The following is a 57,671-nucleotide window of genomic DNA, read 5'->3' on the forward strand; positions in this document are numbered from 1 at the left end:
AAAATCGTCACTAAATTGCTCAAAACGATGCGCAACGCCTTTTGCGACGAAAATAAAGTCACCTGCTTTAAAACCATGTCGCGTGTCATCGTTGTTAAAAATGCCTGTCCCTTTGAGGATGATGTACACCTCGTCATATTCGTGCGGTTGCTGTAGATCCTGTCCGACAGGTTGGTACAGATCCACCGAGACTTGGTTATGTCGGAACACTTCTATAAACGGTGAGTGCTCGGTGAGATTTTGCAAAATATTGTGTGGCGTGATGTGCATGGTTTACCCCAGACAAAAAGCCGCCAATGCTCGCGCATGCAAATCTGCGGTGTCAAACATCGGTAGCTCAGCGTCATCCGAACGAAGTAACAACGAAATTTCGGTACAGCCCAAAACAACAGTTTGCGCACCTTGCTGTTGCAACATAGAGATGGCATCTACATACATGGCCCGTGATGATTTGAGAGTCACGCCTTGGCATAATTCATTCATGATGATGTTGTGGATTTGCTCGCATTGCGGCTTGTTTGGCGTGATTAGTTCAATGCCTTCGGTGGCATAAACATCGTGTAAAAATCCATCATTCATCGAAAATCGCGTGCCGAGCAGCGCAGCGCGTGTCACACCAGCGGCTTTGAGTTCAGCGATGGTCGGTGTGGCAATGTGTATGATGGGCACAGACACCGAACTGGCGATGGTGTCATAGACTTTGTGCATGGTATTTGTGCAGATGCCTATCACTTGTGCCCCCGCTGTTTCGAGTGCGCGAGCGTGTTGTGTGAGGTACTCGCTAATTTGCTTCCAGTCTTCTTCGAGCATCCATTTGGCGATGACGGCAAAATTGACAGAATCGAGTAGTATGGGCGCAGAGCTTAAACCATCGCCGCTCGGATTCGCATCACGCACGACGCGGTTGATGGTTTGGTAGTAGAGCATGGAGGATTCCCAGCTCATACCGCCGAGTAAGCCGATGGTGTTCATTGTGTGCCTTTGTTTGTTGGCTTCATACGCTGGTTGACGAGTTCCGCCATGTCGTTTTGCCCGAGTTCTGTGAGGTGTTTGAGAACGCTCGATTGATTGCGCTGTGGCTGGTTTTGACTAACCTTCTATTTTCCTTGCAAACTATGGATGCTGATTTCGATGCCGATAATCACTTTCATCATTTGCTGAATATATTCTGTGGGTGCGTCGCTCACAGACCACGGCGTTTTTAATAACAACTCGTGCTTGTCGGTCAAATCGTTTAGTAAAGCGAGCAACCAGTCCGTATCGTCTTTAATCATCAGTCTGCCGTGAGCATGCAGCGCGGTGTAATTGTACGTTGGGACAACTTTATGCGTTTCGGCTTTCGTTGCGTACCATGATGGTGAAATGTAGCCAGACGCACCTTGAAATATTGCCAATACATCAGAACCATTCGCATGCTCATTGCACAGCGGATTCGCACGTGCGATGTGACCGCGCAGCACACCGTGCTCGGAGCTATCATCGCACCAAATAAGTGGAATGTGATTGGCATTCAAGCTACCCGCATCATGGTTGATGATGGTTGCGAGCGGATGGTCGCGAACCAGATTGCGCAGAATGGTGGTGTCGGATTCGTTGAATGGGGGGGGCGTGGTACATAGTGGTTCCTCTCTATGATTTGACTGTACTTTACCGAAAAATTGCAGTACAGTACCGATACAATTAACAAAACAATCTCGGAACCGTACTGATATGACTGACGATACACTTCATTCTCCGTTGGGCAACCACGCACATGATGCGCTGCGTGAGCAGTATCCCGTCAATCGTGGTTTAGACTCGCGATTTAGCAAGGTTGACCAAGTGGTGGCATGGCTAAACGAGCGCATCACCATGCGTTATTATGCACCGGGCGCGCGCGTGCCATCGGTGCGCCAGCTTGCAGATAAGCTGAGTGTGAGTCGATTTACCGTGGTGAATGCTTATGATAAATTGGTGGCGTCGGGTGTATTGGTGTCGCGTGTGGGGTCTGGGTTTTATGTGGCCGAGTTGGTCAATACGCTGAAAAAAAATGCCGCTGAAAAAAATGCACCCAATGCAATATCGGCAGCACAGGTGGATACTTCGTGGCTGTTGCATCACATATTTTCGGATGTGTCTGAAGAGCATTCACCGGGTAGTGGTTTGCTGCCAAATGATTGGCTGGTGAACGAGCGTGTTGGTGTGGCGGTACGCAGCGTGACGAAAAGTTGCGAATCGCATATTTACGGCTATGGGCATGTACAGGGCTATCTGCCGCTGCGTGAGCAGATGGTGGTGCAGTTGCATCAAATTGGTATGGTGGCGACGCCTGAGCAGATGGTTTGTACACAAGGTGTGTCCAGTGCGATTGATTTAATGGCGCGGTATATGCTCAAGTCGGGCGATACCGTGCTGGTCGATGACCCAAGCTGGTTCTGGCTATACGGCAGCTTGCAGGCGAAAGGTTTGCGTGTTATTGGCGTGCCGCGTGATGAAGAGGGGCCGAACATCGAGGTACTGTCGCGCGTGGTGGCGCATGACAAACCAAAAGTCTATGTGACCAACAGTGTGTTGCATAATCCGACATCATTCGGTCTGTCGCCCGCGCGTGCTTACCAAGTGCTGCGGTTGATGGACGAGCACGACTGCTATATTCTCGAAGACGACATCTACGGCGATTTTCACAGCGGGGTGGCCAAAGGCGCACCCGCCTTGCGCTACGCGGCATTGGATCAGTTCAAACGCGTGTTTTATGTTGCGGGATTTTCAAAAAGTTTGGCCGCTGGATTGCGTGTCGCGGTTGTGTGCTGCCCACCTGTGCATGTGAAAGGATTCATTAGCCAAAAAATGCTTTCCTCTCTGTCCAGTCCCGAAATCAACGAAGCCGTCGTCCACAGGTTGCTTGTCGATGGCCAACATCGCCGCCACCTCGAAAAACTGCGTCTAAAAATTGCCAATGCCCACGAACGTTTGCGCGACGCATTACCCAAAATCGGTTTACGCTATCCACCCGAAACGCAAAATGGCTTGTTCGTCTGGGTGGATACAGGCGTGGATACCAACGCCATGGCACTCGCGGCGATGAGCGATGGTTGGCTCGTTGCACCCGGTGGTTTGTTTTCACCCAGTCAGGGTGTCTCCACCCACATGCGTTTGAATGTCGCACGCACCAGTGATGTATTTTTGCAGTGGCTGGGTGATTATGTGGCGTACCATCAAGGTTGATGGTGAATTGGCGTTGAAATGATTCAAATAAAAAGTCGGGGTTACCCGACTTTTTATTTGATGTTGGTCAAGTCTTTTTGTGTCAATAAAAATACTGCCTGCTCTGAACCACTGGTATCAAGCCAAGTCAGTGGCAAATGTGAAAACGCTTTTTCGGCGTGCTGGTATTCGTTGCCGATTTCGACGACGAGGATGCCGTTTGGTTTGAGGTGTTGGGCTGCTTGATTGACGATGAGACGTACGAGATCCATACCATCGTCACCGCCTGCTAAGGCGATGTGTGGCTCTGCGAGGTATTCTTTCGGCAGCTCGCTCATGCTGGTGCTGTTCACATATGGTGGGTTGGTGATGATGATGTCGTATTGTTTGTCAGCGGACAGGGAGGTATAGAGGTCGCTTTGGATAAGGTCGATGCGTTGGTTTAATTGATAATCGGTAATATTTTTCGTGGCGACGGCGAGTGCATCCTCATCGATGTCTATGGCATCGATGTGGGCGTTTTCAAATACTTTTGCCGCCATAATCGCCAAACAACCAGAACCCGTACACAACTCTAAAATATCCGTGACCGCATCGGGTTTCACCCATGGTGAAAGTTCATCCAAAATCAACTCGCCGATGAAGCTGCGCGGCACAATGACGCGCTCGTCGACGTAGAATTTGAACCCGTGCAAAAATGCTTCACCGGTCAAATACGCCATGGGCTTGCGCGTTTCGTAGCGTTTTTTTATCAGTTCGTTGAGCTTTTGTTGCGCTGCCTGCGGATAGGGCGCATCCCAATCAATGTCGTCCTCAATGATGTTTAAATCCGCACAGTAAGCAGCAGCATAGACAGCTTCGTCGTATGCGTCAGCCATGCCGTGGCCGTAAAACAGGTGGCCATTGATAAGGTGGTGTTCGGCGGCGTCAACGGCAGCTTCGAAGGTGGTCACAGTGTTTGGCATGATGGCCTCTAGCGATGGTTGTTTTTTTGTGATTGTACGGCGTGGATGTTTGGATGACTGTATTTTATTAGTTCAATTTTATTTAACCAATATCTCCAAAACCTGCGCATAAATCCGCGATAGTGGCTCCATGCAAGCGACTTCAACGCGTTCATCAATTTGGTGAATGGTTTTAGAAACAGGCCCAAACTCAACCACTTCTTGACAGATTTTAGCGATGAAGCGACCGTCGGAAGTACCACCAGTGGTGGAGAGTTCGGGCATTTGGTTCGCGTGGTTTTGTACTGCGACGGACAGAGCGTTGGACAAATCACCCGCTTCGGTGAGAAATGGCTCACCACCGAGCGTCCATTTTAAATCGTATTCTAATCCGTGAACGTCCAAAATCTCATGGACGCGTTGCTTAAGTCCATCGTGCGTGCTGGCAGTGGAGTAGCGAAAATTAAAATCCACCACGAGTTCCCCTGGAATGATGTTTGACGCGCCAGTGCCGCCGTGGATGTTTGATACTTGCCATGATGTCGGTGGGAAATATGCGTTGCCCTCATCCCACACCGTTGCCGCTAACTCGGTGAGTGCAGGCGCGAACAAATGAATCGGGTTTTTTGCGCGGTGGGGATACGCGATATGGCCTTGTTTGCCAATGATTTTTAATTTGCCTGACAGCGTGCCGCGGCGACCATTTTTCATCATGTCACCGAAAACTTCGTTGGATGTTGGCTCACCGACGATGCAGTACGTGAGCTGCTCGCCGCGCGCTTTAAGTAGCTCAACCACTTTGACCGTGCCGTCATGCGCGGGGCCCTCTTCATCGCTTGTGATGAGCAGCGCGATGCTGTGCGTCGGGTTTGGATGCTTTTCTAAGAAAGCTTCAATACTGGTGATGAACGCCGCAATCGATGTTTTCATATCCGCTGCACCACGTCCGTATAAGTAACCATCGTCTTTCACCGTCGGTACAAATGGCGCACTCGTCCATTGCTCGACGGGGCCCGTTGGCACAACATCAGTATGCCCCGCAAAGACCAACATTTTACCTGCTGTCCCCGCCGTGCCGCGTCGCACCGCCCACAGATTCGTCACGCGAAAATCATCAGGGCCGCTGATCAGTGACTCGCATTCAAAACCAAGGGGTTTGAGGCGTTTGATGAGCAAGTCTTGGCAGGTTTCGTCGTTCGGTGTGACGGACTCGAGTTTGAGAAGATCGCAAGTTAAATCGAAGGTGGCGTTGGTCATATTGAATGCTTAAAATAGGTCGTGATGTAAGCCTGCATTGTACGCGATTATGCTTTGACGAAAAAAGTCTTAAGGCTTGCTTTATCTATTTTTAATATTCAAATTAAGGGACGATATGACACACATTCAATACCAAAAACCATCGGCGGCTTTTATTGGTGCGTCGTGGTTGGCGTTATCTGCAGGGGCGATTGTGTTTATTTTTGGTCTTTGGAATTCTGATATGCAGTTGAATGAAAAAGGCTATTACTTCACGGTTTTGATGTACGCTTTATTCGCTGCGATTTCATTGCAAAAAATGTGCGTGACCGTTAAGAGGGTATTCTCGTGACGTCGATTTATTATGGTTTGGCTTGGTTTTCGTTGGTGTTGTCTGTTTTCCTACTCGCGGTTGGACTGTTTAATGCGACTTTATTGCCGAGCGAAAAAGGATTTTATGGGATTTTATTTTTGATGGCGTTGTTTGGTGATGTGGTTGTTCAAAAAATACGCGTGATATGGAGGCTGCCAAACGTCATGAGCTTGTCTATGAAATGCCTGTGGAATCGTATGAAAACACACAGTGATTTATTATGTTGATGTCGAAGCATTCCACTTTCTCAGTTGATGGAATTTAGACGGCTGAACCTAAATGCCCTTGAAGGGGCTTTAGAAATTAACAAGGGCGCAAATGATTGCGCCCTTGTTGCATGTGACTGGTTAAGGTTCTCGATTTGATGATAAAAATCGGTTCATATTAGGCGCTTTTCCTCCGATGATTTATCATTTGAGTAGTGCGGCGTATTCTGTGCGTAATTTGGCGAGTTTGGGCGATATCACGGCTTGACAGTAACCTTGATTGGGGTGTTGAGAGAAATACTCTTGGTGGTAGTCTTCGGCGCGGGTGTAGTGGTTGACAGCGGTGATTTCTGTCACCACAGATTTGCCCCATGTTTCTTCGATGTTGGGGATGAGAGTGCGAGCAGTGGTATCTTGTGCCGCCGAGTGGGTAAATATGACGGAGCGATACTGTGTGCCGCGGTCGGCGCCTTGTTGGTTGAGCGTGGTGGGGTTGTGGACGGCGAAAAATATTTTGAGGATTTGCTCATAGGTGATGACGGCGGGGTCGAATAACACTTGCACGACTTCGGCCAAGCCTGTGCTGCCCGTGCAGACGGCCTCGTAGTTCGCACGAGGGTAGTTCGAGCCTGCGTAACCTGACTCGACATCGATGACGCCATTGATTGCGGCGAAGGAGGCTTCGGTGCACCAGAAACAACCGCCACCGAGGGTGGCGGTTTCGTAAGCTGGGTTTTGGGCGGCTTGTGCGGCGATTGTCGTTGCAATCGACATGGTGAACTCCTTGTCATGGGTAACTTTGTTTAGACGTTGACGCGAGGCGAACCCTTACAAAATTTCCGGCTGGTTCGTCGTGCGGTTGTCTGTCTCATCGGATGCAGATTGTGGGAAATGCTGGGCGAGCGTCGCACCGATTTGGTCGATGACACTGTGCAAGCCTTTGTGCAATTCGTGATTCTGCAGTGACACATACAGCTCGTGCACCCATGTATCCCATGTAGCTTGCTCGACAAGCCGAGCGATGCCACGGTCGGCAAGGATTTCGATGCGGCGCTCGGCGACGAGGAAGTAAATTAACACACCATTGTTATCGGGCGTGTCCCACACTTGCATTTTACTGAACACAGTCCACGCGCGTTCGCGAGCGCGGGCTTGGCGCACGAGGTACGAGTAAGGCAGGCGGGTTTCAAATGCGATGGCGATTTCGCCTGTGTGCTTTAATTCAGATTGTTCAATGTGGTCTGCGAGTGCTTCGCGTTTTTCTGTCGGTAATAACTGACGGGTTTGCCAAGAAAAAGTGAACCAGTGGCGCAACAAGCGCGTGCAGTGTTGCCAAAATGATAATTCTAATGGGGGAAAATACTTCATCACCAGTCACCTCCTGCGCCACCACCAGCGGCATCACCGCCACCACCAGAGCCGCCCCAACCTCCGCCTCCGCCAAAACCACCGCCGCCGAAGCCGCCACCACCAAATCCACCGCCCCAAAACACATCATTATTTCGTCGGCCTGCACCACGGTTAAATGGCGTTGTGCGGTGCTGCGTTGCTAACTGTGCGTAGCGTTTACCAAATACAAAAATCGCCATCAACACGATAAACGCCACCAACGCTGCCAAAAATCCAGCACCCATATCAAACGCGATAAAACCAGATACTGCCGCTGCAATCGGTGCGACTAACCAGCGACTCGTTGCCTTCGCAATACCTGAACCGATGAAACTCACAGCGAGCGTCAACATCAAAATCGACGTGAATAAATCAGCTTCTTCGTTCGCGTGCTGCCAGTTTTCTGTTGGTGCTGGCAATTGTTCACCGTCAATCAATTTCATGAGCTGCGTCGTCGCCGCATCAATGCCCACGCTGAATTTCCCCGCTGCGAACGCTGGTTTCATTTGTTCATTGATGATGCGTTTGGCCGCCAAATCTGGAATCGCGCCCTCTAACGCACGCATCACATAAATCCACATCTTGCGGTCATTTTTTGACACCACGATGAGCACGCCATCGCCAGTGCTTTGACGCCCTAATTTATAAGTCTCAGCAGCGCGTTGGCTGAAGCTAAAAATATCCTCAGGCGCTGTCGTATTCACCACCAAAACACCGATTTGACTACCTTTGGTTGTTTCAAATGCTTTAAGCTTCGCGTCTAATTGTACAATTTCAGCTGGCGACAGCGTACCCGTTTGATCAACCACTAATGCGGTTAAGGGCGGGATGCGTTGGAGCTCCTGAGCATGTACCCAATTTGTCCATAAAATAGACAAAACGAATAGTGGGGCAAATAATATTTTTAGCCAGCGATGCATGGCAATCCTTTAGACAAGCTAAATCAACGAAGGAAGAAAAGGGGATGTCGCCATCCCCTTTTTATCTCAAATGCTTATGGCTTTTTGTTTTGGTCAAACTCAACTTTTGGCGCGGTGCTGATTTCGGCTTCGTTCGCGACCGTGTAGTTGGCCTTCACATCGTAGCCCATGACCTTGGCAGTCAAGTTGTTTGGGAATGAGCGCAGTGTCGTGTTGTACTGAGCGACCGAGTCGATATAACCTTTACGTGCGATGGCGATGCGGTTCTCCGTGCCTTCGAGCTGGGTGCGAACGTCTTGGAACGCAGCATTGGCTTTAAGGTTCGGGTAGTTCTCAGCGACGACCATCAGACGTGAGAGCGAGCCTTGGAGTTGGTTTTGTGCGTCGATGAATTTTTGGAACGCGACTGGGTCGTTCACCAATTCTGGGGTGGCTTTAATGCCAGCGACAGACGCACGAGCATTCGTTACGTCGGTGAGCAGTTTTTGCTCGAAGTTCGCCTCGGCTTGTGCGGTGCTAACGATGTTTGGGATTAAGTCTGCACGACGTTGGTACTGGTTGACCACTTCGGCCCATTTGGCTTTCACGCCTTCGTCTTGGGCTTGCATGGTGTTGTAGCCGCAACCGCTTAAAGTCAATGTGGCTGCGGTGGCGAGTAGGGCGATGAGTTTGCGCATGGAATGCTCCTGTTTAAAATGTCAAAGTGACGCGGCAATAACAACCTTAATATAGGGTGGGTTGACGCGAATTCAAGTTTTTCATGGGTGAGTATAACCCACTATTTCATAGTGATGGATTTCCAGGTGTGATTTATTTGACTGGTCTTTAACCATGCGGCATGCGGCCGCCTGCTGGAGACCAGTTTTCCCAAGGGATGTCTTGGAAGACGACCATGATGTTTTCTGAATCAAACCCTTGCTGAGATAAGGATCTGATTGTGTTAGATAGAATTTCTTTTTTGACTTTTACACTACGCCCTGTGCCCAGTAGGATTTCTATTAAAACAAACTCTTTTGTTCTTTGTGTTTTAACGTCGGGAAATGTTGGGTGGAAACGAAAGTCGTCTTCTGATAGCTCGATAACGCGATGAAACGTATCGTTTTGGTGAACACCTGACTTAACTAATGCTTGGTGTGTGGCGTTAAACACAGCATTTTTAAAGTCAATTGAGCGACCTTGGAGAACGGTGAGGGTGACGATGGGCATATTAAGCGTTCAATACAGTAATCAAGCCATCCAACCCCATGTGGTTAATCGCCACGTCAGCACGCTCTTGCACACGTGGTTTAGCGTGGTAGGCGACGGATAGGCCACTAATGGCCATCATGGGTAAATCGTTCGCGCCGTCGCCCATGCAAATGGCGGCTTGCGTGGGGACGTTGAGCGTCTCGCAGTAGCTTTGCACAGTGGCGGCTTTGACGTCGCCGTTGACGATGTTACCGATGACGCGGCCTGTGATTTTGCCATCGATGATTTCGAGCTCATTCGCGCGGGTGTGTGTCAGGTTGAGGCGTTTTTGCACAGCTGCGGTGAAATAGGTGAAACCACCTGAGACGAGTAGGGTTTGCAGGCCGTTCGCATGGGCGGTTTGCACGAGTTTCTCTGCACCTGGGTTTAGTTGTAGGCGTTCGTCGAGGACTTTTTGGAGCACCGTTGCATCTGCGCCCGCGAGGATAGCGAGACGACGGCGAAGGCTTTCGTTAAAGTCGGTGATTTCGCCACGCATGGCCGCTTCGGTGATTTCGGCAACTTCGGATTTTTTGCCACACATATCGGCGATTTCGTCGATGCACTCGATGTTTATGATGGTTGAATCCATGTCCATGGCGAGTAGCTTGAAGTCTGCCCAGACGATTTCACGTTCGATGAATGCGATGTCGATGGCTGCGGTTTGAGCGGCAGCGGTGAGCTGCTTTTGTATTGCAGGGGCAAAAACAGTGTTTTCGAATGTGACACACTGGGCGCTGATGCGGCGCAACTCGCCCGCGAGGTCTTGAGTGAGTGAGTGAACGAGTCTGTCGGTGAGGTTTGTGGGGTGTTGAAAAACGATTTTCATGTTAAATCACGTGCTCTTTATCTGGGATGTTGATTTCTTGCAAAATCGTCGTGGCGATTTCTTCGATGGATTTGTGCGTCGATGATGCCCATGAGATGCCGTGGCGTTTCATGAGTTTTTCGGCTTCGTTGACTTCGTAACGGCAGTTTTCTAAAGCCGCGTATTTGCTGCCTGCGCGTCGTTCATTGCGTATTTCGGAGAGGCGTTGTGGCTCGATGGACAGGCCAAATAGTTTGTGGCGAAAGCCATCGAGGCTGCTCGGTAGGCGGTTTCGCTCAAAGTCTTCGGGAATGAGTGGGCAGTTGGCCGCCTTGATGCCGTGCTGCATGGCGAGGTATAGGCTGGTTGGTGTTTTGCCGCAGCGAGAGACGCCGACAAGGATGACATCGGCTTCATCTAAATTTTTGTTAGTTTGGCCATCATCGTGCATGAGCGAGAAGTTAATCGCCTCGATGCGATTGCGGTATGCCACGGAGTCCGCGTTATGGTGCAGGCGATTGCTGGTGTGATTTGAATTCATACCCAGCTCAGCCTCGAGTGGTGACACGAAAATGGTAAATAAATCAATGAAATACCCTGCATCGCATGCATGCACCACTGCGTTGATTTCAGAATTAACCAGAGTAGTGAATACAATCGGTCGGTTGGTTGAGTTGGCAGCGATGTCTTTGATTTTTTGGACGGCGATGTGGGCTTTATCGACAGAATCGATGAAGGGCACACGGTGATCTTTGATATTGATGTCGAATTGCGCTAATAGAGAATGAGCGAAGTTCTCGGCGGTGATGCCTGTGCCGTCGGAGACGATGATGATATTACGGGTATTCATGGTTGGCCTATGGTAAATGATGCGGTATTGTACTCAAAAGACATTAATTAAGGTTGTTTTGCTGACCTGTGTGACAGTGGGCAAAGTTGGCAAATCGACGCAACTCTTTTTCCAGCGCTTGTTGATAAACTTTTGTCATGGGTTTTTGGGTGACGTAGCCTAATTCGGCATGTAGCGCACCATCAACAACTGTTAAGTTTCCCCAGCCAATACACTCATCACGCCACATGAGTGGCAGTGCGTAGTAGCCGAGTTGACGCTGGTGGGCTGGTTTGTAAGCTTCGAGTTTATAAGTCCAGCCCCAAAATGCCTTGAACCGCGTTCTATCCCAAACCAGCGGGTCAAATGGCGTGAGTAGGCGTACTGTGTCGTTGATGGGTAAATGCTGTGTTTCAGCCAATAGTTCTTGTTCGGCCAAAGGCCAATACCAGCGTTGGTCGTCAAGCTCTGCGCTGTCCAAAAGCTCGTGGGCGCGTTTGAGTGTCGACTGGATGTGGGGTTTTAAGTCGGGGCGGCTTTGCGTGAGTAGGTGCATCATGTAAATTAAGGAGGCATGCGTGAACGGCGCGTAGGTTTGCGCGAGGGTGTGTAACGCAGCCTCTACAATGTTCTCTGGTGCGACGTTGCGTGGCATGTCGGAGGTTAGGCCATAAACGCGCTGGCCTTTTTCGCGGCGCACGATGCGAAGCTGGCCGCTGTTGTGCATGCGTTGGAGAATCTGTGTGCCTTCTTGACCTCTACCGCTCCAGTTGTTTTGGGTGGTTGTTGAGCCGATGTGCTGGTTTAAAATTTTGGGGTGGATTTCGGGATTTTGCTGAGCGAATTTTTTGATTTGCGCCACTTGCGCGGTGCGGCTTGATAGATACTCACTCGGTGGCTTGTTTGACCACAGTTTTGTCGCCAGTTCGCGCGGTATGTAGCCGTGATTGATGAAAAACGCTTCTTCTAATGAAGATTGAGGATAGACCTGTTCGACGTCACCTTTTTTATAGTCGGGTACGCGGTGACGTAAAATCAAGTCGTGCGCAGGTGCGGGCGCGTTAATTGGGTCAATTTGCACAAAACCGATTTTGGCGATCGCATCAGGCACCGAGGCGGCGGTAAACAGCGTTCGGCGGATGGCATATCGGCGTAAAATATCGAGTGATAGTGTGGAGGTCGTCATGCGTTATTTTACTCAAAAGCAGGGTAATCAAAACGTTTTATCGGGGCTGTTTGATGTAAAATGTGACGCTCATTTGTTTTTATTCGTTTGAAATGTTAGGCCAGCGGATGCTGTCTGTTCACCTAACCTTTTAACTTTTGGAGTATATGATGAACTTAGCTTTGGTATTGCCATTCGAGCAGTGTCGTAAAGAAGACGTGGATAGTGTCGGCGGGAAAAACTCTTCGCTCGGCGAAATGATTTCTCAGCTCGCCACGGCGGGCGTGCGCGTGCCTACGGGTTTTGCGACCACGGCGCATGCGTTTCGAGAGTTTCTCACGCACAACAACCTGACACAGCGCATCGCTGACCGTCTCGAAGGTTTGGACGTGGACAATGTGAAAGAGCTCATGGCCGCAGGCGCGGACATTCGTGGCTGGGTCGTTGATGCACCACTGCAACCCGAACTCGAAGCGCAAATCCGCACGCAGTTCGCTGAATTGACCAAGAACGATGCGCAGAACTCATCATTCGCCGTACGTTCATCCGCCACAGCTGAGGATTTGCCCGATGCGTCATTTGCAGGCCAACAAGAGTCGTATCTGAACGTCGCAGGCATTGACGATGTCCTAGACAAAATCAAACATGTATTTGCGTCCTTGTACAACGACCGTGCGATTGCTTACCGCGTGCACAAAGGCTTCACTCACGCCGAAGTCGCACTCTCCGCAGGTGTGCAGCGCATGGTGCGCTCGGACGTCGGCGCATCGGGCGTCATGTTCACGCTCGACACCGAGTCAGGCTTTGATCAAGTCGTCTTCATCACATCGAGCTATGGCTTGGGCGAAACGGTGGTGCAAGGCGCGGTCAATCCTGACGAATTTTATGTCTTTAAGCCAACTTTGGCGCAGGGGAAAAATGCGGTGATTCGCCGTAGCCTCGGTTCCAAACTCATTCAAATGCAATTCACTGCAGCGGGTGAAGAGGGACGCGTCAAAACTGTCGATGTCCCCCTAGAGTTGCGCAATCGTTATTCGATCACGGACGAAGACGTCACATTGCTCGCGCAATACGCCATGATTATCGAGAAACACTACGGCCGCCCGATGGACATTGAGTGGGGTAAAGACGGAAACGACGGTAAAATCTACATCCTGCAAGCGCGTCCAGAAACAGTGAAAAGCCAGTCAGCAGGCCAAGCCGAAATGCGCTACGCCCTCAAAGGCAATGCACCTGTCATCACGACTGGCCGTGCGATTGGTCAAAAAATCGGCACAGGCGTCGTGCGTGTCATCATGGATCCATCCGAAATGGACCGTGTACAAAACGGCGACATCCTTGTCGCTGATATGACCGACCCGAACTGGGAGCCCGTCATGAAACGCGCGTCAGCGATTGTGACCAATCGCGGCGGTCGTACTTGCCACGCTGCGATTATCGCGCGCGAGCTGGGCGTACCAGCGGTGGTTGGTTGCTCTGATGCGACAGAGAAGCTCAAAGACGGCATGATGGTCACAGTCTCATGCGCTGAAGGCGACGAAGGTAAAATCTACGATGGCATTCTCGAAATGGATGTCTCTGAAATTTCTCGTGGTGTTCTGCCTGAAATCCCTGTCAAAATCATGATGAACGTCGGAAACCCGCAACTCGCATTTAATTTCTGCCAAATCCCGAACAAAGGTGTTGGCCTTGCTCGTCTCGAATTCGTGATTAACAACAACATCGGCGTGCACCCGAAAGCGATTCTCGAATACCCGAACGTTGATGCTGATTTAAAACGCGCTGTTGAGTCTGTCGCACGCGGTCACGCCAATCCACGTGCGTTCTACGTCGATAAAGTGGTTGAGGGCGTCGCTACCATCGGCGCGGCGTTCTACCCGAAACCTGTAATTGTCCGCTTGTCTGACTTTAAATCGAATGAATACAAAAAACTCATCGGTGGCAGCCGTTACGAGCCTGACGAAGAAAATCCTATGCTTGGTTTCCGCGGTGCATCGCGTTATATTTCAGAAGATTTCGAAGAAGCCTTCGCCATGGAATGCGAAGCGATGAAGCGCGTGCGTGACGAAATGGGTTTGACCAACGTCGAAATCATGATTCCCTTCGTGCGCACACTTGGCCAAGCAAAAGCGGTGGTTGATTTACTTGCTGCCAAAGGCTTGAAACGTGGTGAAAACGGCCTGCGCCTCATCATGATGTGCGAAGTGCCAAGCAACGCCATCCTCGCCGAAGAGTTTTTAGAGTACTTCGATGGTTTCTCCATCGGCTCAAACGACTTAACCCAACTCACGCTTGGGTTAGATCGTGACTCAGGCATGGAACTGCTCGCCAAGGATTTTGACGAGCGTGACCCAGCGGTGAAATTCATGCTGTCTCGTGCGATCTCAACAGCGCTGCGCATGAACAAATACATCGGTATTTGCGGTCAAGGCCCATCGGATCACCCCGATTTTGCCAAATGGCTTATGTCTGAGGGCATTGAGTCCATGTCACTTAATCCTGATACGGTGATTGATACTTGGACAGCTTTGGCTGAGTGAGTAAAAAAGCCTCGTGGAGACACGGGGCTTTTTTATAAAATCTTAAATAAAACCTTAAACTCTAATTCAAAAGAGAAATTATGTATATCAAAAAAATAGCTGCAACTTTGATGGTTGTGGCGGTTACAGCGATAGCTGCCTATTGGCTTAGGGCCAGCAAAGAAGGTGTTGCGGCGTTAATCGTTGGATTAACGGTTGCTGCTATAGCCTATCGGCAATGGAAAACCGAGCAGAATAAGCTAAAGTTAGATTTGTTTGATAGGCGATATCGTATTTACGAGGTCACGCGTGAGCTGTTGAAATTAATAGATCTGAAAATGAATAGCATGGAACACTTGTACGTGTTTTGGTCGAACACTTCGGGTGCTGAGTTTTTGTTTGATTCAGATATAGAGAGTTATTTAAAAGAAGTAGAGGATAAAGCACTTAAACTTATCGAAATAAATGACGAACTTGCAGATGATGAACGTCAAAACTATTATCTTACTGATGAGCAAAGGCGACAAGGTAGGCTTAAACGTAGGGACTTGAGAAGTTGGTCGCGAGACCAGCTTTACAAGGGTAATTTGGCGCAACAATTTAAACCATATTTGGCGTTTTCTAAGCTTCTGTGATTTTGTTTTATAGTGTTCTCTTTTAACTGAGACATGAACTATGGCATGGCTGAATATATGAACCCTTCTAGCGAACCATTCGACCCGCTCGCATTTGTCGCGACGTTACCCCATTTGCCTGGCGTGTACCGACACATCGATGAAAACAATGTGGTTTTGTACGTGGGTAAGGCGCGGGATTTAAAAAAGCGGGTAGCGAGTTATTTTCAGCGTACTGAGTCGCTATCGCCGCGTATTGCGCTGATGGTGAGCAAGGTGGTGCGCGTTGATGTGACAGTGACGCGCACCGAGACGGAGGCGTTGCTGCTTGAGAATAATTTGATTAAGACGCTGTCGCCGCGTTATAACATTTTGTTCCGTGATGATAAGTCGTATCCGTATCTGAAGATGACGGCGCATGCGTTTCCACGCATGGTGTATTACCGTGGTGCTGTGGATAAGAAGCACCAGTATTTCGGGCCGTTTCCGAATGGCTATGCGGTGAAATCATCAATTAAGTTGTTGCAAAAAGTCTTTAAATTACGAACCTGTGATGAGACCGTGTTTCGCAATCGTTCGCGGCCATGCATGCTGCATCAAATCGGGCGATGCAGTGCGCCGTGCGTGGGGCTGATTTCAGAAAAAAACTACGCGCAGGATGTGGCGGCGAGTGTGCAGTTTCTCAAAGGTGAGTCGGATGAATTACTGCAAAGCTTTCAGGACAAGATGATGGTGGCCGCCGCCGCGTTGGACTTTGAACAGGCTGCGCAACTGCGGGATAAAATCGCGGCCTTATCGAGCATGATGGCCAGTCAAGCGGTCGAGAGCACTGGTGATGATGTGGATGCGGACATCATCGCAGTTGCATCCTCTGATGCGCGATACTGTGTGAATTTGGCGATGGTGCGCGGTGGGCGGCATTTGGGTGACAAGGCGTTTTTTCCACAGCACACGCAAGATTGCACGGCGCAGGATGTGGTGGATGCATTTGTCGCGCAGCATTACATCGATGGGGTGGTACCCTATGTGATTGTGATTGATACCATGCCATCGGATGAGGTGTTGCAAGCATTGAATGATGTGGCGGGGCGCAAACTAAACTGGGTGAAACAGCCGCAGACGCAGCGCAAAATCTGGTTAGAGATGGCTCAGAGCAATGCGCAACTCGCCTTGTCACGTCGCATGCAGGAAGTCGGCAGCGCGAAGGTGCGTACCAAAGATTTGGTGCAAGTCTTGCAATTAGAAGAGTTTGAGAGTGACGATGAGCTCGCGCGTTTGCGCGTTGAGTGTTTTGACATCAGCCATCACTCTGGTGAGGCGACGCAGGCATCGTGCGTGGTGTATCAACACCACGCGATGCAAAATGCCGAATACCGTCGTTACAACATCAAAGACGTTGCCGCAGGTGACGACTACGCCGCCATGCGCCAAGTGCTGATGCGCCGCTACGAGAAAGTTGTCAGTGGCGAAGGTGTGCTGCCCGATGTGGTTTTGGTTGATGGTGGTAAAGGACAAATCACCATGGCCAAAGAGGTCTTTGCTGAGTTGGGGTTGGATGAGTTCCTGCTCGTCGGCGTCGCCAAAGGTGAAGGGCGACGCGTCGGTTTGGAGCAGCTCATATTTGCCGATGGACGCGCAGCGGTAAAGTTAGGTAAACTGTCGCCTGCGCTCATGCTCATTGCGCAGATTCGCGACGAAGCGCACCGATTCGCCATCACGGGGATGCGTGCCGCGCGTGCGAAGGTGCGCAACGTTTCTCGCCTCGAAGAAATAGAAGGTGTTGGCGCAAAACGTCGCGCCGCGCTGCTGCAACGCTTCGGCGGTATCACAGGGGTGAAAAGTGCCAGTGTGCAGGACATGATTCAGGTGGTCGGCATTTCTGAGAAACTGGCGCAGGAGATTTATAAACAGTTGCATGATGATGTGTCGGCTGTTGATGTGGGTGGTGAATAGATTTTTTAAACCTAAAAAATACATCTTCATGGCCGCGTAGGTATGAGGATGATTTCTGATAAAGACTCCGAAAGAGACGATAAAAATCAGACAGATGATGAATCAATGCCGTGCGGTGTTGGATTGAAAAAAATAGAGAGTAAATATGCCGACAAATATCCCGATTTTATTGACATGGGCGCGCGTGATTGCGATTCCTTTGCTGGTTGCCATTTACTATGCGCCATTTGATGGGTTTCGTGATTCGACACGCGATATTTTGGCGACGGGGTTGTTTGTGCTTGCGGCCGTGACCGATTGGCTTGATGGTTATTTAGCGCGTCGGTGGAACCAGACCAGTGCGTTTGGCGCATTTCTCGACCCAGTGGCGGATAAGCTTCTCGTGGCGGCGTGTTTGATTGTGCTCGTGCATCAGTCTCGGGCGCATGGATTGATTGCACTCATCATTATTGGCCGCGAAATCACTATTTCGGCATTGCGTGAATGGATGAGCTCCATCGGTGCACGCGCGGCGGTGGCGGTGAATAATTTGGGCAAGTATAAAACTGCCGCACAGATGGTCGCGTTGCCAATGTTGTTGTTTAATGGTGTGGTGTTCGGTATAGACACGCGTGTTTGGGGTACGTGGTTGCTCTACGTTGCAGCAGCGTTGACGGTGGTGTCAATGGTGGTGTATCTCAGGGCGGCTTTGCCGACGATTAAAGAACATGCGTAGATAAATGAGTCAAATCATCCAGTTTCATCCGCGAAAAAAAGTGGAAACCTCCTCCAGAAAAGCGGTCAGTTTGACCGCTTTGCCGCCTTTGGCGTTGTATGTGCACATCCCGTGGTGTGTGAAAAAATGCCCGTATTGTGATTTTAATTCACATGAGCTAAAGGGCGATGTGGAGGATTGGGAAGCGCCGTATATCGATGCATTGATTCGGGATTTGGAGAGCAATTTACCCGATGTGTGGGGACGACGATTGGTCAGTGTGTTCATCGGTGGCGGCACGCCGAGCGTGTTGTCACCTGTGGCGATTGATCGATTGCTCGCGGCGGTTCGCGCGCGATTGCCGCAAGTCTCGGATATGGAAGTCACGATGGAGGCGAATCCTGGTACGCTCGATACCGCGAAACTCGCGGGATTTCGCGATGCGGGTGTGACGCGGTTGTCACTCGGTGTTCAGAGTTTTGATGACACGCTGCTTGAACGCATTGGGCGAATTCACAATGGTCGACAAGCTCATGAGGCGTTGGAAACGGCGTATCGGTTATTTGATAAGGTGAATTTGGACATTATGTTTGCATTGCCTTCACAGACGATGGATGATTTAAAACGCGATGTGGCGGCGGCGTTGTCATACGCGCCGACGCATTTGTCGTACTATCATTTGACGCTGGAGCCAAACACGTATTTTTACCGTTATCCACCGATTTTGCCGGATGATGAATTGGCGCTGGATATGCAGGAGCACATCGAGACGGAACTGGCGACAGCTGGTTTACGTCACTACGAAGTTTCAGCATATGCCAAAGCAGGTCACGAATCAGTGCACAACACCAACTACTGGCAATTTGGCGACTACATCGGCATTGGTGCAGGAGCGCATGGAAAAATTAGCCAATACAACCGAATTTTTCGCCAAACACGCTTTAAACACCCGCAAGCGTATCTTGATACCATGGCTACGGGTAGCGCGGTTGAGAGTACGTTGGACATTGCGGCGGATGATTTACCTTTTGAATTTATGCTCAATGCCTTGCGTCTGCGCAACGGGGCAACGATGAATGAGTTTATGGCGGCGACTGGCTTGACGGTGGTTGATTTGGAGCCTGCATTGTCTGAAGCCCGAGATAAAGGTTTGATAGACGCCTCTGTTGATGTGTTGCGTGTGACAGATTTGGGGTGGCGATTTTTAAGTGACGTGCAGGGCATGTTTTTGCGATAAGCGCATTTATGAACTGCACAGATGACACGAGCATAAGCAAACCGCAAACAAAAATACCGAGCCAATGCTCGGTATTTTTATGTTCTGTCTTTATGACCAAACAGGCCTTGATGATTTTAAGCCGTTTTTTTGCGAAAAGGTGCAATGACTTTGCTGACAATACTCACACTTGCGAGCACCACGGCACCGAACACAATACCCCACAAGCCGTCGATGATGCTGCCTGCCAAACCTTTGAGCAGGCCATCGGGCAGTGTACTGAGAATATTGCCGTTGAGGTGGTGAATCACATCAATGTTTGAAACAATGATGTGGCCGCCGACCATAAACATCGCGGCGGTGCCGACGATGGACAAAGTCTTCATCAGGTATGGAGCGAAGCTCAGCAAAAGGCGACCAATGGTTTGTGCTGTGTTAGATGACTTTCTTGATAAATACAAACCTGTGTCATCAAGCTTGACTATGCCAGCGACCAAACCATAAACACCGACTGTCATAATGATGGCGATGGCGGCAAGCACGGCTGCCTGTTGAGCAAAAGTGGCAGACGCTGCAGCAGCACTGCCCAGCGCAATGATGATGATTTCTGCAGAGAGGATAAAATCAGTGCGAATTGCACCAGAAATTTTGTCTTTTTCAAATTGAACCATATCGACTTCTTCATCTATAAAGGCTTCGAATAGTTCATGGTGTTCTTGGGCTTCTTCTGTGGTGTGGTGCAGGACTTTGTGTGCGAGCTTTTCGAAACCCTCGTAGCATAAAAAAGCTCCACCCATCATGAGCAATACAGGAATAATCCATGTGTAGCCAGTGATCCCGCTAATGTAGCTCAGAGCCAGTGCCAATGGGACTAGAATGATTTTATTGATCATCGAGCCTTTGGCAACCGCCCAGACGACGGGCAGTTCCCGATCTGGATTCACACCAGACACTTGATTGGCGTTCAGAGCGAGGTCATCACCGAGGACGCCTGCGGTTTTTTTCGCGGCGACCTTGGTCATAACGGCGACGTCGTCGAGAATCGCTGCGATGTCGTCAATCAATGCGAGTAAGCTGCTGCCTGCCATGTGAGTTCCTATGTTTAAATAATAAAGAGGCGCATTTTACCCGAAAACGCTCGGTGAAATCGGCACACTGCTGTCAATCGTTGTCACGCCGCTCATGCTGCGCAGCCATGTGAGTTGGCGTTTGGCGAGTTGGCGTGTCGCAGCTTGGCCTTTTTCGATGAATGTTGCTTTGTCTGTCAGCCCGTCTAAGTGTTCCCACGCTTGGCGGTAACCGACGCAGCGCATCGACGGTAAGTCAATGTGTAAGTCGCCTCGTGCGCGTAAAACCGCCATTTCATCAAGAAAGCCATCATCGAGCATTTTGAGAAAACGGGCATTGATGCGCTCGTGCAGCAAGGCGCGTGGTTCAGGATTCAGTGCGTATAGTTGTGGCGTGAAAGGCAATTCATGAACGCTGTTGTCCTCTGCGTGCCAAGCGGACATCGGTTTGCCTGAGATTTCATAAATTTCTAAAGCACGGTTGATGCGCTGGGTATCGTTCGGATTGAGTCGGGCGGCTGTGATGGGGTCGATTTTGCCCAGCTCCGCATGCAATGCTGCCCAGCCGTGCGTGGCTGCACGTGCTTCGATGCTGGCACGGATGACTGGGTTGGCGATGGGTAGATTGGTTAATGGTTCAAGCAGTGCTTTAACATACAGCATGGTGCCACCAACGAGTACGGGTAATTTGCCACGTTCGAGGATTTCGGCGATGAGGCGATTCGCATCATTGGCAAATTGGGCGGCAGAGTATGCCTGTGTCGGCTCAATGATGTCGATGAGGTGGTGTGGGACTTGAGCCAGTTCAGTCGCGTTGGGCTTGGCTGTGCCGATGTCCATGCCTTTGTAGATCAATGCAGAGTCCACGCTGATGATTTCGATGTCGCGGATTTGTGCGAGCGCGAGCGCGGCGGCGGTTTTGCCGCTGGCGGTGGGGCCAAGGATGAAGGGAATGGTGGGCATGACTGGTGTTTTTATTGGTGAGGGCAGTGCTGTCCAAAAAGATGGTTGGGTGGGCAGCCTATATTTTGCCAACACGTTGTTGGTTTTGTCGTGATTTTAATCAGTGATTTATTGACCGCGCATGAATAAGGCATCTAATTCTTTCATACTCATTTGTACCCATGTTGGGCGGCCATGATTGCACTGATTGGCGCGTTCGGTCGCTTCCATGTCGCGCAAAAGTTGATTCATTTCGGGCAACGCGAGTGTGCGGTTGGCGCGGACAGCACCGTGGCAGGCGAGCGTGCCGAGCAGCTCGTTGCGCTTTTCCGTGAGGACGTGGCTGCCGCCGAATTCGTCGATGTCTGATAAAACAGCACGGGCGAGGTTGACCGCATCAGCTTGGCGCAACAGAGTCGGGACGCTGCGGATGGCGATTTCGGACAGGCCCAGAGGTGTGAGTGACAAGCCAATGTGCTCCAGTACGTCGTGATTGGCTGGGTCAGCCAAAATGGCCAGTTCGTGAGGGCTGGCGTTGAATCGAATGGGTAGAAGCAAGTCTTGGCGTGTCAGAGGGGCTGCATTGAGGACGTTTTTGAGTCGTTCATAGACGATGCGCTCGTGCGCGGCGTGCATGTCTACTAATATGAGGCCTTTGTCATTTTGTGCGAGGATGTAAATGCCGTGGATTTGAGCCACGGCGAAACCGAGCGGGTGTTGCGATGTGTTATGCTCAGTTGTGGTGGCTGTTTGGGCGAATTGCTCAAATGTATTCGGGGTATTCGGGTTTAGGGTATCGGCCAATGTTTCGCTCTCGCTCTGACTGACTGGCGTGTCGAATCGGTTAGGATTGGCGTTTTGTTGTAAAAATTCGAGATAACTATGCGGGTTCTGTGCCAAAGGCAGCGGGGCTTGCCACGCTTGCGGTTTACGTGGTTGATCGAACAAGGACGTGCGTGATGCCGGTTCGTTGCTCTCTGCCTGTGTTTCGCTGCTGAGTGGTTCGGCTTGAGCGATGCGTGCGCTGGCAGTTTGTGCGAGGGATTTTTTTAAGCTGTTGGCGATGAATTGGTGAATCGCGCCGCTGTCACGAAACCGCACTTCAGTTTTTGCGGGATGAACATTGACATCAACGCCTTGTGGTGGCAGGTCAATGAACAGCACATACGAGGGAAAGCGTAAATGATGCAGCACATCTGCGTAAGCGGTGCGAATACCGTGCGAAACGACCTTGTCGCGCACGAAGCGTTGGTTGATGTAGGCGTATTGTGTGTCCGCACGCGAACGGGCAACGTCGGGTGGGCAAATCATGCCGACGATGGACAGATCACCCACAGCGTGATTCACCCAAATCGCGTGCTCAGGCAGGTTTTTACCCAATACATCAGCGATGCGCTGCTGCCAGTCGCTGATGGGGTAATGGGCGACAAGTTTATCGTTGTGCATCACCGAAAAGCCGCAATGTGGGTTTGCCAATGCGGCGCGGGTGATGTATTCAAGACAGTGAGAAAACTCAGTGGCGTCGGTTTTAAGGAATTTTCGCCGCGCGGGTGTGTTGTGGTACAGATGCGCGACTTCGATGCGCGTACCGACGTCGCCTGCGGCGGGGGCGTTTTGCCAATCACCATGGTGGTTGTGCGTGCTGGTTGCATGTGCATCTGCATCGGTGCGGCTGGTCAGACGCATTTGTGCCACAGAGGCAATCGAGGCGAGCGCTTCACCGCGAAACCCCATGGATTCAACGTGCTCGAGTTCGTCCAACGAGCGAATTTTGCTCGTCGCATGGCGTGTGACCGCCAGTGACAGCTCATCTGCTTTGATGCCGCTGCCGTTGTCGTGTATGTCTATCAGTGCCTTGCCACCTTCGATGAGTTTGATGCGAATATCGGTTGCACCCGCATCCAATGCGTTTTCTAATAATTCTTTGATGACTGACGCAGGCCGTTCCACCACTTCACCCGCCGCGATTTGGCTAATGAGGTGGTCTGGGAGTTGTGTGATGGCGCGGTGGGGGGCGAGGCGGATTTTCATGGCGTGCTTTGATTAATTAATCTGTGATTTTACCCGTAGTTTTCCAGATGTGTTGGGATGATACGGATTTGCTCTGTTGATTTAATTTATTCTGCTTTGACGAGGGCATATTTCGATGTTGTTTTTTAATTTTCTGAAGTCTTGATTGGTGACTGGTGTGGGTTTTTCTTGAGTTATTTCTGTTGCGCTGCCGCAATTACTCAGATTCTCCATGCTTGTACGTCATATTGCTGCCTTGAGACATGAGCCTTATGATGGTATTTATGTGTTGGTTGCGTTCGATTTCGTTCTGCCAAAACGATGTGTTATGATGGCGCACTTTTTAACCTGTCGGTAACCTAAGGAGTCCTTGTGGACGCAGTGATTCAGTTTTTTTCTATGATTATGCATCCTGAGCAGTTGGATGTTTTGATTTCTCAGTATGGTGTGTACATTTACCTGATTCTCTTTTTGATTGTGTTTGGCGAAACAGGGTTTGTGGTGTTGCCGTTTTTACCTGGTGATTCTTTGTTGTTCATTGCTGGTGCTTTTGCAGCATCGGGAGCTATGAATGTTTGGATACTGATGGCGTTGCTCATTAGTGCGGCAGTGCTGGGCAATACTCTAAATTACTGGATTGGCAGTGTGGTTGGACACAGGATTTATGATGTTGACAGTCGCTGGATTAGCCGAGAAGCTTTGATGAAGACCCATTCGTTTTATGAAAAACATGGCGGTAAGACGATTGTACTTGCTCGATTCGTACCTCTCGTGCGCACATTTGCACCATTTGTTGCAGGGGTTTCTGAGATGAGTTGGTCTCGATTCCAACAGTACAATATATTGGGCGCAGTGTTGTGGGTAGTGGCATTTGTTGGCGGCGGTTATCTGTTTGGTAATGTGCCTGGCGTAAAAGAGCATTTGGGTTTGATCGCCTTGGTGGGACTGTCTGCGGCGATTGTGCCTGTCGTAGGCGGTGTTTTGTGGAGTTTTGTGAAAAAGACAAAAGCCAAGAAAGCCACCCTGTAATATCACTTAGCCAGAATGCTGCATCGCCGCATTTTAAAAACTATTCTGCACCGAAATAAAACGCGCTCTCTCATTGGAGCGCGTTTTTGCTTTTATGAGGTACAGCTTGGGCAAAATAGTGCACAAAATATGCAATTGTTGCTTGCTTTTTAACCCTGCCTTGCATAATAATCGTGGCCATGGGTTGTGCACTGTACTGGTGAAATGCTCGTGACGGTTCAATCAGAATTGTTCGAGACATCAGTTAAAGTGTAGAACGCTGACAGAGCAGTTCTTTAAATAAGTGGTTTTGCTTATAAAGTAATGCCACACGGGTTGGGTGACCGCCTTCACACTTAAGTTTGACACTTGGAGAAAAACGATGCAAAAAATGTGGAAATTATTGCCTTTGGCTGCTGTTGTTGCATTGGCAGCTTGTAACAAACCTGCAGATGCTCCTAAAGCTGATGCGAAACCTGCTGACGGCGCTGCTGGCGGTGAAATCGTTGTAAAAATCGGTAGTGGTGCACCAAAATCTGGTGGTATTGCTCACTTGGGTCAAGACAACGAAATGGGCGCGCAATTGGCCGTGAACGAAATCAACGCCAAAGGCGATTTGATGATTGGCGGCAAAAAAGTCAAACTCGAATTGATGGGTGAGGATGACGCTGGCGATCCAAAACAAGGCGCGACTGTTGCTCAAAAAATGGTTGACGCAAAGGTCGTGGCTGTTGTTGGTCACTTGAACTCTGGCGTTTCTATGCCTGCTAACGCGATCTACGGCGCGGCTGGTATTGTTCAGGTTTCTCCTTCATCAACCAACCCTGATTACACGCTCAAAGGCGTGAAAACTCCAGGTGGTTCTGTGAGCTCATACCGTGTGGTTGCTAATGATATTCAACAAGGTTCTGCTATCGGTAAATACGTGATGGAAAAAGGCGGCAAAAACATTGCTATCTTGGACGACGCGACTCAATACGGTAAAGGCTTGGCTGACTACGTTGAGAAAACATTGAAAGATGGTGGTTCTAAGGTGACCAGCCGTGAAGCTTTGACTGACAAAACAACTGACTTTAAAGGCGTTTTGGCTAAGTTGAAAGCTGAAAATCCTGACTACATTTTCTGGGGTGGCATGGATGACACGGGCGCTGCTTTGAGCAAACAAATGAAAGAGTTGGGCTTGAAAGCCAAGTTGGTTTCAGGTGACGGCGCTTGTACTGCTAAGTTCATTGAATTGGCTGGTGATTCAGCTGAAGGTGTGATCTGCACACAAGCAGGTGCTCCTGTGTCAAAAATGGCTAAAGGCGCTGAATTCCAAGCCAACTACGAAAAAACCTTCCCAGGCAAGAAAGTGGAAATCTACTCTCCATTTGCTTACGATGCGGTATACGCGATTGTTGCAGCGATGAAAGCAGCTGACTCTGTAGAGCCAGAAAAAATCGCTAAAGCTATGGCTGGCGTGTCTTTTGATGGTTTGATTGGTAAAGTAGCATTTGATGAGAAAGGCGATATCAAAGGCGGAGTTATTACTGTACAAGAAATCAAAAACAAAAAATTAGAAGTGGTTGCAACCGTCATGTAATTATGGCGACAAAAAGCCCTGACCAAAACGGTTAGGGCTTTTTTATGCACAAAGAGACAAAAAATTAGTTGGTTTGATAAAGAATAATGACTTTTCAACCTAAAAAAATAATCCAGTATAAGCATATCAATATGTTTTGATGGACATGATGAAGGAGCGCTGAGATGGAGTTAGAAAAATTCTTCCAGCTTTTGATTGGTGGCGTGGTGGTAGGCAGTATTTATGCCATGATTGCCTTAGGTTATACAATGGTTTACGGTATTCTGGGTATCATTAACTTCGCTCATGCTGAAGTGATGATGATCGGTGCCATGGTGGCGATGACTGTGTCATCGATACTCATTGCAGCAGGCTTGCCTCTTTTGGTGGTTTTGCTGTTGGCGGCTTTGGTCGCGATGATGGCTTGTATGATTTTGAGTTACTGTATGGAGCGGTTCGCTTATCGTCCCTTGCGTAATGCGCCAAAATTAACACCACTGATTACGGCAATTGGTTTGTCGTTTTTGATACAAGCAGTAGCACAACTGATTTGGGGTAAGTCGCCACGCCCATTCCCCGAGCTTTTGCCATCAACACGCGTTATCTTGTTTGGTGATGTGGGTATCACAGTTCGTGAGATTGTCATTGTTGGTTTATCGATTGTGATGATGATGGGGCTGTTGACATTGGTTGAGCGAACCAAACTCGGTCGAGCGATGCGCGCCACGTCCGAAAATGTCGGTGTGACAGGTTTAATGGGTGTGAATCCCAATCGTGTGATCTCTGCAACGTTCATGATCGGTGCTGCCTTGGCTGCTGTTGCTGGCATTATGTATGCCATGAACTCTGGCGGTAAAGCGCATTTTTATATGGGCTTTATGCCAGGTATGAAGGCCTTTGTTGCGGCAGTGCTTGGTGGAATTGGCAATATTCCTGGTGCTGTGGTTGGTGGGATTGTGCTCGGCTTGGCTGAGGCATTTGGCGCTGGTTATATCAGCTCGGAGTATCAAGACGTATTTGCCTTTGTGGTACTGGTTGTGGTTTTGATTTTCCGTCCATCAGGTTTATTGGGTCAGCGCACTGCTGATCGCGCATAAGGAGGGCACTATGAGTTTCTTACAAAAATTAAGCCCTAAGGATTCAATGTTGGGCATTCTCATCTGCGCAGTGCTGTTGATGTTGATGCCCTTCGCTGTCCAATTTTTGGGTAATACAGCTTGGGTTCGGATTATCGATTACACATTGCTATACATCATGTTGGCTCTGGGTTTGAACTTAGTGGTCGGTTTTGCAGGTCTTTTGGACTTGGGTTATATCGCCTTCTATGCTGTGGGCGCTTACATGGTGGCTTTGTTGGCTTCGCCTCACTTGTCTGATAACTTTGCCTCTATCAAAGCGGCGTTCCCTGATGGTTGGCACGTTCCTTTGTGGGTCACCATACCCTTAGGTGCAGCGTTGGCTGCTGTTGCGGGTTTGATTCTGGGTGCGCCTATTTTGAAATTGCGTGGTGATTATCTGGCGCTGGTGACATTGGGCTTTGGTGAAATCATCCGTATTTTCATGAATAACTTGGGTAAAGATGGCTTTAACTTAACCAACGGCCCACGTGGTATCGCACGTATTGACCCTGTCAGTATTTTTGGTCATCAACTGAGCAAGCCTTTGGATTTGGGTTTTGTGACCTTGTCTAAAGAGTTCCAGTATTACTACTTATTCTTGGCTTTGGTCGTGTTGAGCGTGTTTGTTTGCTATCGTTTGCAAAACTCTCGTTTGGGTCGCGCATGGATGGCTTTGCGCGAGGATGATATTGCGGCCAAGGCGATGGGTATTAATGTACGCAACATCAAATTGCTCGCCTTTGCATTGGGCGCGACATTTGGTGGTGTGGCTGGTGGTATGTTTGCATCGTTCCAAGGCTTTATTTCTCCGGAGTCATTCACATACATGGAATCCATTATTATTTTAGCGATGGTGGTTCTAGGTGGGATGGGGCACATTCCAGGTGTGATCTTGGGCGCGGTATTGATGTCGCTGTTCCCTGAGTTTTTGCGTTATGTCGTTGATCCAGTTCAAAAAGCAGTGTTTGGTAGCGTGGTCATTGACACAGCTATTTTGCGTCAATTGATTTTGGGTTCGGCGATGGTGTTGATTATGTTGTACCGTCCTAAGGGCTTGTGGCCAACTCCGACGCGTGAAGACAAAAAAGTGGTCGAAGCTGACCCGAGCGCGACGGCATAAGGAGAGATGAAATGACTCAAGAAAATATCATGCTCTCGATTAAGGGCGTTAACAAAAGTTTTGGTGGTTTAAAAGCCTTACAAAATGTTAGTCTCGAAGTCAAAAAAGACACCATTTATGGCCTTATTGGTCCGAATGGTGCTGGTAAAACCACGTTTTTTAATGTCATCACGGGTTTGTACGAGCCAGATTCTGGTGAGTTTGTGCTCAATGGTGCACACTACGAGCCAACTGCGGTTCACGAAGTTGCCAAATCAGGTATTGCGCGGACGTTTCAAAACATTCGTTTGTTTGGCAACATGACCGCCCTTGAAAACGTCATGGTTGGTCGTCACGTGCGTACCAAGGGTGGTGTACTGGGTTCGATTTTTGGTAGTAAAGCGGTGAAGAAAGAAGAAGCGGATATCAAAGCACGTGCTATGGAGTTGCTCAACTATGTGGGTATTGGGCAATACCATGACTACGTGGCGCGTAATTTGGCTTATGGTTTGCAGCGTCGTCTCGAAATTGCTCGGGCATTGGCTACCGATCCAAAGCTGCTCGCGTTGGATGAGCCCGCGGCAGGGATGAACTCAACCGAAAAGCTTGATTTGACCAAGTTGCTGCGTAAAATTTCTGACGACGGTACGACCATTCTTATCATCGAACACGATGTGAAACTGATTATGGAGTTGTGTGATGAAATGACCGTGTTGAACTATGGCGAAATCTTGGTTCAAGGCAAGCCTGATCATGTACGACATGACGAAGGCTTTATCAGTGCATATCTTGGAGGACATTAATATGACACAACCAATGCTCAGTATCAAAGGCCTGAAAGTTGCCTACGGCGGGATTCAAGCAGTTCGAAACGTGGATATGGATGTTTATGAGGGCGAGTTGGTGACCTTGATTGGTTCAAATGGTGCGGGTAAAACCACCACGCTCAAAGCCACCACAGGTATGGTCCCGATGAAAGGTGGCGAAATTAGCTACCGTGGCAAATCCATCAAGGGTGTGCCAAGCTGGGAGCTGCTCGCGCAAGGTTTGGTGATGGTTCCTGAAGGTCGTGGTGTTTTTGCACGGATGACGATTACCGAAAACTTGCAGATGGGTGCTTATTTGCGCAATGACAAAGAGGGTATTGAGGCGGACATCGAAAAAATGTTTGGTATCTTTCCCCGTTTGAAAGAGCGTGCCACTCAGCTGGCGGGCACAATGTCTGGTGGTGAACAGCAAATGCTGGCTATGGCTCGTGCTTTGATGAGTAAGCCTAAATTGCTCATCATGGATGAGCCGACAATGGGGTTGTCACCTGCGATGACGAAAACGATTTTTGAAGTCATCAGAACGGTATCGAGCGAAGGCATGACGCTTTTATTGGTCGAACAAAATGCAAAACTGGCACTGCAAGCAGCAGACCGTGGTTATGTTATGAGTTCGGGTGAAACCATTATGAATGGCAAAGCCTCTGATATGTTGGATGATGAGGAAGTGCAAAAAGCGTATTTGGGTGAATAATTCATCTTTTTGTGAATAAGAAACCCGCTCAATCGAGCGGGTTTCTTGTTGCCTGACTGTGCTAAACTTTGGGTTAAACTATGAGGCACCTCTGTCAGCTTTGCTGATTAGGGCTTGATAAATCAAGCCTCTACAGTTTTTCGATGTGCCGATAAGCAATGGATAACAACGGATTTTTTTGAAATGACTATAATTTGACACGGGTTTGTGTCAACACATGCTTCTTCGATAACACATTCCTACCATGGCTTGAACAACCAAAACCACTGATGATTAATTTAATTCCCGAAACATTCGACGAACAACTGTGGTCACGCATGGTTGAACAGTTGGTTGCTGAAAAAGCCAGCATTTTGATTGTACCTGATACTTCCATGTACCTGCCTCACCAAGCAGCATGGCAGCAGTATGCGCGGCGTTTACAGACTGTGGTCATGCCACCTCGGTTGCTGACCTTATTGGACTGGACAAAGCGATTTGGTTCGCCTGACTGGGATGCGCAGCAATTGAGTCGTGTGTTGACTTGGGCACAGCAGTTACAAAGCACGCCGCAGCTGGCGCAGTGGCTTGGCGCGAATCAAAAAAATCATCAAGATGTGGCATCGGTTTTGTCTGCGGCGCAAAGGTTGGTTGCCTTGAGTGATGAATTAACATTGCATTTATTGCCTCAGTTTGGTGTGGATGCAATTGTTGAGGGCAGTGCCTTCTTGAGCGAGGTCGTGAGTCAGACATATCAAAATCACGCGGGCAGTTGGGCATCTGACGAGCTGAATGTTTTGCTCGAATGCTGGCGATTAGACGTGGTGATGATACCGCCCGTCATGCAGTTTTTGAATGTTCTATCTGAAATGGCTGTGGATGAGCGCGCACCTCAGTCTTTGTACGTTCTGCGAAATCGTCCGTGGTTTGCTTATGAGCAATGGTTTTATGAATATTATGCGCAGCATCATGATGTGCATGTGTTTGATGTGACAACCATCCGCTCGCGTGCGGTCAGCGATGGTGTGGCTGAGTGTGCACAGCGTGCTTGGGACGATGCACAAGAGCGAATATTGGCGAAACCCAATGAAACAGGACAAAAACAGCAGGTTGAGCATGGCGTGCTTTGGTCCGCACCGCATCCAGAGGATGAGGCTTGGGCGGTTGTTCAGCAGGTTTTGCGTTGGCGGGAGGGGGGGCTACGCCGAATCGCCATTGTGGCTCTGGATCGAGCAGTGAGTCGGCGGGTGTGGTCACAGTTGCTGCATTGTGGTGTGGCTGTTCGTGATGACACGGGGTGGCTGCTGTCTACGTCTCGTTTGGCCACCAGTTGGCACGATGGTTTGGCAGTGTGGATGCAAGATGCGTCTGCTGATGAGTTGTTGTCTTGGTTGGCTCATCCAGCGGTGTATGCGCATGAACCACAGATAAAATCGTTGTTGTGGCGATATTTGAAAGACGTGGCTTTACGACAAGATGTTGTGCTAAAAGGTTGGCACAATTGGCAACAAGCAGTGCGCCGTTGTCCGCCAAGCAAGCTTTTGAGAGATGAGGCTGATACGAAGGAGTGTGACTTACAAGCATTGGCAATGGAATTTTTGGCAAAGGCGTTGGTTGCCAAAAAACAACTGTCGCGCAGCCGCCCACTTAGCGCATGGGCAGATGTATTGATTGAATGGGCAAAAGATTTTGGGCTGTGGCAAGGTTGGCAAACTGAGGCGGCTGGTGATGCAGGGGCTGTTTGGTTACAAATGTTGCAGTTGTGGCGTGTCGATGAGACGTCTGTCCTGCTCGATTTGGCTGCTGTGATGCGAGTGATGAATGCCGAGGTTGAACGAGCCACGTTTCGTGCGCACGATGCATCTGATGAGGTACTGCTTTTGCCTTTGGGCAGCACGCGGATGCGCGAGTTTGATGCGGTTTGGATTTTGGGGGCGGATGAAACGCACTTACCCGCACCGTCTGAGTCAGCCAGCTTGCTCAACACCGCTGTGCGCACAAAGCTTGGCCTACCGAATGTCGTGGCCAATCAAGAGCAGGTGCGACGGGACTTTATGGATTTACTGGTCAGCACGCCGCGTGTGCATGGTAGTTTTTGCGAAACCACCAATGGACAACCGAACGCACCGAGCAGTTGGTGGCGTCAGTGGCTGCGTGCCAGTGGGCAAAGTGTGCAAAGCCTCCAGCTCGATTGGCGTGAGTGTGCCACACAAACGGCAGCAGCCTCTGCTGCGGATATTCGTTATTGTTTGCCTGATACGGTGTCTGCGAGTGATCTGAACCAGCTCTCTGCGTGCCCCTACCAATATTACGTCCAACGTGGCTTGGGTATTCGTGAGCGAGCCTTACCGACTGAGGATGTTTCGCCTGCGATGATTGGTAACCTCTGGCATGCGGTGTTGGCTGGTTTCCATGAGCGGCGTGGTGAGGTCGATGATGGGCAGATTTTGGTAGAGGTCATTGATGAGCAGTTGAGCCCTCTGTGTGCCGAGAATCCAAGGTACTGGGTGGTTCGAGAGAATTTCCTTTCGTGGATTCATGCCTATGTGGCTTGGTGGCACAATCGTGAGCAGCAAGGCTGGCGCGTATCTGCTAGCGAGTTGGCCATTTCGGTGGAGCATGATGCTTTTGATGAGACGCTCGGACAAACAGGCCTATCTCTCAAATGGAAAGGCAAACTCGATCAGCTGGACACGCGTGAGCAGTTTGATGATTTGACAGGCACTTGTGCGCTTCAAGCGGCTGTGATTGACTATAAAACCAACGACGCGGTTGCCGTGCGAGAAAAGTTTCTCAAGCCGATTAAACGCGGTGACGACATTCAACTGGCGTTTTATATTCATTTATTACACGGTCATAGTCAAAACACGGTCGTTCAGGCTGGCTACGTGGGGGTGAGTAAGCTTGCTGTGAATGAGAGCCAAAAACCACACGAAGGCAGCAATACCTACCCACAAGCATGGCTCAATCAAGATGAGGCGGGAGATGGTGCAGCGCTTGAACAAGCGGCAGCGCAACTTCATCAGCAAGTGGGTGAAACATTCACTCGAATGTTGAAAGGCGAGCCGCTGGTCGCAATGGGCGAACTACGGGCGTGCGCGTATTGTGCGGTTCGTGGGGTGTGTCGTAAAGGTTATACCAAATCCGCTGTTAGCTAAAAGTGCCAGTGCTTTTATTGTTACCGCTCACTTGTCCATGCCATCAGCATCAGCACCAACCAGAGCGCAATTGATCGTCCAATCTGTCCGTGTGTAGCTTGATAATTATAGTAAAACACTTTGTCCTTAGTGAGTCCACGAGCACGCAGGCTCATCGCACCACGCTGTGCATGACGCAACGAAAAAATCAATAGCGGTATCCATTGTGAGAATTTTTGTAAGCCCTTGATGCCGCGTAGTTTTGCGTTGAGCATGATGCGGCGGCTCTCAGCACGCAGTAGTGTGATGGCGCCGATGCCGACCAACATGGCATAAGCGATTTGGGTGGATAGCCATCGGCGTTGCAGGGCATAGGTAATCACGTCTCGCACATTAATCATTTTGGCTGATAGCAGGGCCACCCAAGTGAGTGACCAGATTTTGAGTGCGGTTTGATTGGCCTTGAGTTGTGCTTGCTCGGCTGTGATGTCTTCTGTATGAAAAAAGACATTCAACAGCCAAATTGAGATGGACAGCGCAAAGGCCACTGCCAAACTCTTGAGGGCAAAGCGCCATGTGATGCCCTGAAAAAAACCGACCGCGCAAAATGCACATGCCCACAGGGCAATGGTGTGCCAGCGAAATGGTAAAGCAACCGCAATGAAAAAAGCGAACAGCATCAACCACAGGTGAGCGTCATGAAAAAAACGCTCACGGATAGGGGCATTGATTTGGTCGGTGTGGTTTGTGCTCTTCATGCGTTGACCACCGTGGTGGTGAGCTTGCCATTGCTGATTTCCCAGATGTGGGTGGCGATGGCTTGTTGAACGGCCTTGTCGTGTGTGATGGCGATGAGCGCGTGTCCCGCTTGCTTGAGTTGATTGATTAAGCGGACGATGCGGGTGGTATTAATGGCATCTTGACCGAATGTTGGTTCGTCGAGCAAAACGAGCGGGCGTTTTTGTACGCAGGGGTAGAGCAGGGTGAGGCGGCGTTTCTGGCCTTCGGATAGCTGATGGGGCGAGCTGTCTGCACGACCTTCTAAACCGATTTGCGAGAGTGTTTGCTCAATGTCCGTAATGCCCTGCTGCTGTAATTCCTCGCCAATGGTGTCAAAGAAAAAGTGACTGTCAGGATGTTGAAACACGTACGACATGTGTGGTGTGGCTTTTGACGTTACACCATTTAACTCGAATGTGAATTTTCCCGAAAGCTGTTTTTGTGTGCCTGCGAGCGTGTTGAATAATGTGGACTTTCCTGCGCCATTTTCACCGACCAATATGGCACAATCGCCTGACTCGAGTGTGAAGTCTGCTGTGAATAGAGGAGCATTTTTGTATCCGATGGTTAAGGCTTGCGCTGAGAGTTTGGCGTATTTCGTAGTGTTTGGTACGAATGAATGTTTGCTCGGTGTGGCCTGCTCACGATTGACATCTCTCGTCTGGATGTTGAGCCAGTCCGCGACTGATATTTCAGAAATCACCCCATCATCTGTCACATGCCAGCACACATCTGCGTACTGGCTCACGTGAGGATGATGGTCAATCAGGAGCATGCCAACATGCCCCTTTAACTCAGCCAGCGCGGTATAAAAATCATCGCGCATGGCAGGATTAAGAAACGCTGTCGGCTCATCAAATACAATCCAGTTTGGTTCAAATGCCAGCATAGAGGCGAGCAGCAGTCGCTGTGCCAAACCGTGGCTTAATTGTGTCGTTGGTTTAAGTGTTTGATGTGCCAAGCCAAATCGACTCAGCCAATTCTGCGCGGTTGTCATGCGCGTCATCGGCCAATGTGCATTTTCCATTGAGAAAAAAAACTCCTCACCGACACGCTCGTGAACGATTTGCGACAAAGGGTTTTGGGCGAGGTATGCGGCATGTTTCAACACATCAGGTGTATGACCATCGAGCTGACCTGAGATAAACTCAGGGTAAAAGCCCTTGAGTAGATGCAAAAACGTGCTTTTGCCGCTGCCACTGTTGCCCACCAGCCAAATCACTTGTTTGGATTGTACGGGCAATGGCTTAGCCAAAGACAAACCCGCATCACTGCGGGTGTATCGAAAAGAAAAGGGGAGAACTTGAGACATTAGGCTCGGTGTTTGGCAATCAGGAAGTTATTAAGTAAGCCTGTTTTGAGTAAACGAAGCGACAGATATCGGCTCAAAACAGCCGCTAGCACCACCGCTGAAATGATAAAAGCCGTTACTTGAATCAGATTAAAGCATGGCGCGAGTTGCGCATAGTCGCTGGTGAAGAAGTCGTAGGTATAGCTAAAAAATGCCGAAACACTGGCTGCCAACGCCAACACACCCATAGACCAATTCCGATAAGCAAACAAGGCGAACACCAGCTCCGCGCCCAGCCCCTGAATCACACCATAAATCACAGCGGATAAACCCCACTGTGTGATGATACCTTCTACAAATGCTGCCACAATCGAGGCGAACAACGCTATTCCTGGTTTGCGAATCAGGTCACCGAGAAACACAGAGGCCAAAATCCACAGGCCTGACGTTAAATACTTAAGTCCGAAGGGTTTGAGCGCAGGTTTAACCAGCTCATAGACCAATGTCCAAGCCCAATAGGCCACACCCAAAGCAGCAGCGATGACTGCACATGTGACCCATTCTTGAAGTGTGATTGAACGAAACAATTGTACGATGGAGCGCGATTCAGTGTAGACAGCGGGTTCGGTTGAGGCGAGATTTGATTGAGGGGAAGAATACGGATTTGTCATGTGATTTCCTTTCCTTCGCAGGCATTACCCTGAGCAGGTTTAGCGGTGTTTCTCAGCCCGACTGTGACAATACAGTGAGCACCCGCAGGTTGGTTTGAGCCTTGATTTTACTGAGTTTCTGGATTTCTGTAAAGCTATATGTTTTTGACTTTGTTGCGGTTGGGATTTTTGAATCGTTCTACAAAAAACTTGACCGTTCTAAAAAATCACTTAATTTGAACAACAAACGCGCAGTTTAGGCTGCGCGTTGTCTGCTTCTTTAGAAAAACTTATTTGGCTGGGATGAAGTCCAGTTGTGGTGTAGTGCTGTTTTTAGTTGGCTCAGGCTTACTCTCGATTTGAGCCTCTGCAGGTTTGGTTGCCTTGTCGTTGGGTGTTAAGTCCAAACTTGGTGAGGCTTTTTGTGGTGTTGTGCCGTTACCTAAATCTAAATTTAATGAACCAGATGTAGGAGCGGGGGCTGTGACACCTGATTCAATGGCTTTCGCTTTGGCTCGAGATTGCTCTGTTGGTACGATGCTTGGCACTGCGATGATGAGCGCGACCATGATGAGCTGGATAATAACGAATGGTATAGCGCCCATGTAAATGTCGCTTGTTTTAACCTCTTTCGGCGCGACTGAGCGTAAGTAGAACAATGCAAAGCCAAACGGCGGGTGCATGAATGAGGTTTGCATATTCACCGCGAGCAAAACGCCTAACCAAACTAAATCAATGCCGAGTTTTTCAGCCACAGGTGCGATTAGTGGAACGAGGATGAATGATAGCTCAAAAAACTCAAGGAAAAAGGCAAGGAAGAAAATCAATAAATTGATCACAATCAAAAAGCCGATTTCACCACCCGGAATCGCGAGTAGCAAATGCTCGACCCATTTATCTCCTTTAACGCCTTGAAAAACCAAGTTAAACACGGTTGAGCCAATCAAAATAAACAATACGAAACTCGTGAGCTTGAGTGTGGAGTCCACGGCTTGTTTGGTCAGGCCGAAATTCAATCGACCTTTCGCCAGTGCTAATAATATCGCGCCCAAAGCACCGAGTGCACCACCTTCAGTTGGTGTAGCGATGCCGAGTAACACCGTGCCGAGCACCAAAAATATTAGAGCGAGCGGTGGAATCAAAACAAAAATCACGCGTTCGGCCATGTCGCTGAGTAAGTTGAATTTGGCCAACTGATTGATTTTTGCCAAAGCATAAACGACGGATATGGAAAATGCAGCGGCCAAAATTTTGGCGCGACCCAAAGAGTCTTCGATTGTGTCCGCACCGTATAAAAAATGTTGTTCAGATACATCGCGAGTCACGGTGACGTAAAACCCATAAGCGACACACAGAGTGAGTAGCATCATAAACAACAACGACTGAACACCTGAGCCAAATTTGGTTGGGTTAAAAATTCGCGCACTTTTGGGCAGGGCAGGCACCCACGATGGCTTGACGATGGAGACGATTAAAATATAAACCATGTACATTCCAGCGAGTAGCAAGCCTGGAAGAATCGCTGCCTCATACATCGCACCGACGGGTTTATTTAATTGGCTGGCCAAAATAATCAGTACCAATGATGGCGGGATGATTTGCGCTAATGTGCCCGATGAGGCAATCACGCCTGTTGCGACGCGTTTGTTATAGCCGTATTGGAGCATGAGTGGCAGTGAAATTAAGCCCATGGCGATGACCGATGCGGCCACGACACCTGTGGTTGCAGCCAAAAGCATGCCGACCAAAATCACCGCGTAAGCCAAGCCACCACGAATAGGACCAAATAATTGACCGATGACTTTGAGTAAATCCTCTGCCATTTTTGACCGCTCCAATATCAGTCCCATGAAGGTGAAAAACGGAATCGCCAATAATGTATCGTTTGTCAAAATGCCATAAATGCGACTTGGCAAAGCGCGCATCAGATTCGGGTCAAGCACGCCCAGAGCGATGCCTGCGACCGCGAATAGCAGACCGTTGGCCGCGAGAGAAAATGTAATGGGAAAGCCTGACAGCAAAAAAACCACTAAGCCGAAAAACATGATTGGCGCGAGATTGTTGGCTAAAAATTCCATGGGTTGTCTCCGTTATGATTTGATTCTGATTAGTCTTTTGTCGCTTCGATGTAGGCTTTGACTTCATCATCTGGGTTGTGCCCACCTTTACGAAACTCATGGTAAGCAACCAATCCTTTGAGATAACCGATGCGTTTAATCAATTCAGAAAAACCTTGAATCAACAACATTAAAAACCCTAATGGAATCAATAGCTTGAATGGCCATAAAACCAAAGGGCTGTTGCCCGAATGCTCATCGCTGAGGATGGACTGTTCGACAGCGCCAATGCTGTACCAAAGAATCAAAATGCAGGTAGGAAACATAAATAGCAAAATACCCACAATATCGCCCCATACCTGAGCACGTTCTGAGTAGCGTGACGCGAGTACATCAATACGAACATGCTCGTCTTTTTTCAGCGTGTAAGCTGCACCGAGTAAAAACATACAGCCAAAAAAGAAAAACAACGACTCAAACATGGTGTTTGAATACGTTTGAAAAAATGTGCTGGATGAAAACACTTTGCGTAGTATGGCGTTAAGCGAGCAAATTAAGACGGCTATTAATACCGTCCACTGAGCTACTTTAGCGATTTTTTCATTGAAACGGTCAATAATGTCAGATAGGCGCAGTAAACCATGCATGGCTTGTCTCCTTTTATTAATTTGTGGATAGAAGTATAGTTGATAGCGGTTGCGGATTGGTGTTTTTTAAACACAATTTACGCTTATTTTATTTGTACTGCGAAAAAACTGCCTCAATTGGCGGATTCATGGTGACTTGATTTTGATAACGTGGTTCGGGTCTACCTTAAATATTGATACCAACACCCATTAAGGCATTGCGCAAAGCCAAGCCCCCAAGCACAAAAAAAATCACCGATGCGATGATGTGAATGGTTTTGGTTGGGAGTTTATCCGCGAAGCGGTGACCGAGGTAAACTGCAGGGACATTGGCCAGCATCATACCCAGAGTCGTACCAAGCACCACGGTGAAAAATTCGTGATAACGCGCGGCCAATGCGACGGTGACAATTTGAGTTTTATCACCCATTTCGGCTAAGAAAAAAGCCACCACTGTGGTTGTGAATACGCCGAGTTGTTTTTTTGGAATCACCACTTCGTTTTCGTCGAGCTTATCGGGAATCAGAATCCAGCCGGCCATCAAAACGAATGAGGCGACGATGACCCAATTCAAAATATTGGGGCTTAAAACGTTTGATAAAAGCGCACCGACAGCACCCGCACCTGCGTGGTTTGCGATGGTGGCAACGAAAATGCCCAAGATAATCGGAATGGGTTTACGGTAACGAGCGGCGAGAATCAGCGAGAGAAGTTGTGTTTTATCACCCATTTCGGCAAGGGCGACGACACTGGTTGAGACAAGGAGTGATTCCATAAATAAATTAACCTCGGCTGGCAAACACGAATGACCACGCGCGCTCCCCAGCCATGCAGAGTGTACGTAGTCAATAGTCTTGCCAAATCTGGTAATCATGAGTGCCATGCTGTGAACACAGAGAACGACAGCAAGTATGTTGACACCCATCTTTTCTAAAGAGAAAAGAGGCTACTCCCCAATGACGGGGCGATTGTAGCACAGGCTGCTTAAAGTTTGCAGCCGTATTTCCCCATCAGTTATAATGCGCAGGTTTTCAAACATACTTTAAAGGACACATCATGGGCTACGAAGCAATCCCTGCAGGCAAAGACATTCCAAACGATTTTAACGTCATCATCGAAATCCCAGCCCAAAGCGACCCAGTGAAATACGAGGTCGATAAAGACACGCAAACGCTGTGGGTGGATCGCTTCATTGGCACAGGTATGCGCTATCCACTGAGCTACGGCTATATTCCACAAACACTCGCTGGTGACGGCGATCCAGTCGATGCGCTCGTTATCGCGCCATTCCCGATTATGGCGGGTGCAGTCGTGCGTTGTCGCGCAGTTGGTATTTTGCAAATGGATGACGAAAAAGGGCAAGATGCTAAACTCATGGTGGTTCCTGTTGATAAAGTTTGTCCGATGACTGCTGATATCAAAACCATTGCCGATGTTCCTCAATACATTAAAGACAATGTTCAGCACTTTTTCGAGCAATATAAATCACTCGAAAAAGGTAAATGGGTCAAGGTTCAAGGCTGGGGCGATGTGGCCGATGCCCATAAAGAGATTTTGGACGGTGTTGCTAACTACAAGTAATGTGGTGTGAGGTCTTATCCGAACAAAAAAACGAGGCTTTTGCCTCGTTTTTTGATTTAAACAAAGACTCGGTCTTTTAGTCTGTCAATTTCTGATGTAAATAACCGTTTAGCGCAAGATGTGTTGTGTCCTTTTGACCGAGTGCATTGAGAAGCACCATTCCTTCTATAAACGTAAAAATAAGCTCAGGGGCGTTTGGATGTTCAGACTGCTCTTCGGCCTTTAGACTGGTTCGTATCCACACCAAAAAAGCATTGGCAATTTGCGAGGCGACATTTTGATAAATACCAAAACGACGAACCGACGCGGCAGTCATTTCAAGCCAAAGATTGGTGTAGGGCAAAATTTCTGGGTTATCAATCAAGTTGGCTAAAAAACCAATCAGTTGCGGCTGACTTAATGGTTCTGGCTGCAGAAGCTGTAGTTTTTTGAGTAGGCGATTGGAAATCTCCGTCAATGTAACAGTCAATAACTCATTTTTATCAACAAAATAGTGCAGTAGCATTCTGTCGCTGATACCAACTGCAACACCCAAAGAGCGAAGAGTGAATTGCTCTAAGCCTTTTTCTAAAAGGTAGTCAGCCATGTTTTCAATTAATTGACGTTTTTTTTGCTCTGTTTTTTCCATTTGCGACTCTTAATGCTTGACAAGAATGTGTAGCGATTGCTACACTATTTGCGGTGTAGCATTCATTACATTTTGTGTGCTGCAAGAGTAGCATGAAAAACACCCCAACAATAGCTTGTTAATCACTTGTTGATTATAAAAGCTGAAAAAGGTGCGGTGATTTATCGAATGAATCACCATTTTCATCGCTAAAAAAATGATATAACTGATGAAAAGGATATGAAAATGAAGCGTGTTGTACTCATCATGGTTTTGGTTGCATTCACTGCGCTCACAGGAGTTGCGGTTTGGCACCATGGATATTGGGGAATTCTGGAGCCTCATTTTAAAAGCTTTGGTGCTGCTCAGGTGTTTGTTGATTTGCTGATTGCTTTGACGCTATTTATGGTTTGGATGTGGCGTGATGCTAAAAAAGCGGGTCGCAATCCTGTACCTTGGCTTGTTCTGACGCTTTTGGCAGGCTCGTTTGGGCCGCTGATTTATTTGTTGGTTTATAAAAGTGGCAAAGAGGCGTCCTGAACTTTGTTCTGCTTAGTAAAATAATGATTCATGATTTCATGGTTTAAGTGCTGTATTTTAGACGGTAAAAGCGAGGCGAAGGCCTCGTTTTTTCGTTTAAACTAACGTTTGAATATTCGATGAGAAATAAAGGCAAACATGTTAAAAATTTCCAACGCTCAAATCGCAGCCCGTATCGGTGATTTCGATTTCAATGTGAATGAAATCATCAAGGCAGCGATGAGTGCACAACAGCAAGGTTCTCATTTACTGGTGACGCCTGAGTTGTCAGTCACAGGCTATTTGCCCGAGGATTTACTGATGCGTCCTGCGTTTCGGATGGCTTCTGAACGTGCTTTGGGTCAGCTTTGTGAGGCACTTGCCCAGTTCCCTGATTTGTATGTATTGGTTGGAATCCCGACGTGGTTTATGGATGGTGTAAAGCTCAAAGTATATAACAGCGTCGTTGTCTTGCAAGGTGGGCGAGAGTTACAACGGACTCACAAACAAAAACTACCCAATCAAGCGGTGTTTGATGAATTGCGTTACTTTACATCAGGGGCTGAGCCAGCATTAACCGAAATTCAGGGCTTGAATATCGGTATTTTGGTGTGTGAGGACGCTTGGCATCCAGAACCAGCGCTACACCTCAAAGAGTTGGGGGCAGAGTTATTGATCGCTGTTAATGCCTCGCCTTTTCATATCGATAAAGTGGCCAAGCGTTTGCGCGTATTTGGAGAAAGAGTCAAACAAACAGGCTTGCCTTTGCTGTGTGTCAATCGTGTGGGTGGGCAAGATGAGTTGATTTTTGACGGTGCCTCATTTGCTTTAAACTCGGATGAAGCTTTGGCGATGCAATTGCCAATGTTTATCTCGACCACGCATGAGGTTGTGTTTGATTTAAGTCGCAAATTATTTCATAAAGAACTCATCGTACCTGTCCCATGTGCTGAGGAGCAGGCTTATCGAACCTTGGTTCAGGGTGTGAAAGATTATGTGACGCAAACGGGCTTCAAAAAAGTCACGCTGGGCTTGTCAGGCGGTGTCGATTCGGCACTGACGCTGGCGGTGGCGGTGGATGCGCTCGGTGCGGAAAATGTCCATGCGGTGATGATGCCAACGCGCTACACGGCGCAGATGTCGCTTGATGATGCGAAGGAGATGGCCAGTCGGGTTGGCGTGCGCTACGATGTGGTGGCGATTGAGGACATGTTCAATCTTTATGTGAACATGCTTGAACCCGTGTTTGACGGCAAGCCAGCTGATGTGACAGAAGAAAACCTGCAGGCGCGTATTCGTGGCGTGATACTGATGGCGGTGTCAAACAAACATGCCGCACTGGTGCTCAATACGGGCAATAAGTCTGAGCTGGCCACTGGTTACTGCACACTTTATGGTGACATGATTGGTGCGTATGCGGTGCTCAAAGATATTTACAAAACCTTGGTTTATCGGATTTGCGAATGGCGCAATGCCACTGATGTGTATGAGTTAGGCGATGTGATTCCCAAAAATATCATCACACGCGCGCCATCGGCTGAGTTGCGTGACAATCAAAAAGACCAAGACAGCTTACCACCGTATGAAGTGTTGGATGATATCCTTGAGCGGTATATTGAGCAGAGACAGCCTGTTGCGACAATCGTTGCTTCAGGACATGATGAGGCGGTTGTGAAAAAAGTGGTGCGATTGGTGCGTATCAATGAATATAAACGCCGTCAGGGTGCTTTAGGGCCGCGCGTCACGACACTGGCCTTTGGTAAAGATTGGCGGATGCCGATTATGAATGTGTTTACTGAATAGTGGCTGTTGGCTGACTTTTTATAATTTTATTTGTTGATCTAATAAAAAAACGCTGGTGAAATTGCTCACCAGCGTTTTTTATGACTCAAACGATTAGAATGAGTGAGAAATGCCGATGTCATATGAGTAATCTTTTTCTGTTCTGAGTACAGAATCGACGATTTCTTTTGACGCACCGCATGTGGCAACATATGTAGCAGAACCTTCGGCTACATTAGCACCAGCAGCTGTTTTTGCTGTGCATGAGTTGGTTAAATTCCCCACTTTACGAGCATTTGCGTAAATAACAGTGCGCTTGCTTAGGCGGTGCTCATATCCGATGCTGTATTGAGAACCATCTAACTCACCAACGCCCGACAGCAATGCTGTACCTGCTGCATTGGTTCGGAAAGTATAATTATTGGTGCGTTTGTATCTGCCATAAGAGAAATAAACTTTATTTTTAGGATCGATTTCATAACCGATGCTCGCAAATAAAGTTTTACTGTCCGCTGTACGCAAGCTGATGTTAGTAGCTGTCGAACTATTTAAGAGAGAATTACCGCCAGTGGTTGGTAAGCTTGTATTGTCAATGTCAACTTTGGCATAACCAATATCCAAGTTGACGGGGCCGTAAGACAAACTTGATGCAACAAGCCATGTCTTTTCGCCTTCCGCAGGTGCGTTGGCGTTGTTTGTGTATACATTGCCTGCCGCATTGTAAATAAATGACGAATAAGTTGTGCCGTTATCAACTTGGTATGCTGCACCAAGTTTGTAACCCCACATGCCTGTTTTACCTTCGTATCGCGCGTATGCGCCGTATGCTGGCTTAGAACCATCTGCACCTTCATTATCAACGGGTAGAGTAACTGGTGCAACCGTAGTTGTGCCAAGTAACACTGCTTCTTGACGCGTTGGCACGATCGATTGCGAACCCTTGGTCGTGATTGCTAAACCAGCGGTCAATCCGCCTTTTTTAATATCGTAGAATAGAGCGTTATTCCAGCGTGCTGCAGCCTCAGGCTGAGTCGAACGTAAACCTGTACCAGCCACCCCGCCTGTAAACTCGCCAATGCCTCGACCGTCAGAAAAGCCACCTCCAACCCACAAGTTTACGATTGGTGTAGTTGAACGACCAAATCGGAATGCACCAAACGGTGTGACTAAGCCGACATAAGCGTGGCGATTAAAGCCGAATTGCTTTTTGTCCGAGCCATAAGTACCTGAACCAGTGTCTGGTTCTAACTCTGCCTCTAATTTAAAAATGGCAGAGTAACCTTTACCTAAATCTTCTTTACCCGTTATCCCCACGTGGCTCGCATAGCGGTATTCTTGTGCTTTCATTGTCAGGCCTGCATCGCTTCTTTTTTCTACGGCTACGTTAATGCGACCATACAAGCTAACGCTGGTTTCTGCTTGTGCTACGCCGAACGCGCTGAGCAAACTTACCGCAATGAGGGTCTTTTTCATGATGTCTCCTGTTTTCAGGTTAAATTAAAAATTTTAAGATTTTGGGCTCATGATGCTGTGTCCTTTAACGACGCTTTGTGGGCAGTTTTGGGCACATGGTAGAGAGTGTCGCATCAGTGAACGATCGTTTTATTTAAACACGACTTATCGCAAAAATAAAGCACTTTATGTAAGAAATGTGTGGTTTTTTACCAATTATAGATGTTTTGTTACGAATTTACCAGTTTGCGTGGTTCAAAAAAAAGCAATGATTTTCAGATGTGCGTTTGTTGGTACAATGACGGCCTATGAAAAATATTGTGATTTTAATCTCTGGCGGCGGCAGTAATATGCGCGCGATTGTTGAGTATGTCGCTCAATTTGGCTGGCAAGAGGCTGGTTTGGCGCGTATTGCTGCTGTGGTGAGCAATGAGCCGAATGCTGCGGGCTTAGCGTTTGCGGCTGAAAAAAATATTCCCACACGCATTTTGAATCACCGCGAGTTTACTTCTCGCGAGAGTTTTGATGCCGCGTTGCAAAACGTGGTGGACGAGTTTTCGCCAGATTTGGTTGTGTTGGCTGGATTTATGCGGATACTGACCTCTAAATTTGTTGTGCATTATGAAGGGCGAATGTTGAACATTCACCCGTCTATTTTGCCCAACTTTAAAGGGCTGCATACCCATCAAGCCGCATTAGAGTCAGGGGTAAAAGTGCATGGTGCCACGGTACATTTCGTGACCTCAGAGTTGGATAATGGGGCTTATGTGATGCAGTCTTGTGTCCCTGTCTTGGCAGATGACACGGTAGAGACATTAGCTGCTCGTGTGCTGCGAACAGAGCATTTAATTTATCCGAAAGTCATTGACTGGTGGGTCAATGGCCAACTAATGTGGCAAAACGGACAAGCGGTGGTTAAAAATGGTGAGCAGCAGGTGCTGATGAACCACGAAATTTAAATGATTGAAATTGAATAAAAAATGACTGAACAGAACAAAGCAAGAAAATCCTACAGCAAAAAGCCCAGTAAGAAAGAGCGCTTGGCCAGTGATTTGGCAAAAAAAGAGCGCATTGAGTCAGGTGGCGTGCTGATTCGTGAGGATGGTGTGGCGGTGAGCGCGGTGGCGCTGGCGGCGCGGCGCGCTGCGTTGGAACAAGCCATGTCAGAAGAACAGTTGCAAGCTGAGCACAGTGATCATGCACATGAGCGTCCCACACGCAATAAACACAAACAGCGCGCTCAAGCGGGCTTGTCGCCCGTGGTGACCAAAATCGAAGCGCCGACAGCGACTGGCCGACGATTGGCGCAGTGCCTGTGGGCGGCTCAAGTCTTATTGCTTGATGTGTTGAAGTTCGATGCGGCCGCTGACAAACAAGTGTCGAAATACTTACGTGAGCACAAAGAACTCGGTGCACGTGACAGACACATTGTGGCCGAGACGATTTATGCTGTGTTGCGCCAAAAGCGCGTATTTTCTAATGTGGCGCAAAGTGGGCAAGGGGCTTTAGAGCGTCGTTTGGTTTTGCTTGGTGCAAAAACCTGCGTGCCTGATGAACAAATGAACGCGGCGATTGAACCTGCTGAGTGGGAGTGGCTGCAGCAAGTCTCGAAAGTTGACACCAGCGCGATGTCGCCTGCGGTGCGCAGTAATTTAACTGACGAGTGGTTTGCTGAGTTGACGGCGGCGTATGGCGAAGAAGGTGCGTTGCAATTGGCGTATGCGCTGAACCAAACCGCGCCATTGGATATTCGTGTGAACACGATGAAAAGCTCACGCGAAGCCGTCAAAATTGCCTTGAACCACAGTGGTATTGAGTCTGTTGATTGTGCGCTTGCGCCTTTGGGCTTGCGTTTGGCGGGTAAACCTGCGTTGCAAAAGCTCGATGTGTTCACCACCGGCTCGGTTGAAGTGCAAGATGAAGGCAGTCAGCTGCTCACGCATTTGCTCGGTGCCAAACGTGGCGAAATGATTGCCGATTTCTGTGCGGGGGCGGGTGGCAAGACGCTGGCCATCGGTGCGATGATGAAAAACACAGGCCGCTTGTATGCATTTGATGTCGCTGCGCATCGCTTGGCCAAACTCAAGCCTCGTTTGGCACGCAGCGGTTTGTCGAATGTACAAACCGTGGCATTGGACTCTGAGAACGACAGCCGTGTCAAACGTCTGTCTGGTAAGCTTGATCGAGTATTGATTGATGCGCCGTGCAGTGGTTTGGGCACGTTGCGCCGCAATCCTGATTTGAAATGGCGTCATGGCATTGACAGCATTGCTCGCTTGTCGGCGTTGCAAGCGTCTATACTAAATAGCGCGGCGCGACTGGTGAAAGTCGGTGGTACAGTGGTTTATGCGACGTGCAGTGTGCTGCCTGCTGAAAATCAAAATGTGGTGGATGCGTTCTTAAAAGCCAATCCGAATTATGAAAAGCAAGATGTGCGCGCGGCTTTGGCGGTGCAGAACATTGACTTGCCAGAGTCCGCGATATCAGATGGGTATTTGCAACTTTTGCCGCATAAACATGAGACGGATGGCTTTTTCGCCGCTTGTCTGAAACGGGTCGGCTGATGTTCGGCAAAGGTTGGTTAGTGGTGGCTGTGTGGTTGTTTTCGACAGGCGTTTTGGGTAAATCGGTGGTACCCTCAAATGTATCGACAGTAAAGCCCAATCCCGCCCCCGTTGTTATCGCTGCGGCCAAGGTTGTCAAGGACGTGCCAGAAATTACGGTCATGTTCAGTCCTGAGGACAATGTTCAAGCTGAAATTGTGCGGGTGCTTGGCCAAGCGACAAAGACGATCCATGTGCAAGCCTATTTATTGACCAATAATGCCTTCACAAATGCCCTGATTGCTGCGCATAAGCGTGGGGTAGCCGTGAAAGTTTTGCTTGATGAAAAGCGCACATTTGAGGCTTCTGCCTTGGATGCTGCTGCACTTCATGCGGTGGGTATTCCTGTGAAGCTCGAAACGGCTTACGACAATGCTCACAATAAGCTCATGTTGGTTGACTCGGGTTTAAGTCGAGCTGTATTGATAACAGGCTCTTATAACTTCACCGTCTCTGCTCAACGAAAAAATGCCGAAAATGTTCTGTTTATTCGCCAAGCACCATTACTCATGGCCAAATATTTCAGTCAGTGGCAAGCGCATGACAAGGCCGCTAAACCCTATGATGCTAAAGCCATACGGCTTGCAAATAGCAAACATTTTTAATCTCTTATTAACCTAAATCATCTGAATGATCGTGTCCGCAGATAACCTCGAACAATCCCTCATCAAACAGCCACCCGTTGTGAACGGCGTATCTGATTTATTGGCTCAAACCTCTGTCTATGACTGGGTCACCACTGTCGCCATTATTTTGCTGGCTTACGGTATCACGTGGTGGGTCAAGCGCTGGTTGCGCCAACGTGATATGCAAAATACCACACCGCGATGGTTTGATGTCAACGCCATGGCGCGAGTGCTGTTCCCTTTGTTGCTTTGGCTTATGGCTCATGGCGCACAAGTGGCAGCGGAAAGTCTGGGGGCGTCAGATGTCTGGCTCAAGTTCATCACACAGCTTTTTGGGGCATTTTTTGCAGTCCGATTGTTTTTGAGTGTGGTGCGAGGTGCGTTGCCTGACGGCAGTGTACGGGACATCATCGAGCGTGTCTGTGTCATCAGCATTTGGGCCGTGGTGTTACTGGAGTACACAGGGCGTTTGGATAGCGTATTGGCACACTTGGATTCGGTGCGTTTCACGCTGGGTAAAAGCACGGTGACGTTGTCTGATGTGATTGCGTTGGTGTTTATTGTGACAGTGGTTTGGTTACTTTTGAAGTGGCTCACGGGCATGGTTGAGGCCATGCTGATTCAAAGACCCAATCAATATTTTGTGCAGTTTGACTTAAGTGCGCGCGTCATCTTCGTGCGTATTGCTCAAGGTGTTTTGGTGGTGGTGGCGGTGTTGTTTTGTTTGATGGCGGTAGGCATTGACGTCGCGGTGCTCTCGGTTTTTGGCGGTGCGCTTGGTGTGGGGATTGGCTTGGGGTTACAAAAAATTGCCAGTAATTACGTTTCTGGCTTTGTCATGTTGTTTGAGCGCAGTGTGCGTATCGGTGATTTGATTACCACCACAGACAATCAGCGTGGTTATGTGACTCAAATCAATGCGCGTTATACCGTCATTCAGGGCATGGATGGCAATGAATTCCTCGTGCCCAATGAGCGGTTAATCACCATGCCCGTGACCAACTGGACGTTGAATGACCACAGAGTGTGGATGAGTGCTACTTTGCATCTCAAACATGGTGTGGACATTGATTTTATTCGTCCCAAACTCATCGAAGCGGTGTCGCAAATTCCTCGTGTGCTGGCAAGCCCTGCACCAGCTGTCCTGTTAGCCAATACCACTAACACAGGCCATGTGCTCGAAATCACGTGGTGGGTGAACGACCCCGAAAACGGCCGAATGAATGTGACTTCAGATATCAATCTGGCGATTTGGCGGGTGTGTCGGGCTTATGACATTCCTTTCTCGATTGATCAGGCCAAGTACGAAGCGGAGCTTGCTAAAGCTCATGATGAGACGGATTAAGCTGTCATATCAATCGTATAAAAAAACCTGCTTATATAGTGACACAAGCAGATTTTTTTAAACCCTAAAGCATCAACCATGACGTCTTTATTGCGCTGTCCAGCCGCCATCAATGGGTAAAATTGCCCCCGTAATGGATGCGGCGGCATCGCTGGCAAGAAACTGCGCATAAGCGGCGATTTGCTCAACTGTGACAAACTGTTTGGTCGGTTGTGCTGCGAGCAGGACGTTGCGTTTGACTTCATCCTCCGTGATGCCACGCGCTTTGGCGGTGTCGGGAATCTGTTTTTCGACCAGTGGCGTGAGCACATAGCCTGGGCAGATGGCGTTGCAGGTGATGCCTTTGTCCGCGACTTCCAATGCGACGGTTTTGGTCAAACCCGCGACGCCGTGCTTCGCAGCAACATAGGCTGATTTGAAAGGACTGGCCACCAGTGCATGTGCTGAGGCCAGATTGATGATGCGCCCCCAGCCTCGTGCTTTCATTGCGGGCAGGGCTGCGGCGATGGTGTGGAAGTTACTTACAAGGTTAATAGCGATGATGGCGTTGAGCTTTTCAATCGGAAACTCGTCAATCGGCGCGACGTGCTGAATCCCTGCGTTGTTCACCAATATATCCACTGTACCGAATTCGGCGATGGCGGTTTTGACCATAGTGGTGATTTGCTCAGGTTGTGTCATGTCTGCCCCGTCATAGCGCACGGTGACGCCGAATTCATTGGCCATTGCGGCGCGTATGGTTTCGATTTCGGCTGAATCTCCGAAACCATTGAGTACGATATTGCAGCCTGACGCGGCGAAACCGCGGGCAATGCCCAGACCAATGCCGCTGGTGGAGCCTGTGATGAGGGCGGTTTTTCCTGAAAGCATGTCAATTCCTTTGAACAGATTGGTTAAGAGGATTTGATTATAGGGTTCTGAGGACAATTTCGCAGGAAATTTTGTGGCTTTTGATGATTTGTCGCTGGCATAGTCTGGCGTGCATCAAGTAAAATAGCAAGTTAGTTTTTTCTTAAATAAACAACGGGGTCAATGATGAGCGATAAAATGAAAGTGGTGTTGGCGTATTCAGGTGGTTTGGACACGTCGGTGATTTTGAAATGGTTGGGCGATAATTACGATTGCGAAGTGGTGACCTTCACAGCAGATTTGGGGCAAGGAGAAGAGCTTGAGCCTGCTCGTGCAAAGGCATTGGCTTTTGGCATTAAGCCTGAAAACATCTTTATTGATGACTTGCGCGAAGAATTCGTGCGCGATTTCGTGTTTCCTATGTTCCGTGCTAACACGGTTTACGAAGGTGAATATCTGCTTGGCACATCCATTGCTCGTCCATTGATTGCCAAACGTCAAATCGAAATTGCGAATCTGACAGGCGCGAATGCTGTGTCCCACGGCGCGACAGGCAAGGGCAATGACCAAGTGCGTTTCGAGCTGGGTTACTACGCTCTACGTCCAGACATCAAAGTGATTGCCCCGTGGCGCGAGTGGGATTTGAACTCACGCGAGAAATTGTTGAAATATGCCGAAAATGCGGGCATTGCGATTGATGCCAAACACCGTGGTGGCGGTGCACCGTACTCGATGGATGCGAATTTATTGCACATCTCCTTTGAAGGCCGTCACCTCGAAGACCCGAAAAACGAAGCCGAAGAAGACATGTGGCGCTGGACCGTTTCACCAGAGAGTGCGCCCGATATGCCTGAGTATCTTGACTTGACGTTTGAAAAGGGTGACATCACCGAAATTAATGGTGTGGCCATGAAACCGCACGAGATTTTGGCGAAACTCAATGAGTTGGGTGGCACACACGGCATTGGCCGCCTTGATTTGGTTGAAAATCGCTTTGTCGGCATGAAGTCGCGCGGTTGCTACGAAACACCAGGTGGTACGATTATCCTCAAAGCACATCGTGGCATTGAGTCAATTACGCTTGATCGCGAGGTCGCGCATCTGAAAGACGACTTGATGCCACGCTACGCGAGCTTGATTTACAACGGCTTTTGGTGGAGCCCTGAGCGAAAAGCCTTGCAAGTGCTCATTGACCACACGCAAGCAGCGGTATCTGGACATGTGCGCGTGAAACTGTATAAAGGTTCTGTGACGGTGGTGGCACGTGATTCGGCCAACACGCTGTTTGATCAAACCATTGCCACATTTGATGATGATGGTGGTGCATATAACCAAGCCGATGCGGCTGGTTTCATTAAGCTCAATGCCTTGCGTATGCGCATCGCAGAAAATGCACGGATTAAGCGTGGTTCGTGATGTAATGTTGCAAATTGTGTTAGGGCGTGTTAACACTACCAATGAATTATTACAATGTGTGCATGAAGCACACACAAACCCAATAATTAAAAGGCTTTCGTAGTATATCCTCTCGCTTTTATAAACTTGGTGTTTTGTTTAGCGGCTTTATTCATTTCGCACTTATCGTTGATTGCTTGAATAGTGTTAACACGCCCTGTGCCACAACACTGTAATGACGTGCGGGCAAAGGTGACTTCTCAATACAATGGCTTTAGCACGCTTGCCTATGTGCTGGATAATGGTTTTCGGTGTGAGCTGGGCACGGGGCTTAAAATAAATGATAAGGCCCAGGTCAATTTGGGTATGAGCACCACATTGGGAAAAGCTGTAGGCCCGTAGCCAATGTTTTGATTTTGGGGTGCAAGCTCGTTTTTAAGTGCGTTTATTGGCATGTTTTGACCTTTTGACTATGACTTTTAATCATCACATGCCGATTAGTAGTGAAGTTAAGCGTTATCTGCATGATTCTGCGAATAAGCCACAACAACAGACCAAATCTACCGCCAATAAAAAACGACTTGAGTTACCAAGTCGTTTTTTATAAGCCAACGTGTCAAATTATTGTGGGGCAGGTAATTCAACCTCGGCTTTTTTGCGATCATTTTTTGAGCCAAATAGGCTGCGTTTAATCTTTTTGAGTTTCATTTGACTGTCTGGGTAATTCTTTTTCAGAACGGCGAGCGTGTCATTACGCTGTTCATCCAAGCCCAGCTTGTCGTAGGAAGCGGCCATAATGATAAGCGCGTCTTCTGTTGATGGTGTGCCGTCATAATTTTTGAGCAAGTCTTGTGAGCGGTTAATTGCAGCGAGATAAGCGCCGCGTTCATAGTAGTACTGTGCCACACCTGCCTCAAGCACCGCCATGTTGTTGACCAACGACACCATGCGTTTGCGGGCATCTGGAGTGTAACGGCTGTTGGGGAATTTCTCAACAAGGGTTTTGAATGCGTTGAATGATTCTATCGCCGCTTTCGGGTCACGGTCATTCAGACCTTCGCCAGTTAAAGTGGCAAGGTAACTGACGTTTTGATTGTAGTTAATCAGGCCTTTGATGTAATAAACGTAGTCAACACGTGGGTGCGAACTATTCAGGGCGATGAATCGGTCCGCTGCGGCGATTGCTTTGACTTTTTCTTCATCTTTCCAATATACATACGGTAATTCGAGCTGAGCTTGTACGGCTTGAGGTGAAAAAGGGTACTGTGTGGTGGTTGCTTCTAATATCTCGGCTGCGCGGGTATAATCTTTGTTGTTTAAGTTGTCGCGCGCTTCTGTGTAGAGGCGGTCGACTGCCCAGCCTGCGAATTCATTTTTGTCTTTTTGATTGCCAAAAGTACCGCAGCCAGCTAGAAAGCTGACACTTACTGTTGCAACGACACCCAAACGTGCGGCTTTTTTAAGGATAGATACAGTCATGACAGAGATACCTTTTGATGAAATTGGTGACGATTATAACGCATGGGATGAGGATGTGGGTGTAAATGCATTAAATCTTGACCCCATAGAGATGACGGTGACTTCAGCTGCGAGCGGTATGCGTCTTGATGCGGCTCTTGCAGTTCTTTTGACTAGTTATTCTCGCTCGCGTTTGCAAAAATGGCTCAAAGACGGTGCGGTGCGCTGCAACGGCGAGGTTGAGGTCAATGCCCGCCGAAAAGTCTACGAGCACGACACATTGCGCGTTGAGCCTCAGCCTTCTGATGAAATGAAGGCTTATACGGCTGAGCCGATGGCGATTGATGTGATGTACGAAGATAGCGATATCATTGTGATTAACAAGCCTGCAGGTTTGGTGGTTCATCCAGGCAGTGGTAACTGGAGTGGTACATTGCTCAATGGCTTGCTGCATGCTTATCCCGAGATTACTCAAGTACCACGCGCAGGCATTGTTCACCGTTTGGATAAAGACACTTCGGGCTTGATGGTAGTGGCAAAAACATTGTTGGCACAAACAGATTTGGTGCGTCAGCTGCAAGCGCGCACAGTCAAGCGTCGTTATATTGCGATTGTCCAAGGTGAGGTGGATGCGGATGGCGTGATTGACATCGGCATTGGTCGCAATCCCCAAGATCGCTTAAAAATGGCGGCTTTGGTTGGCAACAGTGGTAAGCCAGCTCGAACCTTTTATCAAAGCATGGGGTTTTGGCAGTTTCAGCAAAAACCTTATTCCATCGTGGTGTGTCAGCTCGAATCAGGGCGCACACATCAGATTCGCGTGCACATGCAGCACCGCGGCTTTCCGCTGATTGGTGATCCATTGTATGGTGAGAAAAAAGGGGGGCGCAGCACAGTGATTTCTAAAATGGCTGACTTTGAGCGTCAAGCTCTTCATGCTTACCAGCTTGGTTTGATTCATCCACGCACGGGCGATTACATGAGCTGGCAAGTTGGCTTGCCAGAAGACATGGTGAATTTGCTTTCGATGATGGGCGTGGATGTTTTTCCTTTACCTGAGCCAGATATGGTCATGGATGCGGTCAAGGATTTTCAAGGATGAAACACTGGCTCCAGCCAAACTGGCAAGCCCCTGCCAATGTTCATGCGTACATGACCACTCGCACGGGTGGTGTGAGTGTGGGCACGTATGGTGACATCGCAGGGGTGAACGGCTTAAATCCTGCGACCCATGTCGGCGATGACCCGACACATGTCAATGCGAATCGAGCATTGATTCGTGCGCAAGTGCCGAGCGAGCCGCTTTGGCTCAACCAAACCCACAGCACCATCGTTTGGCAACAGACAGCCAATGATGATGACCACACGAAGCCGCCACCAGAGGCGGATGCTGTGGTGCTGACCCAAGCAGGGCAGGTGGGTGTCATTATGACGGCTGATTGTTTACCTGCTCTGTTTTGTAGCGACGATGGTAAAGTGGTCGGCGCGGCACATGCTGGCTGGCGCGGATTGGTTGATGGTGTGATAGAGAACACCCTTATTGCCATGCGCGAGCAAGGGGCTGAAGTTGCTAATATCCACGTTTGGCTGGGTGCGGCGATTGGCCCTGCGGCGTTTGAAGTGGGGCAAGATGTTTTGGAAGAGTTTTTGGCCAAAACGCCACAAGCTGTAGGTGATGTACGCGCATTTTTCAAGCCAAAATCAGCAGGAAAATACTGGGCTGATATTTATGGATTGGCTCGAGCGAGGCTATTGGCGATGGGTGTAACGCGCGTTTTTGGTGGCGAGCTATGCACGGTTTCTGACGAGGCGCGCTTTTATTCTTATCGCAGAGATCGAGTCACGGGACGCATGGCGACACTGATTTGGTTCGACTGATGCCGTCCATTAATTGCTGCTGCCAACTGCCTGTGTTTTATAGTCGTTTGATTAATCATGTAATGCAGCTCTTGCCATCTCCGTTGGCGACTTGCTAAAGTACCGTTTGAATTCGCGACAAAACTGCGATTGGCTCTCATAGCCGACTTTCTGAGCAATCAAACCAATAGACATGTTTTTTTGTACCACAAATGCTCGAGCTTGATGCAACCGAACCTTCTTTAGGTACTGAAGCGGCGTATCGGCCATGTATTTTTTAAATAAGCGATTGAGCTTTGTTTCACTCATGGCTGCATGATGAGCCAAATCTGCCACGCTTATTTTTTCTGCGAATGTTTCGTTGATGTGTTCAACCACTCGGTGGAATTGTTGAAACTGGCTGTTACTCTGAATCCATGACTCAAAAAAACCCTGTCCACTCGAACTCATAAACTCATAAAGAAACCAGCGAAGCTGCGCTTGACCAAACAAAGTGCAAGTCATCGGGTTAGCCATTGCACTCAATAAGCCATGCAGCCTCTCTCGCAACGTTTCGCTCATTCGATAGCAGGCCAGACCTTCATTTTGGTGGGTTTGATCGTCTGTCTGATTGGTTGTCTGGTTGTACGAATGAGGCTCACATGCACGCACATCATGGATTAATTGCGCCACCATTTCTCGATCCAGCTCAATGGTCATGCCGAGTAAGTCTTCATCATTTTGGCATACGGTTGTGCATTGCAGCGGATAATGAGAGGTTAATACCAAAAAATGATGTGCATCGTAGCGAAATTGACGCAAGCCGAGCTCACCTATTTTTGCCCCAGAAAACAAGATCACCATTCGAGGGTTGTAAATGGTTGATTCTTTTGTGTGGTTAAAAGCATGAGGCTGGAAAAATAAGCTCACGCCTTTTAATCCACTCGGTTTAATGCCATGTTGGGTGAGGCTGGGCAACTGCTCATAAAGCGTCCTAGCCAGCTGGGTGGTGTTTTGATGTTTCATGCCTTTATTAGGCAATAATACGCCGTTTTTTGTCAAGATATATTTTGATTGTGAATGTTTTAGGCAAAAAGTAGCTGGTTTTGTGTATGGCATTCTTACGTTGTTGTGTTTATGATGACGCTTTAAACCAAAACAAAAAGGTAAATTCATGAAAAAAATTCTATTTGTACTGACCAGTCATGCAGACTTGGGTGATACAGGGCTAAAAACTGGCTTTTGGTCTGAGGAGTTGGCCGCGCCCTATTACAACTTGCTGGATAAAGGTTGCGACATTACTTTAGCCTCAGTAAAAGGTGGCCAGCCACCGCTGGACCCTAAAAGCAATTTGCCCGAGTTTCAAACAGACGCGACGCGCCGTATGGACGCAGATCAAGATTTATTGGGTAAATTAAAAACCACATTACCCTTGAGCTCTGTTCGTCACCAAGATTTTGATGCGGTTTTTTATCCTGGTGGACATGGGCCTTTGTGGGATTTGGCAAATGATTCGACTTCGGTAAAGTTGATTGCTGATTTTTATGAGTCAAAAAAACCCGTCGCATTCGTCTGCCATGCACCAGCCGCGCTTAAGAGTGTGACGTTATCCAATGGCGAGTTTTTGGTCAAAGGAAAAAATGTCACAGGTTTTACCAACACCGAAGAAGAAGCGGTGGAGTTAACCCATGTTGTCCCATTTTTGGTAGAAGACATGCTCAAAGCCAATGGCGCAAACTTTAGCAAAGTAGCGGACTGGCTGCCTTATGCGGTTACCGATGGCTTGTTGATTACAGGCCAAAACCCAGCATCATCGGACAAAGTGGCAGATGAGCTGTACCACTTACTCTGTGCACGCTCAAGTAAACTGTATGTAACAGCGAAATTTACGGTCAAACCAGAGAAACTCGATGAGTCGCTGACCTTGATGAAAAACCTCACCGAAGCGACAAGCAGCAAAGAAGAGGGCTGCGTGGCGTATTACTATCTGCAAAGTGCCACAAATATGTATGAGTTTAGCTCAGTCGAAATTTGGCAAGACGAAGTGGCAGAGGCAAAGCACTGGCAAACCGCGCATGTTCAAAACGCCTTATCGGTTCTGCCAGCGTTGTTGGCGGTTGAACCAGAAATCATTAAGTGGCGAGAGTTGAACTAAAAATACGGAAGCAGCAGAAAAGGCAATCATCAGTGCAACCTTGAGTTTGAGCTGATGATTTGCTTGATTTAAAGTGCTAATCTAATATTGAATGCTTGGTCTTTGTATTGCCACAATCCCTTGGTTTTTGACTTGGGATTTTTTTCGTTGTCGGCTGGCCTTTGGGCTTTGTGGTATATTTCGTCGTTCATTTATGCAGAAGTATTTTTTTGAAAAGAAAGGCAACAAGATGAGTGAAACACTATTTCAGCCCTTGACTGCGGGCGCATTGACATTACCGAACCGAATTTTAATGGCGCCGCTCACTCGGTGTCGCGCAGATGCCAACCACGTGCCATCGGCACTCATGGCAGAACACTACGCACAACGAGCCAGTGCTGGTTTGATTGTGGCTGAGGCGACGATGGCCATGCCAAGCTGCTCGGCATTTCAAGGGCGTGAACCAGGCATTTACAGTGATGAGCAAGTTGCAGGTTGGAAAAAAGTCACCGATGCCGTCCATGCAGCGGGTGGACGAATCGTTCTACAAATTTGGCACGGCGGTCGTGCTTGTCATCCTTTGCTCAATAACGGTGCGCAACCCGTTGCGCCGAGTGCGATTGCAATTGATGACGTCACGCATACGCCAGAAGGCAAAAAGCCATACACCGTGCCGCGTGAGTTGTCTGATGACGAGATTCCAGCGATTGTGGCAGGGTTCAGAAAAGCCGCCGAAAATGCCAAAGCCGCAGGTTTTGACGGTGTAGAAGTTCACGGTGCGAATGGTTATTTGCTCGATGAATTCCTGCGCGATGGCTCAAACAAACGCACAGGTGCTTACGGTGGCAGCATCGAAAACCGTGCTCGTCTGTTGCTCGAAGTCTTGCAAGTGACGATTGATGTTTGGGGCAGCGACCGAGTTGGTTTGCGCATTTCGCCGCTCAACAGCTACAACAGCATGATTGACAGCGACCCGATTGGTTTGGTGACGTGGTTGGCGAAACGTTTGAACGACTTTAATTTGGCGTATTTGCACCTCATGCGCGGCGACTTCTTCCAGCAACAAACAGGCGACGTGGTCACGCCGATTCGTGAGCACTACAAAGGCCATCTCATCGTGAACATGGGCTACGACGCAAACGAAGCGGGTGAAGCGATTCGCAACGGTTTGGCTGATGCCGTGGCGTTTGGCTCATCGTTTTTAGCCAATCCTGACTTGCCCGCGCGAATCAAGGCAAAAGCACCGTTAAATGCCCCTGATTCAAGCACGTTTTACTCAGAAGGTGCAAAGGGCTATACGGACTATCCAGCGCTCTCAGCGTAACGCTTGATTGAGCCCTGATTCTGGGGCAGACAGCAGCA

General features: G+C 48.7%; 52 protein-coding genes, 2 pseudogenes and 1 riboswitch (1 of these 55 cut by a window edge). Of the genes and pseudogenes, 27 read left to right on the plus strand and 27 right to left on the minus strand.

Features of this window, described 5'->3' with window-relative positions; genetic code table 11:
• The 3 genes from IE082_RS03730 to IE082_RS03740 all read right to left on the minus strand — a co-directional run.
• Positions 1-270, minus strand: the 5' portion of a protein-coding gene (locus IE082_RS03730; RefSeq protein ID WP_189491737.1) for a cupin domain-containing protein. It extends 57 nt beyond the left edge of the window; only the first 270 of its 327 coding nucleotides appear in the window; the start codon lies at positions 268-270; its stop codon lies beyond the left edge, outside the window.
• A 3-nt stretch (positions 271-273) separates the two neighbouring features.
• Entirely contained in the window at positions 274-972 is a 699-nt protein-coding gene (locus tag IE082_RS03735; RefSeq protein ID WP_189491740.1) for an aspartate/glutamate racemase family protein, read from the minus strand.
• 125 nt (positions 973-1,097) lie between these two features.
• Positions 1,098-1,712 carry an FMN-binding negative transcriptional regulator gene (locus IE082_RS03740; RefSeq protein WP_308428998.1) on the minus strand — a complete coding sequence of 205 codons (615 nt, stop codon included), beginning with the start codon at positions 1,710-1,712 and terminating at the stop codon, positions 1,098-1,100.
• Between IE082_RS03740 and IE082_RS03745 the strand changes: the two genes are divergently transcribed.
• Positions 1,711-3,204: an aminotransferase-like domain-containing protein gene (locus IE082_RS03745; RefSeq protein WP_189491742.1), complete on the plus strand. Its 1,494-nt coding sequence runs from the start codon at positions 1,711-1,713 to the stop codon at positions 3,202-3,204. The two genes, IE082_RS03740 and IE082_RS03745, sit on opposite strands and share 2 nt — an antisense overlap.
• Before the next feature lie 53 nt (positions 3,205-3,257).
• On the opposite strand, the gene prmB is transcribed toward IE082_RS03745, so the two are convergent.
• Positions 3,258-4,148, minus strand: a complete 891-nt coding sequence (gene prmB / locus IE082_RS03750; RefSeq protein ID WP_189491745.1) for a 50S ribosomal protein L3 N(5)-glutamine methyltransferase — start codon at positions 4,146-4,148, stop codon at positions 3,258-3,260.
• 78 nt (positions 4,149-4,226) lie between these two features.
• Positions 4,227-5,384, minus strand: coding sequence for a succinyl-diaminopimelate desuccinylase (gene dapE, locus IE082_RS03755; protein ID WP_189491748.1), 1,158 nt, complete (start codon positions 5,382-5,384; stop codon positions 4,227-4,229).
• A gap of 115 nt (positions 5,385-5,499) precedes the next feature.
• Here dapE and yiaA point away from each other — a divergent pair.
• A pseudogene (yiaA, locus tag IE082_RS03760) lies at positions 5,500-5,950 on the plus strand (inner membrane protein YiaA).
• Positions 5,951-6,146: 196 nt separating this feature from the next.
• On the opposite strand, the gene msrA reads toward yiaA, so the two are convergent.
• From msrA to IE082_RS03800, 8 genes are all read right to left on the minus strand, one after another.
• Positions 6,147-6,716, minus strand: a complete 570-nt coding sequence (gene msrA, locus IE082_RS03765) for a peptide-methionine (S)-S-oxide reductase MsrA (protein ID WP_189491751.1) — start codon at positions 6,714-6,716, stop codon at positions 6,147-6,149.
• Positions 6,717-6,770: 54 nt separating this feature from the next.
• The gene (locus IE082_RS03770) at positions 6,771-7,310 is read right to left on the minus strand and encodes a TPM domain-containing protein (protein ID WP_189491754.1); all 540 of its coding nucleotides are present in this window, start codon (positions 7,308-7,310) and stop codon (positions 6,771-6,773) included.
• Entirely contained in the window at positions 7,310-8,251 is a 942-nt protein-coding gene (locus IE082_RS03775) for a TPM domain-containing protein (RefSeq protein ID WP_189491757.1), read from the minus strand. The genes IE082_RS03770 and IE082_RS03775 overlap by 1 nt, the downstream gene beginning before the upstream one ends.
• Positions 8,252-8,325: 74 nt before the next feature.
• Positions 8,326-8,928, minus strand: a complete 603-nt coding sequence (locus tag IE082_RS03780; RefSeq protein ID WP_189491761.1) for a LemA family protein — start codon at positions 8,926-8,928, stop codon at positions 8,326-8,328.
• A 148-nt stretch (positions 8,929-9,076) separates the two neighbouring features.
• The gene (locus IE082_RS03785; RefSeq protein WP_189491762.1) at positions 9,077-9,457 is read right to left on the minus strand and encodes a tautomerase family protein; all 381 of its coding nucleotides are present in this window, start codon (positions 9,455-9,457) and stop codon (positions 9,077-9,079) included.
• 1 nt (position 9,458) lies between these two features.
• Complete coding sequence (serB, locus tag IE082_RS03790; protein WP_189491765.1) at positions 9,459-10,307, minus strand: phosphoserine phosphatase SerB; 849 nt, start codon at positions 10,305-10,307, stop codon at positions 9,459-9,461.
• A gap of 1 nt (position 10,308) precedes the next feature.
• Positions 10,309-11,136, minus strand: a complete 828-nt coding sequence (gene ppsR / locus IE082_RS03795; RefSeq protein WP_189491770.1) for a posphoenolpyruvate synthetase regulatory kinase/phosphorylase PpsR — start codon at positions 11,134-11,136, stop codon at positions 10,309-10,311.
• 43 nt (positions 11,137-11,179) lie between these two features.
• Positions 11,180-12,301 carry a DNA glycosylase AlkZ-like family protein gene (locus IE082_RS03800; protein ID WP_189491774.1) on the minus strand — a complete coding sequence of 374 codons (1,122 nt, stop codon included), beginning with the start codon at positions 12,299-12,301 and terminating at the stop codon, positions 11,180-11,182.
• Between the two features lie 146 nt (positions 12,302-12,447).
• On the opposite strand from IE082_RS03800, the gene ppsA reads away from it, so the two are divergent.
• The 5 genes from ppsA (at position 12,448) to hemW (ending at position 19,297) form a co-directional block, all read left to right on the plus strand.
• Positions 12,448-14,820 carry a phosphoenolpyruvate synthase gene (gene ppsA / locus IE082_RS03805; protein WP_189491777.1) on the plus strand — a complete coding sequence of 791 codons (2,373 nt, stop codon included), beginning with the start codon at positions 12,448-12,450 and terminating at the stop codon, positions 14,818-14,820.
• Positions 14,821-14,900: 80 nt separating this feature from the next.
• Positions 14,901-15,434, plus strand: a complete 534-nt coding sequence (locus tag IE082_RS03810; protein WP_189491780.1) for a hypothetical protein — start codon at positions 14,901-14,903, stop codon at positions 15,432-15,434.
• Between the two features lie 57 nt (positions 15,435-15,491).
• On the plus strand, positions 15,492-17,366 hold the full coding sequence (uvrC, locus tag IE082_RS03815) for an excinuclease ABC subunit UvrC (protein WP_229809704.1): 1,875 nt from the start codon (positions 15,492-15,494) through the stop codon (positions 17,364-17,366).
• Between the two features lie 145 nt (positions 17,367-17,511).
• Positions 17,512-18,081 (plus strand): CDP-diacylglycerol--glycerol-3-phosphate 3-phosphatidyltransferase, encoded by a 570-nt coding sequence (gene pgsA, locus IE082_RS03820; RefSeq protein ID WP_189491787.1) that lies wholly within the window; start codon positions 17,512-17,514, stop codon positions 18,079-18,081.
• 4 nt (positions 18,082-18,085) lie between these two features.
• Positions 18,086-19,297: a radical SAM family heme chaperone HemW gene (gene hemW, locus IE082_RS03825; protein WP_189491789.1), complete on the plus strand. Its 1,212-nt coding sequence runs from the start codon at positions 18,086-18,088 to the stop codon at positions 19,295-19,297.
• Positions 19,298-19,413: 116 nt separating this feature from the next.
• Here hemW and IE082_RS03830 read toward each other — a convergent pair whose 3' ends face one another.
• The 3 genes from IE082_RS03830 to mutL all read right to left on the minus strand — a co-directional run bounded on the left by IE082_RS03830 (position 19,414) and on the right by mutL (position 23,316).
• Positions 19,414-20,364 (minus strand): DUF808 domain-containing protein, encoded by a 951-nt coding sequence (locus IE082_RS03830; protein WP_189491793.1) that lies wholly within the window; start codon positions 20,362-20,364, stop codon positions 19,414-19,416.
• 36 nt (positions 20,365-20,400) lie between these two features.
• Positions 20,401-21,306 (minus strand): tRNA (adenosine(37)-N6)-dimethylallyltransferase MiaA, encoded by a 906-nt coding sequence (miaA, locus tag IE082_RS03835; RefSeq protein ID WP_189491797.1) that lies wholly within the window; start codon positions 21,304-21,306, stop codon positions 20,401-20,403.
• A 108-nt stretch (positions 21,307-21,414) separates the two neighbouring features.
• The gene (gene mutL, locus IE082_RS03840) at positions 21,415-23,316 is read right to left on the minus strand and encodes a DNA mismatch repair endonuclease MutL (protein WP_189491799.1); all 1,902 of its coding nucleotides are present in this window, start codon (positions 23,314-23,316) and stop codon (positions 21,415-21,417) included.
• A 378-nt stretch (positions 23,317-23,694) separates the two neighbouring features.
• Here mutL and IE082_RS03845 point away from each other — a divergent pair, with 378 nt between their 5' ends.
• The 7 genes from IE082_RS03845 (at position 23,695) to IE082_RS03875 (ending at position 32,739) form a co-directional block, all read left to right on the plus strand.
• Positions 23,695-24,324, plus strand: a complete 630-nt coding sequence (locus IE082_RS03845; RefSeq protein ID WP_189491952.1) for a VTT domain-containing protein — start codon at positions 23,695-23,697, stop codon at positions 24,322-24,324.
• Positions 24,325-24,685: 361 nt separating this feature from the next.
• Complete coding sequence (locus tag IE082_RS03850; RefSeq protein WP_189491802.1) at positions 24,686-25,885, plus strand: branched-chain amino acid ABC transporter substrate-binding protein; 1,200 nt, start codon at positions 24,686-24,688, stop codon at positions 25,883-25,885.
• 164 nt (positions 25,886-26,049) lie between these two features.
• Positions 26,050-26,961: a branched-chain amino acid ABC transporter permease gene (locus tag IE082_RS03855; RefSeq protein ID WP_189491805.1), complete on the plus strand. Its 912-nt coding sequence runs from the start codon at positions 26,050-26,052 to the stop codon at positions 26,959-26,961.
• 10 nt (positions 26,962-26,971) lie between these two features.
• A complete protein-coding gene (locus IE082_RS03860; RefSeq protein ID WP_189491807.1) occupies positions 26,972-28,102 on the plus strand; it encodes an ABC transporter permease subunit in 1,131 nt (376 codons plus the stop codon).
• 11 nt (positions 28,103-28,113) lie between these two features.
• Positions 28,114-28,884, plus strand: coding sequence for an ABC transporter ATP-binding protein (locus IE082_RS03865; protein WP_189491810.1), 771 nt, complete (start codon positions 28,114-28,116; stop codon positions 28,882-28,884).
• 1 nt (position 28,885) lies between these two features.
• Positions 28,886-29,602 (plus strand): ABC transporter ATP-binding protein, encoded by a 717-nt coding sequence (locus tag IE082_RS03870; RefSeq protein ID WP_189491813.1) that lies wholly within the window; start codon positions 28,886-28,888, stop codon positions 29,600-29,602.
• A 269-nt stretch (positions 29,603-29,871) separates the two neighbouring features.
• Entirely contained in the window at positions 29,872-32,739 is a 2,868-nt protein-coding gene (locus tag IE082_RS03875; protein ID WP_189491816.1) for a PD-(D/E)XK nuclease family protein, read from the plus strand.
• Positions 32,740-32,759: 20 nt separating this feature from the next.
• On the opposite strand, the gene IE082_RS03880 is transcribed toward IE082_RS03875, so the two are convergent.
• From IE082_RS03880 to IE082_RS03905, 6 genes are all read right to left on the minus strand, one after another.
• Entirely contained in the window at positions 32,760-33,476 is a 717-nt protein-coding gene (locus IE082_RS03880; RefSeq protein WP_189491820.1) for an energy-coupling factor transporter transmembrane component T family protein, read from the minus strand.
• Positions 33,473-34,810 (minus strand): ATP-binding cassette domain-containing protein, encoded by a 1,338-nt coding sequence (locus tag IE082_RS03885; protein WP_189491823.1) that lies wholly within the window; start codon positions 34,808-34,810, stop codon positions 33,473-33,475. Before IE082_RS03885 ends, IE082_RS03880 begins: the two co-directional genes overlap by 4 nt.
• On the minus strand, positions 34,810-35,460 hold the full coding sequence (locus IE082_RS03890) for an ECF transporter S component (RefSeq protein WP_189491825.1): 651 nt from the start codon (positions 35,458-35,460) through the stop codon (positions 34,810-34,812). The genes IE082_RS03885 and IE082_RS03890 overlap by 1 nt, the downstream gene beginning before the upstream one ends.
• Positions 35,461-35,729: 269 nt before the next feature.
• Positions 35,730-37,517: a TRAP transporter large permease gene (locus IE082_RS03895; protein WP_189491828.1), complete on the minus strand. Its 1,788-nt coding sequence runs from the start codon at positions 37,515-37,517 to the stop codon at positions 35,730-35,732.
• A 29-nt stretch (positions 37,518-37,546) separates the two neighbouring features.
• Positions 37,547-38,143 carry a TRAP transporter small permease subunit gene (locus tag IE082_RS03900; protein ID WP_189491830.1) on the minus strand — a complete coding sequence of 199 codons (597 nt, stop codon included), beginning with the start codon at positions 38,141-38,143 and terminating at the stop codon, positions 37,547-37,549.
• Between the two features lie 166 nt (positions 38,144-38,309).
• Positions 38,310-38,897: a TMEM165/GDT1 family protein gene (locus IE082_RS03905; RefSeq protein ID WP_189491955.1), complete on the minus strand. Its 588-nt coding sequence runs from the start codon at positions 38,895-38,897 to the stop codon at positions 38,310-38,312.
• A 5-nt stretch (positions 38,898-38,902) separates the two neighbouring features.
• A riboswitch (yybP-ykoY riboswitch) is annotated at positions 38,903-39,089 on the minus strand.
• Between the two features lie 89 nt (positions 39,090-39,178).
• Between IE082_RS03905 and ppa the strand changes: the two genes are divergently transcribed.
• Positions 39,179-39,703, plus strand: a complete 525-nt coding sequence (gene ppa, locus IE082_RS03910) for an inorganic diphosphatase (protein ID WP_189491833.1) — start codon at positions 39,179-39,181, stop codon at positions 39,701-39,703.
• Positions 39,704-39,779: 76 nt separating this feature from the next.
• Here ppa and IE082_RS03915 read toward each other — a convergent pair whose 3' ends face one another.
• Positions 39,780-40,331, minus strand: coding sequence for a TetR/AcrR family transcriptional regulator (locus IE082_RS03915; protein ID WP_189491836.1), 552 nt, complete (start codon positions 40,329-40,331; stop codon positions 39,780-39,782).
• A gap of 225 nt (positions 40,332-40,556) precedes the next feature.
• On the opposite strand from IE082_RS03915, the gene IE082_RS03920 reads away from it, so the two are divergent.
• Both IE082_RS03920 and IE082_RS03925 read left to right on the plus strand, forming a co-directional pair.
• Positions 40,557-40,850 carry a DUF2834 domain-containing protein gene (locus IE082_RS03920; protein ID WP_189491839.1) on the plus strand — a complete coding sequence of 98 codons (294 nt, stop codon included), beginning with the start codon at positions 40,557-40,559 and terminating at the stop codon, positions 40,848-40,850.
• A 138-nt stretch (positions 40,851-40,988) separates the two neighbouring features.
• Positions 40,989-42,632: an NAD+ synthase gene (locus IE082_RS03925; RefSeq protein ID WP_189491841.1), complete on the plus strand. Its 1,644-nt coding sequence runs from the start codon at positions 40,989-40,991 to the stop codon at positions 42,630-42,632.
• Between the two features lie 93 nt (positions 42,633-42,725).
• Here IE082_RS03925 and IE082_RS03930 read toward each other — a convergent pair whose 3' ends face one another.
• On the minus strand, positions 42,726-44,084 hold the full coding sequence (locus IE082_RS03930; protein ID WP_189491843.1) for a porin: 1,359 nt from the start codon (positions 44,082-44,084) through the stop codon (positions 42,726-42,728).
• Positions 44,085-44,371: 287 nt separating this feature from the next.
• Here IE082_RS03930 and purN point away from each other — a divergent pair, with 287 nt between their 5' ends.
• The 4 genes from purN to IE082_RS03950 are packed head-to-tail and all read left to right on the plus strand — an operon-like array spanning position 44,372 to position 48,637.
• On the plus strand, positions 44,372-45,022 hold the full coding sequence (gene purN / locus IE082_RS03935; RefSeq protein ID WP_189491846.1) for a phosphoribosylglycinamide formyltransferase: 651 nt from the start codon (positions 44,372-44,374) through the stop codon (positions 45,020-45,022).
• A 21-nt stretch (positions 45,023-45,043) separates the two neighbouring features.
• A complete protein-coding gene (locus IE082_RS03940) occupies positions 45,044-46,627 on the plus strand; it encodes an RsmB/NOP family class I SAM-dependent RNA methyltransferase (protein WP_308428995.1) in 1,584 nt (527 codons plus the stop codon).
• A complete protein-coding gene (locus IE082_RS03945) occupies positions 46,627-47,271 on the plus strand; it encodes a phospholipase D-like domain-containing protein (RefSeq protein ID WP_189491848.1) in 645 nt (214 codons plus the stop codon). Before IE082_RS03940 ends, IE082_RS03945 begins: the two co-directional genes overlap by 1 nt.
• 31 nt (positions 47,272-47,302) lie before the next feature.
• Positions 47,303-48,637, plus strand: a complete 1,335-nt coding sequence (locus IE082_RS03950; RefSeq protein ID WP_189491851.1) for a mechanosensitive ion channel family protein — start codon at positions 47,303-47,305, stop codon at positions 48,635-48,637.
• An 87-nt stretch (positions 48,638-48,724) separates the two neighbouring features.
• Here IE082_RS03950 and IE082_RS03955 read toward each other — a convergent pair whose 3' ends face one another.
• Positions 48,725-49,507: a 3-hydroxybutyrate dehydrogenase gene (locus IE082_RS03955; RefSeq protein WP_189491854.1), complete on the minus strand. Its 783-nt coding sequence runs from the start codon at positions 49,505-49,507 to the stop codon at positions 48,725-48,727.
• A gap of 165 nt (positions 49,508-49,672) precedes the next feature.
• Here IE082_RS03955 and IE082_RS03960 point away from each other — a divergent pair, with 165 nt between their 5' ends.
• Entirely contained in the window at positions 49,673-50,902 is a 1,230-nt protein-coding gene (locus IE082_RS03960) for an argininosuccinate synthase (RefSeq protein ID WP_189491960.1), read from the plus strand.
• Between the two features lie 600 nt (positions 50,903-51,502).
• On the opposite strand, the gene IE082_RS03965 is transcribed toward IE082_RS03960, so the two are convergent.
• The gene (locus tag IE082_RS03965; RefSeq protein WP_189491857.1) at positions 51,503-52,360 is read right to left on the minus strand and encodes an outer membrane protein assembly factor BamD; all 858 of its coding nucleotides are present in this window, start codon (positions 52,358-52,360) and stop codon (positions 51,503-51,505) included.
• Here IE082_RS03965 and IE082_RS03970 point away from each other — a divergent pair.
• Together IE082_RS03970 and pgeF are read left to right on the plus strand one after the other, a co-directional pair.
• Positions 52,359-53,441 (plus strand): RluA family pseudouridine synthase, encoded by a 1,083-nt coding sequence (locus IE082_RS03970; protein ID WP_189491860.1) that lies wholly within the window; start codon positions 52,359-52,361, stop codon positions 53,439-53,441. The genes IE082_RS03965 and IE082_RS03970 overlap by 2 nt on opposite strands.
• On the plus strand, positions 53,438-54,217 hold the full coding sequence (gene pgeF, locus IE082_RS03975) for a peptidoglycan editing factor PgeF (protein WP_189491862.1): 780 nt from the start codon (positions 53,438-53,440) through the stop codon (positions 54,215-54,217). The genes IE082_RS03970 and pgeF overlap by 4 nt, the downstream gene beginning before the upstream one ends.
• A 51-nt stretch (positions 54,218-54,268) precedes the next feature.
• On the opposite strand, the gene IE082_RS03980 is transcribed toward pgeF, so the two are convergent.
• A complete protein-coding gene (locus IE082_RS03980) occupies positions 54,269-55,201 on the minus strand; it encodes an AraC family transcriptional regulator (RefSeq protein WP_189491865.1) in 933 nt (310 codons plus the stop codon).
• 148 nt (positions 55,202-55,349) lie between these two features.
• Here IE082_RS03980 and IE082_RS03985 point away from each other — a divergent pair.
• The 3 genes and pseudogenes from IE082_RS03985 to IE082_RS03990 form a co-directional block, all read left to right on the plus strand.
• A pseudogene (locus IE082_RS03985) lies at positions 55,350-56,024 on the plus strand (type 1 glutamine amidotransferase domain-containing protein); the annotation flags it as partial.
• On the plus strand, positions 55,998-56,330 hold the full coding sequence (locus IE082_RS11210) for a putative quinol monooxygenase (RefSeq protein WP_268244679.1): 333 nt from the start codon (positions 55,998-56,000) through the stop codon (positions 56,328-56,330). The pseudogene IE082_RS03985 and the gene IE082_RS11210, both read left to right, overlap by 27 nt.
• 229 nt (positions 56,331-56,559) lie before the next feature.
• Entirely contained in the window at positions 56,560-57,633 is a 1,074-nt protein-coding gene (locus IE082_RS03990; RefSeq protein WP_189491872.1) for an alkene reductase, read from the plus strand.
• The last annotated feature ends 38 nt before the right edge of the window (positions 57,634-57,671 follow it).

It is taken from the genome of Formosimonas limnophila (assembly GCF_014652675.1).
Lineage (GTDB): Bacteria > Pseudomonadota > Gammaproteobacteria > Burkholderiales > Burkholderiaceae > Hydromonas > Hydromonas limnophila.

Excerpts from the sequence above, each read along its gene's own strand:
- ppa (WP_189491833.1), top strand. The coding sequence starts at position 39,179 with ATGGGCTACGAAGCAATCCCTGCAGGCAAAGACATTCCAAACGATTTT.
- IE082_RS03735 (WP_189491740.1), bottom strand. The coding sequence starts at position 972 with ATGAACACCATCGGCTTACTCGGCGGTATGAGCTGGGAATCCTCCATG.
- IE082_RS03880 (WP_189491820.1), bottom strand. The coding sequence starts at position 33,476 with ATGAAGAGCACAAACCACACCGACCAAATCAATGCCCCTATCCGTGAG.
- IE082_RS03870 (WP_189491813.1), top strand. The coding sequence starts at position 28,886 with ATGACACAACCAATGCTCAGTATCAAAGGCCTGAAAGTTGCCTACGGC.
- IE082_RS03890 (WP_189491825.1), bottom strand. The coding sequence starts at position 35,460 with ATGACAAATCCGTATTCTTCCCCTCAATCAAATCTCGCCTCAACCGAA.
- IE082_RS03780 (WP_189491761.1), bottom strand. The coding sequence starts at position 8,928 with ATGCGCAAACTCATCGCCCTACTCGCCACCGCAGCCACATTGACTTTA.
- dapE (WP_189491748.1), bottom strand. The coding sequence starts at position 5,384 with ATGACCAACGCCACCTTCGATTTAACTTGCGATCTTCTCAAACTCGAG.
- IE082_RS03745 (WP_189491742.1), top strand. The coding sequence starts at position 1,711 with ATGACTGACGATACACTTCATTCTCCGTTGGGCAACCACGCACATGAT.
- IE082_RS03925 (WP_189491841.1), top strand. The coding sequence starts at position 40,989 with ATGTTAAAAATTTCCAACGCTCAAATCGCAGCCCGTATCGGTGATTTC.
- IE082_RS03800 (WP_189491774.1), bottom strand. The coding sequence starts at position 12,301 with ATGACGACCTCCACACTATCACTCGATATTTTACGCCGATATGCCATC.
- IE082_RS03930 (WP_189491843.1), bottom strand. The coding sequence starts at position 44,084 with ATGAAAAAGACCCTCATTGCGGTAAGTTTGCTCAGCGCGTTCGGCGTA.
- IE082_RS03865 (WP_189491810.1), top strand. The coding sequence starts at position 28,114 with ATGACTCAAGAAAATATCATGCTCTCGATTAAGGGCGTTAACAAAAGT.
- mutL (WP_189491799.1), bottom strand. The coding sequence starts at position 23,316 with ATGAAAATCCGCCTCGCCCCCCACCGCGCCATCACACAACTCCCAGAC.
- IE082_RS03875 (WP_189491816.1), top strand. The coding sequence starts at position 29,872 with ATGATTAATTTAATTCCCGAAACATTCGACGAACAACTGTGGTCACGC.
- IE082_RS03955 (WP_189491854.1), bottom strand. The coding sequence starts at position 49,507 with ATGCTTTCAGGAAAAACCGCCCTCATCACAGGCTCCACCAGCGGCATT.
- msrA (WP_189491751.1), bottom strand. The coding sequence starts at position 6,716 with ATGTCGATTGCAACGACAATCGCCGCACAAGCCGCCCAAAACCCAGCT.
- IE082_RS03905 (WP_189491955.1), bottom strand. The coding sequence starts at position 38,897 with ATGGAATCACTCCTTGTCTCAACCAGTGTCGTCGCCCTTGCCGAAATG.
- uvrC (WP_229809704.1), top strand. The coding sequence starts at position 15,492 with ATGAACCCTTCTAGCGAACCATTCGACCCGCTCGCATTTGTCGCGACG.
- IE082_RS03775 (WP_189491757.1), bottom strand. The coding sequence starts at position 8,251 with ATGCATCGCTGGCTAAAAATATTATTTGCCCCACTATTCGTTTTGTCT.
- IE082_RS03770 (WP_189491754.1), bottom strand. The coding sequence starts at position 7,310 with ATGAAGTATTTTCCCCCATTAGAATTATCATTTTGGCAACACTGCACG.
- IE082_RS03915 (WP_189491836.1), bottom strand. The coding sequence starts at position 40,331 with ATGGAAAAAACAGAGCAAAAAAAACGTCAATTAATTGAAAACATGGCT.
- IE082_RS03810 (WP_189491780.1), top strand. The coding sequence starts at position 14,901 with ATGTATATCAAAAAAATAGCTGCAACTTTGATGGTTGTGGCGGTTACA.
- IE082_RS03885 (WP_189491823.1), bottom strand. The coding sequence starts at position 34,810 with ATGTCTCAAGTTCTCCCCTTTTCTTTTCGATACACCCGCAGTGATGCG.
- IE082_RS03895 (WP_189491828.1), bottom strand. The coding sequence starts at position 37,517 with ATGGAATTTTTAGCCAACAATCTCGCGCCAATCATGTTTTTCGGCTTA.
- IE082_RS03850 (WP_189491802.1), top strand. The coding sequence starts at position 24,686 with ATGCAAAAAATGTGGAAATTATTGCCTTTGGCTGCTGTTGTTGCATTG.
- IE082_RS03845 (WP_189491952.1), top strand. The coding sequence starts at position 23,695 with ATGATTATGCATCCTGAGCAGTTGGATGTTTTGATTTCTCAGTATGGT.
- IE082_RS03990 (WP_189491872.1), top strand. The coding sequence starts at position 56,560 with ATGAGTGAAACACTATTTCAGCCCTTGACTGCGGGCGCATTGACATTA.
- IE082_RS03960 (WP_189491960.1), top strand. The coding sequence starts at position 49,673 with ATGAGCGATAAAATGAAAGTGGTGTTGGCGTATTCAGGTGGTTTGGAC.
- IE082_RS03970 (WP_189491860.1), top strand. The coding sequence starts at position 52,359 with ATGACAGAGATACCTTTTGATGAAATTGGTGACGATTATAACGCATGG.
- pgsA (WP_189491787.1), top strand. The coding sequence starts at position 17,512 with ATGCCGACAAATATCCCGATTTTATTGACATGGGCGCGCGTGATTGCG.
- prmB (WP_189491745.1), bottom strand. The coding sequence starts at position 4,148 with ATGCCAAACACTGTGACCACCTTCGAAGCTGCCGTTGACGCCGCCGAA.
- IE082_RS03855 (WP_189491805.1), top strand. The coding sequence starts at position 26,050 with ATGGAGTTAGAAAAATTCTTCCAGCTTTTGATTGGTGGCGTGGTGGTA.
- IE082_RS03945 (WP_189491848.1), top strand. The coding sequence starts at position 46,627 with ATGTTCGGCAAAGGTTGGTTAGTGGTGGCTGTGTGGTTGTTTTCGACA.
- IE082_RS03965 (WP_189491857.1), bottom strand. The coding sequence starts at position 52,360 with ATGACTGTATCTATCCTTAAAAAAGCCGCACGTTTGGGTGTCGTTGCA.
- IE082_RS03940 (WP_308428995.1), top strand. The coding sequence starts at position 45,044 with ATGACTGAACAGAACAAAGCAAGAAAATCCTACAGCAAAAAGCCCAGT.
- purN (WP_189491846.1), top strand. The coding sequence starts at position 44,372 with ATGAAAAATATTGTGATTTTAATCTCTGGCGGCGGCAGTAATATGCGC.
- pgeF (WP_189491862.1), top strand. The coding sequence starts at position 53,438 with ATGAAACACTGGCTCCAGCCAAACTGGCAAGCCCCTGCCAATGTTCAT.
- hemW (WP_189491789.1), top strand. The coding sequence starts at position 18,086 with ATGAGTCAAATCATCCAGTTTCATCCGCGAAAAAAAGTGGAAACCTCC.
- ppsA (WP_189491777.1), top strand. The coding sequence starts at position 12,448 with ATGATGAACTTAGCTTTGGTATTGCCATTCGAGCAGTGTCGTAAAGAA.
- IE082_RS03785 (WP_189491762.1), bottom strand. The coding sequence starts at position 9,457 with ATGCCCATCGTCACCCTCACCGTTCTCCAAGGTCGCTCAATTGACTTT.
- IE082_RS03830 (WP_189491793.1), bottom strand. The coding sequence starts at position 20,364 with ATGGCAGGCAGCAGCTTACTCGCATTGATTGACGACATCGCAGCGATT.
- IE082_RS03900 (WP_189491830.1), bottom strand. The coding sequence starts at position 38,143 with ATGCATGGTTTACTGCGCCTATCTGACATTATTGACCGTTTCAATGAA.
- IE082_RS03860 (WP_189491807.1), top strand. The coding sequence starts at position 26,972 with ATGAGTTTCTTACAAAAATTAAGCCCTAAGGATTCAATGTTGGGCATT.
- serB (WP_189491765.1), bottom strand. The coding sequence starts at position 10,307 with ATGAAAATCGTTTTTCAACACCCCACAAACCTCACCGACAGACTCGTT.
- IE082_RS03980 (WP_189491865.1), bottom strand. The coding sequence starts at position 55,201 with ATGAAACATCAAAACACCACCCAGCTGGCTAGGACGCTTTATGAGCAG.
- IE082_RS03920 (WP_189491839.1), top strand. The coding sequence starts at position 40,557 with ATGAAGCGTGTTGTACTCATCATGGTTTTGGTTGCATTCACTGCGCTC.
- ppsR (WP_189491770.1), bottom strand. The coding sequence starts at position 11,136 with ATGAATACCCGTAATATCATCATCGTCTCCGACGGCACAGGCATCACC.
- miaA (WP_189491797.1), bottom strand. The coding sequence starts at position 21,306 with ATGCCCACCATTCCCTTCATCCTTGGCCCCACCGCCAGCGGCAAAACC.